This window comes from Desulforapulum autotrophicum HRM2, assembly GCF_000020365.1.
Lineage (GTDB): Bacteria > Desulfobacterota > Desulfobacteria > Desulfobacterales > Desulfobacteraceae > Desulforapulum > Desulforapulum autotrophicum.
This window is the reverse complement of record NC_012108.1, coordinates 806,951-864,621: the sequence shown is the minus strand read 5'-3', so window position 1 is coordinate 864,621 and position 57,671 is coordinate 806,951. Positions and strand designations below refer to the sequence as shown.

Annotated in this window: 48 protein-coding genes and 1 pseudogene (2 of these 49 running past the window's edge); 21 read left to right on the top strand and 28 right to left on the bottom strand. The window is 47.0% G+C overall.

The window, feature by feature from the left end:
• A protein-coding gene (locus tag HRM2_RS03735) for a DUF503 domain-containing protein (RefSeq protein ID WP_232364186.1) crosses the window boundary here: on the bottom strand, nucleotides 1-10 show its beginning. Its footprint begins 314 nt before the window's first position; only the first 10 of its 324 coding nucleotides appear in the window; the start codon lies at nucleotides 8-10; its stop codon lies off the left edge, out of view.
• Between the two features lie 119 nt (nucleotides 11-129).
• On the opposite strand from HRM2_RS03735, the gene HRM2_RS03730 reads away from it, so the two are divergent.
• Nucleotides 130-1,779 carry an acyl-CoA synthetase gene (locus tag HRM2_RS03730; protein ID WP_012663121.1) on the top strand — a complete coding sequence of 550 codons (1,650 nt, stop codon included), beginning with the start codon at nucleotides 130-132 and terminating at the stop codon, nucleotides 1,777-1,779.
• 41 nt (nucleotides 1,780-1,820) lie between these two features.
• Here HRM2_RS03730 and HRM2_RS03725 read toward each other — a convergent pair whose 3' ends face one another.
• Both HRM2_RS03725 and HRM2_RS03720 read right to left on the bottom strand, forming a co-directional pair.
• Complete coding sequence (locus tag HRM2_RS03725) at nucleotides 1,821-2,867, bottom strand: class I fructose-bisphosphate aldolase (RefSeq protein ID WP_012663120.1); 1,047 nt, start codon at nucleotides 2,865-2,867, stop codon at nucleotides 1,821-1,823.
• Between the two features lie 26 nt (nucleotides 2,868-2,893).
• On the bottom strand, nucleotides 2,894-3,448 hold the full coding sequence (locus HRM2_RS03720; protein WP_012663119.1) for a DJ-1 family glyoxalase III: 555 nt from the start codon (nucleotides 3,446-3,448) through the stop codon (nucleotides 2,894-2,896).
• A 275-nt stretch (nucleotides 3,449-3,723) separates the two neighbouring features.
• Between HRM2_RS03720 and HRM2_RS24940 the strand changes: the two genes are divergently transcribed.
• The 5 genes from HRM2_RS24940 to hflX all read left to right on the top strand — a co-directional run bounded on the left by HRM2_RS24940 (nucleotide 3,724) and on the right by hflX (nucleotide 11,562).
• On the top strand, nucleotides 3,724-4,428 hold the full coding sequence (locus tag HRM2_RS24940) for a YkgJ family cysteine cluster protein (protein WP_012663118.1): 705 nt from the start codon (nucleotides 3,724-3,726) through the stop codon (nucleotides 4,426-4,428).
• 131 nt (nucleotides 4,429-4,559) lie between these two features.
• On the top strand, nucleotides 4,560-5,693 hold the full coding sequence (tyrA, locus tag HRM2_RS03710; protein WP_012663117.1) for a bifunctional chorismate mutase/prephenate dehydrogenase: 1,134 nt from the start codon (nucleotides 4,560-4,562) through the stop codon (nucleotides 5,691-5,693).
• Nucleotides 5,656-8,031 carry an ABC transporter substrate-binding protein gene (locus HRM2_RS24935; protein ID WP_187149326.1) on the top strand — a complete coding sequence of 792 codons (2,376 nt, stop codon included), beginning with the start codon at nucleotides 5,656-5,658 and terminating at the stop codon, nucleotides 8,029-8,031. Before tyrA ends, HRM2_RS24935 begins: the two co-directional genes overlap by 38 nt.
• Nucleotides 8,032-8,498: 467 nt before the next feature.
• Entirely contained in the window at nucleotides 8,499-9,779 is a 1,281-nt protein-coding gene (locus tag HRM2_RS03695) for a multiheme c-type cytochrome (protein WP_012663115.1), read from the top strand.
• 385 nt (nucleotides 9,780-10,164) lie between these two features.
• Nucleotides 10,165-11,562 carry a GTPase HflX gene (gene hflX, locus HRM2_RS03690; protein WP_041273615.1) on the top strand — a complete coding sequence of 466 codons (1,398 nt, stop codon included), beginning with the start codon at nucleotides 10,165-10,167 and terminating at the stop codon, nucleotides 11,560-11,562.
• Between the two features lie 115 nt (nucleotides 11,563-11,677).
• Here the strand turns inward: hflX and HRM2_RS03685 are convergent, their stop codons facing one another.
• From HRM2_RS03685 to HRM2_RS03665, 5 genes are all read right to left on the bottom strand, one after another.
• The gene (locus tag HRM2_RS03685) at nucleotides 11,678-14,497 is read right to left on the bottom strand and encodes a caspase family protein (protein WP_012663113.1); all 2,820 of its coding nucleotides are present in this window, start codon (nucleotides 14,495-14,497) and stop codon (nucleotides 11,678-11,680) included.
• Between the two features lie 72 nt (nucleotides 14,498-14,569).
• Nucleotides 14,570-16,117 carry a CHAT domain-containing protein gene (locus HRM2_RS03680; RefSeq protein WP_012663112.1) on the bottom strand — a complete coding sequence of 516 codons (1,548 nt, stop codon included), beginning with the start codon at nucleotides 16,115-16,117 and terminating at the stop codon, nucleotides 14,570-14,572.
• Nucleotides 16,114-19,125: a PAS domain S-box protein gene (locus HRM2_RS03675; protein ID WP_187149325.1), complete on the bottom strand. Its 3,012-nt coding sequence runs from the start codon at nucleotides 19,123-19,125 to the stop codon at nucleotides 16,114-16,116. The genes HRM2_RS03680 and HRM2_RS03675 overlap by 4 nt, the downstream gene beginning before the upstream one ends.
• 194 nt (nucleotides 19,126-19,319) lie before the next feature.
• Complete coding sequence (locus HRM2_RS03670) at nucleotides 19,320-23,078, bottom strand: DUF7379 domain-containing protein (protein WP_012663110.1); 3,759 nt, start codon at nucleotides 23,076-23,078, stop codon at nucleotides 19,320-19,322.
• Between the two features lie 630 nt (nucleotides 23,079-23,708).
• Nucleotides 23,709-25,361: a BCCT family transporter gene (locus tag HRM2_RS03665; RefSeq protein ID WP_012663109.1), complete on the bottom strand. Its 1,653-nt coding sequence runs from the start codon at nucleotides 25,359-25,361 to the stop codon at nucleotides 23,709-23,711.
• Between the two features lie 211 nt (nucleotides 25,362-25,572).
• On the opposite strand from HRM2_RS03665, the gene HRM2_RS03660 reads away from it, so the two are divergent.
• Nucleotides 25,573-27,069, top strand: a complete 1,497-nt coding sequence (locus HRM2_RS03660) for a sigma-54 interaction domain-containing protein (protein WP_012663108.1) — start codon at nucleotides 25,573-25,575, stop codon at nucleotides 27,067-27,069.
• Between the two features lie 27 nt (nucleotides 27,070-27,096).
• On the opposite strand, the gene HRM2_RS28040 is transcribed toward HRM2_RS03660, so the two are convergent.
• Entirely contained in the window at nucleotides 27,097-27,225 is a 129-nt protein-coding gene (locus tag HRM2_RS28040) for a hypothetical protein (RefSeq protein WP_269719608.1), read from the bottom strand.
• A 113-nt stretch (nucleotides 27,226-27,338) separates the two neighbouring features.
• Here HRM2_RS28040 and HRM2_RS03655 point away from each other — a divergent pair, with 113 nt between their 5' ends.
• From HRM2_RS03655 to HRM2_RS03640, 4 genes are all read left to right on the top strand, one after another.
• A complete protein-coding gene (locus HRM2_RS03655) occupies nucleotides 27,339-28,838 on the top strand; it encodes a BCCT family transporter (protein WP_012663107.1) in 1,500 nt (499 codons plus the stop codon).
• Nucleotides 28,839-28,900: 62 nt separating this feature from the next.
• A complete protein-coding gene (locus HRM2_RS03650) occupies nucleotides 28,901-30,322 on the top strand; it encodes a trimethylamine methyltransferase family protein (protein WP_012663106.1) in 1,422 nt (473 codons plus the stop codon).
• Between the two features lie 11 nt (nucleotides 30,323-30,333).
• The gene (locus HRM2_RS03645) at nucleotides 30,334-30,966 is read left to right on the top strand and encodes a corrinoid protein (RefSeq protein WP_012663105.1); all 633 of its coding nucleotides are present in this window, start codon (nucleotides 30,334-30,336) and stop codon (nucleotides 30,964-30,966) included.
• Between the two features lie 187 nt (nucleotides 30,967-31,153).
• Entirely contained in the window at nucleotides 31,154-31,954 is an 801-nt protein-coding gene (locus HRM2_RS03640) for a methyltetrahydrofolate--corrinoid methyltransferase (RefSeq protein WP_012663104.1), read from the top strand.
• Between the two features lie 167 nt (nucleotides 31,955-32,121).
• On the opposite strand, the gene HRM2_RS03635 is transcribed toward HRM2_RS03640, so the two are convergent.
• Nucleotides 32,122-33,984 carry a bifunctional acetyl-CoA hydrolase/transferase family protein/GNAT family N-acetyltransferase gene (locus HRM2_RS03635; RefSeq protein WP_012663103.1) on the bottom strand — a complete coding sequence of 621 codons (1,863 nt, stop codon included), beginning with the start codon at nucleotides 33,982-33,984 and terminating at the stop codon, nucleotides 32,122-32,124.
• Nucleotides 33,985-34,210: 226 nt separating this feature from the next.
• On the opposite strand from HRM2_RS03635, the gene HRM2_RS03630 reads away from it, so the two are divergent.
• Nucleotides 34,211-34,423, top strand: coding sequence for a hypothetical protein (locus HRM2_RS03630; protein ID WP_012663102.1), 213 nt, complete (start codon nucleotides 34,211-34,213; stop codon nucleotides 34,421-34,423).
• 91 nt (nucleotides 34,424-34,514) lie between these two features.
• On the top strand, nucleotides 34,515-34,862 hold the full coding sequence (locus HRM2_RS03625) for a TraR/DksA family transcriptional regulator (protein ID WP_232364185.1): 348 nt from the start codon (nucleotides 34,515-34,517) through the stop codon (nucleotides 34,860-34,862).
• 83 nt (nucleotides 34,863-34,945) lie between these two features.
• Here the strand turns inward: HRM2_RS03625 and HRM2_RS03620 are convergent, their stop codons facing one another.
• Together HRM2_RS03620 and HRM2_RS25830 are read right to left on the bottom strand one after the other, a co-directional pair.
• Nucleotides 34,946-35,521: a YkgJ family cysteine cluster protein gene (locus HRM2_RS03620; RefSeq protein WP_041273030.1), complete on the bottom strand. Its 576-nt coding sequence runs from the start codon at nucleotides 35,519-35,521 to the stop codon at nucleotides 34,946-34,948.
• A gap of 271 nt (nucleotides 35,522-35,792) precedes the next feature.
• A pseudogene (locus HRM2_RS25830) lies at nucleotides 35,793-36,242 on the bottom strand (M15 family metallopeptidase); the annotation flags it as partial.
• Nucleotides 36,243-36,723: 481 nt separating this feature from the next.
• Here HRM2_RS25830 and HRM2_RS03610 point away from each other — a divergent pair.
• The 5 genes from HRM2_RS03610 (at nucleotide 36,724) to HRM2_RS03590 (ending at nucleotide 40,720) form a co-directional block, all read left to right on the top strand.
• Nucleotides 36,724-37,122, top strand: coding sequence for a hypothetical protein (locus HRM2_RS03610; protein ID WP_012663014.1), 399 nt, complete (start codon nucleotides 36,724-36,726; stop codon nucleotides 37,120-37,122).
• 300 nt (nucleotides 37,123-37,422) lie between these two features.
• Nucleotides 37,423-37,794: a CHC2 zinc finger domain-containing protein gene (locus tag HRM2_RS03605; RefSeq protein ID WP_012663013.1), complete on the top strand. Its 372-nt coding sequence runs from the start codon at nucleotides 37,423-37,425 to the stop codon at nucleotides 37,792-37,794.
• Entirely contained in the window at nucleotides 37,794-38,375 is a 582-nt protein-coding gene (locus HRM2_RS03600; RefSeq protein WP_012663012.1) for a hypothetical protein, read from the top strand. Before HRM2_RS03605 ends, HRM2_RS03600 begins: the two co-directional genes overlap by 1 nt.
• Nucleotides 38,362-40,050 carry an integrase gene (locus HRM2_RS03595; RefSeq protein WP_012663098.1) on the top strand — a complete coding sequence of 563 codons (1,689 nt, stop codon included), beginning with the start codon at nucleotides 38,362-38,364 and terminating at the stop codon, nucleotides 40,048-40,050. Before HRM2_RS03600 ends, HRM2_RS03595 begins: the two co-directional genes overlap by 14 nt.
• A gap of 1 nt (nucleotide 40,051) precedes the next feature.
• Nucleotides 40,052-40,720: an ATP-binding protein gene (locus tag HRM2_RS03590; protein ID WP_041273016.1), complete on the top strand. Its 669-nt coding sequence runs from the start codon at nucleotides 40,052-40,054 to the stop codon at nucleotides 40,718-40,720.
• A gap of 596 nt (nucleotides 40,721-41,316) precedes the next feature.
• Here the strand turns inward: HRM2_RS03590 and HRM2_RS03585 are convergent.
• The 13 genes from HRM2_RS03585 to HRM2_RS03520 all read right to left on the bottom strand — a co-directional run bounded on the left by HRM2_RS03585 (nucleotide 41,317) and on the right by HRM2_RS03520 (nucleotide 50,988).
• Nucleotides 41,317-41,979 (bottom strand): cobalamin B12-binding domain-containing protein, encoded by a 663-nt coding sequence (locus HRM2_RS03585; RefSeq protein WP_012663097.1) that lies wholly within the window; start codon nucleotides 41,977-41,979, stop codon nucleotides 41,317-41,319.
• Between the two features lie 123 nt (nucleotides 41,980-42,102).
• Nucleotides 42,103-42,432: a hypothetical protein gene (locus HRM2_RS03580; protein WP_012663096.1), complete on the bottom strand. Its 330-nt coding sequence runs from the start codon at nucleotides 42,430-42,432 to the stop codon at nucleotides 42,103-42,105.
• The gene (locus HRM2_RS03575) at nucleotides 42,432-42,626 is read right to left on the bottom strand and encodes a hypothetical protein (RefSeq protein WP_012663095.1); all 195 of its coding nucleotides are present in this window, start codon (nucleotides 42,624-42,626) and stop codon (nucleotides 42,432-42,434) included. The genes HRM2_RS03580 and HRM2_RS03575 overlap by 1 nt, the downstream gene beginning before the upstream one ends.
• Nucleotides 42,627-42,750: 124 nt before the next feature.
• Nucleotides 42,751-43,605 (bottom strand): PAS and helix-turn-helix domain-containing protein, encoded by an 855-nt coding sequence (locus HRM2_RS03570; RefSeq protein WP_012663094.1) that lies wholly within the window; start codon nucleotides 43,603-43,605, stop codon nucleotides 42,751-42,753.
• Nucleotides 43,606-44,008: 403 nt separating this feature from the next.
• A complete protein-coding gene (locus tag HRM2_RS03565) occupies nucleotides 44,009-44,896 on the bottom strand; it encodes a M15 family metallopeptidase (protein WP_012663093.1) in 888 nt (295 codons plus the stop codon).
• A gap of 73 nt (nucleotides 44,897-44,969) precedes the next feature.
• Nucleotides 44,970-45,446: a response regulator gene (locus tag HRM2_RS03560; RefSeq protein ID WP_232364184.1), complete on the bottom strand. Its 477-nt coding sequence runs from the start codon at nucleotides 45,444-45,446 to the stop codon at nucleotides 44,970-44,972.
• Between the two features lie 421 nt (nucleotides 45,447-45,867).
• The gene (locus HRM2_RS03555; protein WP_012663091.1) at nucleotides 45,868-46,167 is read right to left on the bottom strand and encodes a hypothetical protein; all 300 of its coding nucleotides are present in this window, start codon (nucleotides 46,165-46,167) and stop codon (nucleotides 45,868-45,870) included.
• Between the two features lie 63 nt (nucleotides 46,168-46,230).
• Nucleotides 46,231-47,649 (bottom strand): dihydrolipoyl dehydrogenase, encoded by a 1,419-nt coding sequence (locus tag HRM2_RS03550; protein ID WP_012663090.1) that lies wholly within the window; start codon nucleotides 47,647-47,649, stop codon nucleotides 46,231-46,233.
• 386 nt (nucleotides 47,650-48,035) lie between these two features.
• Nucleotides 48,036-48,266 (bottom strand): hypothetical protein, encoded by a 231-nt coding sequence (locus tag HRM2_RS03540; RefSeq protein WP_041273027.1) that lies wholly within the window; start codon nucleotides 48,264-48,266, stop codon nucleotides 48,036-48,038.
• A 338-nt stretch (nucleotides 48,267-48,604) separates the two neighbouring features.
• Nucleotides 48,605-49,258 (bottom strand): DUF1294 domain-containing protein, encoded by a 654-nt coding sequence (locus HRM2_RS03535; protein WP_012663089.1) that lies wholly within the window; start codon nucleotides 49,256-49,258, stop codon nucleotides 48,605-48,607.
• 196 nt (nucleotides 49,259-49,454) lie between these two features.
• Entirely contained in the window at nucleotides 49,455-49,754 is a 300-nt protein-coding gene (locus tag HRM2_RS03530) for a HigA family addiction module antitoxin (RefSeq protein WP_012663088.1), read from the bottom strand.
• A gap of 12 nt (nucleotides 49,755-49,766) precedes the next feature.
• Nucleotides 49,767-50,048 (bottom strand): type II toxin-antitoxin system RelE/ParE family toxin, encoded by a 282-nt coding sequence (locus HRM2_RS03525; RefSeq protein ID WP_041273026.1) that lies wholly within the window; start codon nucleotides 50,046-50,048, stop codon nucleotides 49,767-49,769.
• A 508-nt stretch (nucleotides 50,049-50,556) separates the two neighbouring features.
• Entirely contained in the window at nucleotides 50,557-50,988 is a 432-nt protein-coding gene (locus tag HRM2_RS03520) for a PaaI family thioesterase (protein ID WP_012663086.1), read from the bottom strand.
• A 483-nt stretch (nucleotides 50,989-51,471) separates the two neighbouring features.
• Between HRM2_RS03520 and HRM2_RS03515 the strand changes: the two genes are divergently transcribed.
• Both HRM2_RS03515 and HRM2_RS03510 read left to right on the top strand, forming a co-directional pair.
• On the top strand, nucleotides 51,472-53,055 hold the full coding sequence (locus HRM2_RS03515; protein ID WP_269719614.1) for a urocanate hydratase: 1,584 nt from the start codon (nucleotides 51,472-51,474) through the stop codon (nucleotides 53,053-53,055).
• Between the two features lie 182 nt (nucleotides 53,056-53,237).
• Nucleotides 53,238-53,903 (top strand): queuosine precursor transporter, encoded by a 666-nt coding sequence (locus HRM2_RS03510; protein WP_012663084.1) that lies wholly within the window; start codon nucleotides 53,238-53,240, stop codon nucleotides 53,901-53,903.
• 54 nt (nucleotides 53,904-53,957) lie between these two features.
• On the opposite strand, the gene HRM2_RS03505 is transcribed toward HRM2_RS03510, so the two are convergent.
• Entirely contained in the window at nucleotides 53,958-54,896 is a 939-nt protein-coding gene (locus HRM2_RS03505) for a bile acid:sodium symporter (protein WP_012663083.1), read from the bottom strand.
• A 290-nt stretch (nucleotides 54,897-55,186) separates the two neighbouring features.
• On the opposite strand from HRM2_RS03505, the gene HRM2_RS03500 reads away from it, so the two are divergent.
• Nucleotides 55,187-55,498, top strand: a complete 312-nt coding sequence (locus tag HRM2_RS03500) for an Hsp20/alpha crystallin family protein (RefSeq protein ID WP_012663082.1) — start codon at nucleotides 55,187-55,189, stop codon at nucleotides 55,496-55,498.
• Nucleotides 55,499-55,609: 111 nt separating this feature from the next.
• Here the strand turns inward: HRM2_RS03500 and HRM2_RS03495 are convergent, their stop codons facing one another.
• Both HRM2_RS03495 and HRM2_RS03490 read right to left on the bottom strand, forming a co-directional pair.
• On the bottom strand, nucleotides 55,610-57,124 hold the full coding sequence (locus HRM2_RS03495; protein WP_012663081.1) for a sensor histidine kinase: 1,515 nt from the start codon (nucleotides 57,122-57,124) through the stop codon (nucleotides 55,610-55,612).
• A gap of 105 nt (nucleotides 57,125-57,229) precedes the next feature.
• Nucleotides 57,230-57,671 carry the end of a PEP/pyruvate-binding domain-containing protein gene (locus HRM2_RS03490; RefSeq protein WP_012663080.1) on the bottom strand. 2,108 nt of this gene lie beyond the right edge of the window, so the window shows 442 of its 2,550 coding nt (coding positions 2,109-2,550); its start codon lies off the right edge, out of view; its stop codon occupies nucleotides 57,230-57,232.

The window sequence follows — 57,671 nt, the reverse complement described above, 5'->3', positions numbered from 1 at the left end:
ATTCAGACAATAACTATCTGACTACGTTTTAACATAAATCGAACCAGTTTTCCCTTATTAACTCTTCAAGGGATCGCCCATGAAAAAAGGCAATAGATATATTAACCCTGCCATACAGGAGGACGTATCATGGTTCAACCATCCACACCCCTCTCTCCAGAGGACAAGGATAGGTACACAAAGATCAATAAAGAGAACATTGAGTTCATCATGAATCGGAACAACCGGATCAACCGCTGGGTCATTGCCGACATGATCCGAAGATCCGCCTACCACTTTCCTAACAAGATAGCCCTGGTGTTCAAGGAAATGGACCTGACCTACACCGAACTTGAGCACCAGTGCAACCAGACAGCCAACGCCCTCTCAGCCCTGGGTGTCAAAAAATATGACCGGGTTGCCATCCTTGCCCACAACACCCATCACCATGTGCTCACCTGGATGGGATGCGCCAAGATCGGAGCCATCTATCTTGCCGTCAACTACCTGTTAAAGGACGATGATATCGCCTATTGCATCAACCACTCGGAGAGCACGGTCTTTATTATTGAGGACACGCTTTACGATCAGGTTAAAACCGTGCTCGATAAGCTCCCCACAGTTAAAACACTGATTTGGTCTGACCAGGGTGGGGGTCAAGAATCCCCGGAGGGTTTTCTCAACTTTGACGACTGGTACAAGGCCCAGGACGACACAGAACCGGATGTAAACTTAAGGATCGAAGACCCGGCCCAGATGACCTACACCAGCGGTACGGAATCCCTTCCCAAGGGGGTAATCATTTCCAACCAGGCCCTCATCGCCCAATACATGGGATGTATCATTGACGGAGACTACAAGGCAACGGACATTAACATCAATGCCCTTCCCATCTACCACTGCGCCCAGCGGGACGTATTCATGAACCCCATCTTCTGGATCGGGGGTACCAACATCCTCATGGGACCGGACATCCCCAAAATCCTGGAAAATATCGCAATCCACAGGGCCACCACCTTTTTTGCACCGCCCACCGTGTGGATCGGTATGCTGCGCCACCCTGATTTTAGCCGGCATGACCTGTCAAGCCTTGTGAAATGCTACTATGGGGCATCCATCATGCCAAAAGAAATCCTGAGGGAGATGCTCGACTGCTTTCCCGGAGCCGGGATCTACAACTACTATGGCCAGACCGAACTTGCCCCCTACCACACCATCCTCAAGGCCAAGGACGCCCTGAGCAAAATCGGATCCGCCGGCATGGGAGGGCTCCACATGGAGACCCGCATCGAAGATATTGACGGCCGGGAAATTATCCGCAAAGACCTTGCCGGCGAAATCTGTGGCAGGGGCCCCCACGTCATGACCATGTACTTTAAAGAGCCGGACAAGACAGAAGCAGCCATGCAGGGCGGATGGTTTCACTCCGGGGACCTCGGGGTCCTGGACCAGGAACGCTACATCACCGTTGTGGACCGAAAAAAAGACATGATCAAGACCGGTGGCGAAAACGTTGCCTCCCGGGAAGTTGAAGAGGCCATCTATCTTCATCCAGATGTGGAAGAAGTGGCTGTTGTCGGTGTATATCACCCCAAATGGGTGGAAGCGGTCACGGCCGTTGTCAAACTCAAGGCCGGCAAAACCGTTTCAGAAGCGGCGCTCATGGCCCACTGCAAAGCCCATCTCTCAATGTTCAAGGCCCCCAAACGAGTACTTATCGTGGACGAACTGCCCAAGACGCCCACGGGCAAAATCCTGAAGCGTAATATGCGGGAAAGTTACAAAAAATTGTTTGAATAAAACAGGGTGGGGAGGTTTCTTCCGGAACCTCCCCCCTATTTCTAACCCTCCAGCTCCATGGCCTCTGTATACGAGCCGGACCGGGCCGCACCATTGCACTTGGCCCTGTGATAAAACACTTTTTGTGCCTTGGACTTATTTTCCGTCTGACCGGCCCAGGCTTTAAGGGTCGTTTCCTGAAGGGCGCGACCATAGGAAAAACTCAATTCCCAGGGAAAGGAACCCATGGCGTTCATGGCATTGAGATGTATGGTGGCAAGTTCGAAGCTCTGCCCCCCGGAAAGAAAAACAATGCCCGGAACTGCTGCAGGCACGGAACGTTTGAAACAGCGAATGGTTGCAGCTGCCACGGCCTCCACTCCAGCCTGGTCCGGGCAGGTGTCTCCTGAAGTGACCATACTGGGTTTCAAAATAATACCCTCGAGAAGCACCCCATGGTGATCAAGGGCCGTGAACAGGGCCTTGAGGGTTGCCTCAATAGTTCGCTCGCAACGATCAATATCATGACTGCCGTTAATGAGCACCTCTGGTTCCACAATGGGAACAATCCCTGCCCGCTGGCACATGGCTGCGTATCTGGCCAGGATATGGGCATTTGCATCAATGGCAAGGGGGGTGGGTTTGTGATTTCCAATGGTTATAACGGCCCGCCATTTTGCAAACCGGGCACCCAGTTTCCGGTATTCATCAAGCCTGGCATCCAGGCCGTCAAGCCCCTGGGTAACCGTTTCGTTATCCGTTCCCGGAAGAATTGTAAGTCCCTTGTCCACCTTGATGCCCGGAATGATTCCCTTCTCCTCAAGGATTCGGGTAAAGGGAACGTTGTCCGAAGTTGACTGCCTGATGGTTTCGTCAAACAGGATAACCCCACTGATGAACGCCTCCGCCTCCGGGGTAGTAAATAAAAGCTCCCGGTAGAATCGCCGGGTCTCTTCAACGGATTCCACCCCTATAGTCTGAAATCGTTTGGCAATGGTGGCGTTGCTTTCGTCTGCTGCAAGTATCCCCTTGCCCTTGGCCACCATGGCCCTTGCCGTTGATTCAAGTTCCTTTCGTAATCCATCGTCCATAATCGAATGGTGTATCATCCTATTTCTCCTTTGATTTACGGTGATTAATTTAATGCAAGTCCCGTTTCTACGGATTTTTTCTGCTGGGCGTCAAACAAGGTTTCCACAAGTGACAAGGCAAATGCAACGGCCGTTCCAGCCCCCCTGCCCGTGATCAGGTTACCATCCCGGACAACGGGCAAATTTGAATGGTTCCTGTCTTTAAGCCGGTCCTTGAACGAAGGGTGGCAGGTAACCCTGTGACTTCCAACGAGTCCATGGGCCTCAAGCACCACGGCCGGGGCAGCACAGATTCCAGCGTACAGTCGATCTTGGCACACCTGTTTCTTGAGGATATCCGCCAATACCGTTGAATCCCTGAGATGTTCAACACCGGGAATGCCGCCGGGCAGGACCACAAGGTCGTAGGTTTCTTCCATGCAATCCTCAATCAGGCAGTCTGCCGTGAGTTGAATACCGTGGGAACCAACCACAACAGGTGAACCCGATACCGATGCCACGGTGACCAAAGCCTTTGCCCGCCTCAGGATATCAATAATTGCAACGGCTTCAAGGGGCTCCGTGCCGTGGGCCACGGGAACCAGAACTTTTTTACCCATGGGACTCTCCTTTATCATATGGAAAGATTATAGACTGGGTTATTATGCCTTTTTTCTAGTTCCGATTTCAAGTTCAATCTCAAACAGATCCCAAATAGCACCCCTGGATGGGATGAAGATGGACGTAGCCCCTATCTTTTGATGCTCTAATGATGTAGAATGAAAAAGATTCGGGAAATTTCCCTTACAAATCAATAAGAGGCTGTATGCTCTGACATCTTCTGCCACACCCGGCAGTCCCTTTCTCTGTCATACATGGACATTCAGGAGAAATCGTGGAAACAGAAAGAAGGCATGCGGCCCATGCCCTGGGAAAACTCTTTGCCCAGGTTACAACATCCCATTTAGAACCTCTTTTTTCCCAGGAAGGAATTAAAGCCGCCCTGATTCAGATCATGGCCCTTGCACAGGACATGGTGAAAAACATAGATGACGCACAGACCTGTGCCGGAGTGGAATGCGGACCGGGTTGCAGCTATTGCTGTTATACCCAGGTAAAACTCACCCCTGCTGAGGCATTGTTTGCCTTTTCATGGATTGCCCGGGAATTTTCAGACCAGGACCAGATTCTTTTGTGGAAACGCGTTGACAGCAACCGACGCTTGACTGAAGGCCGGTCCCTGTCAGCCCGGGTCAAAATAAAAGAGAGCACCCCGTGTATTTTTCTCAAGGATAATAAGTGCAGCATCTATCCGGTTCGGCCGTTTATCTGCCGGTCGTGGTCATCCTACAGCCGCAGGGCATGCAAAGATGCCTTTTTAACGGGAAACCACACATCTGAAATAGAGACCTCAACCTCAAGCAACTTTGTCTTTTCCCTTGCCAGGCAGAGCATTCAAAAGGTATGCCTCAACCATGGACTTGAGTTCCTTCCCCTGGAACTGCCCAAGGCCATGGACTGCTGTCACACCACAGCAGTCCCCTTTAACCGATGGCTCCAGGGAGGACATGTGTTTGAAAAAATTGTCCCCCATCCTTGAACACGATTGCACGCCCCACCTGCCTTGAAACCACTCCTTGATTTTGACTTTTGGCTTAAATTTGGGTATGCTCCAGCCAGTAGATATGAAACATCAATGGTTGACTCTTACCGGACATGGTGAATACGAATATGGGCAAAACGTTTGACAGCGAAATAAAAAAGTTAAGAAACAATATTGACAGTATTGATCGGCAAATCCTGGAACTTATCTCCCAGAGACTCGATCAAGTCCGGCAGGTGGTCGCCCTGAAAAAGATCCACAACGTTCCTGTATACCACCCGGCAAGGGAAGAAGACCTGATTTCCAAGCTGCGCAACCAGGCTTCAACAGCAGCGGTTAACCCCGATTTCATTGAAGAGATTTACCGGGTTGTCCTGAGAAATTCCAGAATCGAACAGACCGGGCAGATGAAACAGCAGGCCGTCAAGGCCGGTGCCAATGTCCTCATCGTCGGCGGTGCAGGTCAAATGGGACAGTTCTTTGCGGCCATGTTCCGTTCATCGGGCTATACGGTCAGGATCCTCACGGAAAACAACTGGAACGAGGTTGAAACCCTGTGCCGAGACACGGACCTGGTGCTGATCTCCGTTCCCATAAATGTCACCCTTAAAACCATTCAGCGGATCACACCCTTTGTGCCACCCACTGCCGTCCTTGCAGACATCACAAGCATCAAACAGGCACCCGTGGATGAAATGATCAAGTATTTTAAAGGTCCAATCATCGGCCTTCACCCCCTGTTTGGCCCCTCCTGCTCAACCCTTGACAAGCAGATCATTGCTGTTGTCCCGGGAAGAGACAACCCGGCCTGCCAATGGCTCGTGGACCAGCTGACCCTGTGGGGGGCCATACTTGTGAGCTCCACTGCCGAGGAGCACGATGAAATCATGGGCATGGTCCAGGCCCTTCGCCATTTTGCCGCCTTCTGCTTTGGCCAGTTCCTCTGCCAGCAAAAAATAGACCTGGAAAAAACCCTGGAATTTTCAAGCCCCATTTATCGCCTGGAGCTTGGCATGGTCGGCAGACTCTTTGCCCAGAGCGGCAACCTTTACTCGGAGATCATCTTTGCCACTCCCCAACGAAGAGACATGTTAAAAGCCTATGTCTCATCTGTCAACGAACAGATTACCCTGGTGGACAACAACGACAAAGCCCTTTTTGAACAACGGTTTTCTAAGATTGCCGACTGGTTCGGTTCGTTCAGCGAACAGGCCATGCGGGAGAGTGACTTTATCATCAATAAAATTATCGAGAGGTTTTAAGCTGCCAACGATTCGACCATTTTTATCATGTCTTGTTTTCTTCCTTCTCTTTTTCCCATCCCTCCTGACCCTGGTTCCAGACCTTGACGCCGCCGACAACAAACAATCTGTGGTGCTTCAACTGGCATGGAAGCATCAATTCCAGTTTGCAGGATATTATGCCGCCCTGGAAAAGGGCTATTATCGAGATGCTGGACTTGAGGTCACCCTTGTCCAGGGAGGAGAGGGCCGTTTTGCAAGGGAAGAACTCCTTGACGGAAGAGCCCAGTATGGTGTGGCTGGTGCCGAACTCATTCTCCACAGGGCAGGGGGTGATCCCTTTGTGGTCCTGGCCCCCATTTTCCAGCATTCTCCCTCCATCCTTTTGATTCGGGCCGATTCAGGGATTTCAAGTTTTCAGGGCCTTGTGGGTAAACGGGTAATGCTCCTTCCAGGAACCAAGGATGCTGACATCCTGGCGGCATTTCAAAACGAAGGCATTGATGAAAGTGAATTTATCCGTCTGGATCAATCCTATGATCTGAACGATCTCATTAACGGCCGTACAGACTGTGTCTCTGCCTATTCGACCAATGAACCGTGGCTTCTTGAGCAGGCGGGCGTCAAGCCGGGCATACTTTTGCCCCGGACCTATGGAGTTGACTTTTACAGTGACTGTCTTTTTACAACAGACAAAGAAATCGCCGCACACCCCGATCGTGCCGCCCGCTTTTTAAGGGCAAGCCTCCAGGGATGGGAATACGCCATGGCCAACCGGGAAGAGACAATAGACCTGATCATTAACAGATACAAGGTCAACAAATCAAAGGATCATTTACGCCATGAATCCGAGGCAATGGAGAAACTCATGCTGCCCGATCTTGTTGAAATCGGACACATGAGCCCTGGACGGTGGCGCCACATTGCAAACACCTATGCCGCTCTTGGTATGCTTGACCCTGAATTCGACCTGCAGGGTTTCCTCTATACCCCGGATGCGGCAAAAGACCATTCAAGGCTTCGCTGGACCGTTTTTATCCTTTTCATGGTCAGCCTGGCTACAACAGTAATCGCCATAGCCCTTTCCATCTTCAACAAAAAGCTGAAAAAAGAATCCCTTGAACGAAAACGTGCGGTCAAGGCCCTTCAGGAGAGCGAAACAAAATTCAAGGAATTCATGGCCCACTTTCCCGGGTACGCATTTATAAAAAACGGTGCAGGCAAATACCTCTATGTTAATAAGGCGGTCAGCTTTGGAGCAAATTCAAGCCCAGAACAGCGGCTTGGTAAAACAGACGATGAGATTTTCAGTCCCGCTGTTGCAAAGGTGCTAAGAGCCAACGACGCCGAGGTGCTGGACACCCTTCAATCCATTGAAGTCCATGAAAAAATTACGGATGAAGAGGGTCATTATCGGACAACCCTGGTGGTCAAGTTTCCCATCACCAGAGAGAGAAACGCCCCCCTGATCGGGGGCATTGCCCTTGATGTGACCGAAGGCCAGGAGATGCAGAAAATGCTGGTTCAATCGGAAAAGATGCTCTCGGTCGGCGGTCTTGCCGCCGGCATGGCCCATGAACTGAACAGCCCCCTGGGCGGCATCGTTCAAAGTGTACAGGTGATTCACAACCGGTTTACACGGGATCTTCCTGCCAACCGCAGGGCTGCCGAGGCACTCGGGCTTTCCATGGAGGCGATCAAGGCATACATGGAAAAAAGGGATATCCTCAAACTGCTTGCATCCATAAGGGAAGCCGGCGCAAGGGCTGCCCATATCATCGAAAACATGCTTTCCTTCAGCCATAAACCCGGTGGTCATTTTTCCATCCACAATCTTAGCGACCTGCTTGACAACACGGTTGAACTTGCTGGAAACGATTATAATTTAAAGAAACAGTATGATTTTAAAGACATTGAAATCATGCGGAAATATGACCCCACCATGCCCGGCGTGCCCTGCGAGGGTAACACCATTCAGCAGGTGTTTCTGAACATCCTCAGGAACGGGGCTGAAGCCATGGTTGAAGCAAGGACAGAACAAATAAAACACCAGGGGTCAGACCTTGGCATCTCCAAAAACAGGTTCACCCTTCGAACAAAACAAGAGACCGACATGGCCTGTGTTGAAATAACAGACAACGGCCCCGGCATGGATGAAAAAACAAAGCAATGCGTCTTTGACCCCTTCTTTACCACCAAGCCCATTGGCACAGGCACAGGTCTTGGTCTTTCAGTCTCATACTTCATAATCAGGGAAAACCACGGCGGTGAAATGGAAGTGAGATCTGAACCAGGCAGGGGAACCACCTTTATCATCCGCCTGCCGTTTCAAACACCTTCCACCGGGTTGACCGTTTAAACCTTTATTTAGTGTTTGAACGAAAACTCACCCACCTGCTGCATTGCCTCACAAAGCTACCAAATCATAAATCGGGCCTCACGTACAACAGTACGCTCCGGTTTCAGCTTTACTCACGCCTTGCATCCGGGCAAGTTTGTGAGCATAGCTCCTCTTCGAGCCATCCAAACACGGGTTTTCGGTCAGGCACTAGTTAAAAGAATGTTGCCAACGCCATCTTTTATTGATAATAATTTAATATTATCCATTCAACTTTTGAGTGACAAACAAAATCCCAGCATTCATCCGACGATGTTACAACCTCAATTCCCGTGGGTACGACACCAATTAAAGGAGGCGTTATGTCCTTTAAAGGATCGTTAGACTCCAGTTCTAATTGACTCGACTTTCGGACTTCAACTTTGATTATCGGGGTCAGGGTGATTCACACCCGTTCATTTCATCCATTCAACCAAAGGAGGAATTCTATGAAAAACCAGATTGCAACAGTATTGGGTGCGGCCCTGGTGCTGGCAACGACGTTCACCGCCAATGCAAGCGTGGGTTGCGTGGACTGCCATCAGAAATTATCACCGGGACAGGTAATGGACTGGCAGTCCAGTAAACACGCAGAAAATGAAATAAGCTGTGCAGATTGCCATGGGGATGCCCATAAAACAGCAGAGGACGCAGTAAAGGCAAAGCTGCCGGACGAGAAGGTGTGCGGCGAATGCCATGAAGAGCAGGTAGACCAGTTTTCCCACGGCAAACACAATTTCGGCTGGAAGTCTTTGAATGCCATTCCGGCAACCCATATGGCCCCGGATGAACTGATCGAGGGGGGCCGGGGATGCGGCGGCTGCCATAACATGGGAATAAGGTCCGACGAGGAAAAAAAAGAGCAAATTCGCAAAGGGTACCGATATCAGAACAATTCCTGTGACGAATGCCATACCCGGCACGCCTTTTCAAAGAAAGAAGCCTTGAATCCACGGGCCTGCCAGCAGTGCCATATGGGGTATGACCATCCACAATGGGAAATGTGGTCCAGCTCCAAACACGGCATACGCTGGTTTGCAAAACAAAATGGCGATCTGCCTGAAACTGCGGCAGCGCCCACCTGCCAGAACTGCCATCTGCCCGACGGCAGTCATACAAATGCCACGGCCTGGGGCTTTCTCGGGGTTCGCCTGCCCCTGCCCGACAATGCCCAGGCTGCCGCTGACAGGGTCACAATACTCAAGGCGCTTGGTGTCCTTGATCCTTTAACCGGTGAGGCCACACCGATTCTTGATGCGGTTAAAGCGGTCCGCATGGTCAGGCTGGACCAGGAGTCCTGGCAAAGAGAACGGGACAAGATGCTCAAGACCTGCACCCAGTGTCACTCGCCTAAATATGTGAAAGAACAGCTGGACATGGGTGACGCCATCATGTCCAAAGCCGACCGGCTCATGGCAGATGCCATTGAAACCATTGCAGCACTCTACAAAGACGAAATCATTAAAAAACCAAAAAATTACCCGGCCAATTATCCTTTTCTGCTGACCTTCATGCATACCAATGGCGAGCCCTGGGACAAGGACCTGGATAAACTCTCATACATCGACCAGGTGCTGGTGCAGATGTACATGAAACATCGGATGCGGACCTACCAGGCCTTTTTTCATGTAAACCCGGATTATGCGTACTGGTACGGCTGGAACGAGATGACCAAAGATCTTGGCGAAATCAAGGAGCTTGCCAAAAGTATGCGGGCGCAACATCAATAATTCATGCTCCTGTGCATTGCCTGGGCGACTTCGGCACCAGGCGATGCACATAATTTAGCAAAATTTACCACAATGATCGTTGGTAACAGATAAAAAACAACCGGGAGCGTGACAGTCTGGAAACATGCATTATCTTATCTGTCACGGCAGGATTTGACAACCTGCCTTTAACTGACTTTTCTTGATTGTCCGCTTTTGGAAAAACCCCTTTCTTTTTAACCCTTTTACCCGTGTGCCATGACCACAAAGACACAGCGACCTTACACTGAGCCTGGAAGAAAATTTGATTGAGGACCTGGGGCGTCAACCCGCAATCAAACCCATGGATTCCAATGGAACGATAAAAACAACATTTTTAATTAAATATGGATGGTCAAGCAAAAAAATGATCGAACAATCAAATGATGAACGAGAAAAAAAGACAGCAGTCCTGTTTTCAGTGCAAACTTATGGCGTCTCCGATGAAGAAAACGACTCATCGCTGCTTGAGCTCGGACGCCTGGTTAAAACCATGGGCCTTGAGGTCGTCGCAACCCTGACACAACGCCGCCCAAAACCGGAAACCAGCACCCTGCTGGGCGCAGGAAAATTAAAAGAATTAGCAGACTATACCGGCGGCACCGGCATTGTTGAAGGATTCAGCCGAAAATCAGAAGATGAAACCCGGGACGACATGGACGAAGCCTATCCATCCGGCAGTCCCACCGGCATATATGAAAACCGTTCAAACGATGACCCAATGGCAAAAAACAGCGTGCACGCCAATGTTGTCATCTATGATGGTGAAATTACCACAAAGCAACTGCAAAACCTTGAAAAAGCCACAGGTGTTGAAGTCCTGGACCGGACCGGTGTAATCCTCGAGATATTCAGCCGTCATGCCAAAAGCCGGGAGGCCTTGATTCAGGTGGAGATCGCCAAGTTGACCTATCTGGCACCACGGCTGAGGGCATCCCATATGGGAGGAGATCGTCAAGGCGGCGGGATTGGATCCAAGGGTGCAGGAGAGACCTCCCACGAACTGGACAAACGTCGTATCCGAGACCGCATCTCCGAATTAAAATCCCGCCTTGTCAGCATTCGAGACGAGCAAACCCGACGACGCAGCCGCAGGAGAGAAAATTTCCAGGTCGCCCTGGTCGGTTATACCAATGCGGGCAAGTCGTCTTTGATGCGCAAACTGACCGGTAGTGATGTACTGGTGGAGGACAAATTATTTGCAACCCTTGACACCCGTGTGAAAGCGTTGCAGCCCGAGGCTTACCCGCCGATACTGATCTCGGACACCGTCGGGTTTATAAAGAAATTACCCCACGATTTAGTGGCATCTTTTCAATCGACCCTTGATGAGGCCCTGGCCGCTTCCCTGCTTTTGTTTACAGTGGATGCCTCTGATCCAGCCTTTCGATCTCAATTGACGGTGACGCAATCGGTGCTCAAAGAGATCGGTGGTGAAAAAATTCCAGGCCTGCTGATCCTGAACAAGATTGACAAACTCACAACCGGGGCCCTTGAAGTCCTGCGTCATGAATTTCCCCATGGAATCTTCATCTCAGCCCACAACCCAAAGGATGTCGCTTTGCTGCGGAAAAAAATCCTTCAGCATTTCCAGGAAAATATGATCGAAACGACCATGGTGATCCCCTACGACAAAGGACACATCCTAGGACAGTTAAGAACCAAAGCCGGCATCATCCAGGAATCCTACGATGAAACAGGCACTGAAGTAAAATTCAAAACATCCCAGGAGACTTTAACCTGGTTGGAAAAACAAATGGCTTGAGCCGTCCAGAAACATCCTTTTCCATCTGAAGCCTGCCGTCACCCCGGCAGGCTTCAGCCCTGGTCTGCTTGCTTGCTCACCTTCTCCCGGAATGCTGGTTGACAAATACTTTCCGCTATATCGTTAAAGGTTTCAAAAGAGACAACTGACTCATCTGCGGCGCACAATCCAGCGCAGGATTTTGCCTGGGGACAGGACCAAATGCCTTTGTGACCTTTTTTTGGAAATCTTCATTGGTACATCCATCAATCCCCAGTCGAATAATTTTTGTTGCACGCACAGTGAATTCACCATGCCCAGCCGACTCATAGGCGACTTGATAATCAAGACAGGCTGAGAAAAGAACATTTCTCAAATTTTCAGGCCTTCGCCCAGGGGCAGTTCGAGCTGAGCCGAGACGCTCCCTGTATGCTCGGTGTTTTGCCATCATTTCCGGAGTTGCTGGAAGGAAACGCGCTCTTACATCTCCTGCACCGGTTACTGGTTTCCTCGTCATAAAGGCCCTGGTGATTGATCCCGAATGACAGCAGTCAATAAAACAGGTCACGTTGACACCCTGGGGTATATTTGCGAAAACATCAGCGATATCATCATCGATGACAAAGGCTCCTGCGGCAATATCATAGGGGCACAGTGCTTCATCTTTAGGCCCATTGGTCCCGTCCACTTCATCTCCGTCGAGATCGTCAACTTCGGTCCCATGCCCTGAAAACTGGAAAACCAGAACATCTCCTGATTTGCTGGTTGATATTAATGCACTTAACCCAACGAGAATTGCATCGCGTGTGGCTGCTGCATTCTTAAGAAAAGACACCTCAAATCCCAACGCACCCAGGGCTGCTCCCCATTCATCAGCGTCAGCCACACAGCCATTGAGAGGCGCTGTGGGATAATCGTCAATACCGACACAAAGCGCCTTATAGTTACTGGCAGGTTCAGTCAGGTCAGCGGGCGCAACTATCGTTTCTGCATCTGCTGTCGTTGACACATCCGATGCAGGCGATGGCTTGCAGGGGTCCATGGGCGGGCGGAATAAATAGTCAAATTCAGGTGGCATCCAAATGGGTTTATCCCAGAAATCGAAAAAACCACGCCCAATGGCTTCTTCTGGGAAATCAATAATATTGTTCCTGCCAAGAATGCGCCGGGCAACACTGTTCATGGTTGGACGGTCATTATCGAATCCACCATGGGTTTTTGAGGTACTTGCACTGCTCCCTGTCACAGTCTGGGAAACCGACCAGACAATCTCAGCTTTGTGTGAGACGCATCCCTTTAAACCAAAAAGTTTTGCTGTCTCAGAATCTTTTCTCAAGGATTCTTCAAGCCCAAGGATTGATGTTTTCCGCTTATTTTCCAGGGCATAATAGATTAAGTAAAGAAGCGATTTTTGATAAATCTTTGCAACCGAATCATCTTTCTCCCAATCTTTTTTCATGGTAAACATGGTCAGATAAGAAATGTTGTTCCCGATATGAGCAAGAAGTCGTTCTTTGAATTCATCGACCCGGATGGCCGGGGCAAGAAAATATAGGCCGGCAAAGGGAGGAACACCCTCGGCAAAAGCCCTGGGCAAGAACCAGGAATGAAAAATTGACCCAGCACTATGCCCAACTGCATACAATTCTACGTTGCCTTGATGTTTTTGACAGAACGCTGCTACTTTTTTCGCAGTATAGGTCGCACCACCGCTGTCAACAGAGGCGAGACGGCTGCTTTCTTTCATGGCCGACCATATCTTTGCCCCGCCAAGCGTACGGGCAAGCGCCTCTATGGCTGGATCGGTTGTATAGTCCCAAAAATCCCTGGAAACACCCCTTTCAGCCGCCATGCCCCTGGCACCGGAGAGAATTTGTCTGATCGCATCAAAAAACCCCGTTTCCCAGACAAAATGAATTGGATAGATGTTGTTTTTCTTCCACCACTCCACCTGCAAATGGGCAATCCACAGACCGTCGCTTTCGGAAACCAGCCCCCCGTGCGCCCAGATCAAGAGTTTCAACGGTTGGTTATTGACCTTGGCGTTGGCCAAAGCGCGTTCCATGTGCTCCTCAAAAATTGCATCAACATCTTCCTGAGTGGTTTGGAAAATTCCCTCACTGGAAAATTGGCCTTGATTAAGATTGATGACGTGGGGGCGCAATGCGTCCAGCTCCTCCGGAGAAAGCTTTTTGCCACCACCACCTCCACGGGTTGCACCAGCCCCAGGCACAGGGACGGTTATGCCGTCCAGCCCGGTAATCATCCGAATCTGCTTAAAGGTCATCTCCGATTCATCTGGCTCGGCATCAGCAGGATCACTGCCACGTGCACGGGTGCAGGACCAGGTTTGCAGAATTTCTACCAGGCGCGACTCCTCCTGGGAACTCCTGGTTGATCTTTTCTGTCTGCCATTCCCTGGCTGGGCATCCAAGGCGGCCAAGGCATCTGCTATTTCAGCGAGAAAATCTTCATACACAATGGCACTGCCCGGGCAGGTTTTCTGGTCAGTCATGGAATTATGAAAGCGCAAACTTTCCAGACCCAAACCAAATTTTTTCTGCACTCTGGCAATGACTCCAACAACGACTTCACGTTGGATCCCTTCAAACGGATCGCAACCCTTGTCGAAATCACCGATGATTTCAAACATAAAAGGTCCAGAGACCCGGTTGCCATTATAACCCCTCGCACTTACCGGCTGGGCGTTCCAGTCCCGTCCCGTCCAGATCGTCCCATCGGGAGCTATCGAGATATGCTGCGCAATATCGCTCCAGCCATTTTCCTGGGTGTGATAGCGCCACATCCCTTCAATTGATCTCTCCCCCTTGTACTGGCTGTGATTGGGACGCCAGGTGTGATGCATGTGAACCGCATCTATTTTCCTGGTGAAATGAAAACGATCGAGCAGGTCGGTAAATTCTTCTAACGTCAACGGATAGAAAGGCTTTGCCATGTTGCTCCTCCTTTTTTCTATTTGATTGCCGTACAGATTCTTTCTTCAAGCTGTTAACCCTAGACTGCTCTTTCACCCGGCCTGGATGATCAGCATGGCTGCAGCCCAGATACTGTTGTCAGAATATTTTTCATTTACTTTTCTGCGAGTTTCAAAAAAGGCATCCGGTAAAGACTTGTTTTTCTCAAAAAGATTTTCATATAAAAGCATGGCATACTCAGTGGCCTTATCATCATCAATGGGCCAACGAAAACCAATGATAACCGGGATCAGCTGCTGGGCAAGGCGCAGAACAAAATCCGCACCGGAACTCTGACAACTGCTGAGATAGATCATTTGGGTTTTGTTCCTATAGCGAAGGGTATGGCAGAAATTATCGCTTTTAACAGGAATGGGGGTTTCCTTGCCTGGGTAGAAAAAATAACCTGTTTTGGAAACAGGGTCGAAATAGGAATGACCTGCGTAATGGATAAGATCCCATGTCCTGTCCGTCAGACACTCCTTGAGGTCGTTCCAAAAGTCAGATTTCTGCTTTGGCACAACCATATCCACATGATTAATTTTGAATTTCTTCTTATTAATGTGGAGATAATCACAGATACTATGTGTTTCATTCAATACCTCCGGCAATGGAGGCAGATGAATTTTGTTACCATTGTTGATGTTTTTATCGACCACATCACCGGCGGCATCGGCAGCGATGATCAGACAGTTAATCGAAGGCCGTTCATTGACATTGTCGACAAAAAGGATATCTGAACTTCCACCGATCGGGTCACCCATCTTTACTGATCGAAAAAGAGGAGATTGCAACATGCGATAGTCTTTACGTTCATCTAACACCGCCTCAAGAACCAGGGGATAGATATCTTCTTCAACATCAAAACGAATTGTAATGTTCTTTTCATCGCTAACCTTCGTTTTTAAATAGTTGAACTTTTCGTGGAAAGCTCTATTTTGTTCAAAAAGTTCCTTCAGAATTTCATAGCCAATCGCATGTAGTTTGTCCTTCCAGTCATCTGCTTGTTCGATATGGTGAGACTGGTCAATGAGGGTGGTAATTTTTTTCATGTCGATCTGAAAATAGTCCGGAGACGGATCAAATTTAAAATTTATGCCCCTCATGGTACCTATAAAATTTCCCTTTGGCTTAAGATAGATATTTACCTTGCCTTTCGGCAGGTCCTTCAGACCCTGGCTTTCTTCAAGAAGAAACCTGCGACACAATTCCTGTAGATCTTCATACATACTCTCGGTGCCGTTTACGATAAATTCAACGTTTTTCATGCGTTGAACCTCTCGATGAACCTCGCTATCAAGGGCGATCAGAACACAGGGAACACCGGTACCTTCATTGCGGAGTTCCTGCAAAAAAAGAAGACCACGTTTTTCAGCCGTATTAACCGGAGTTTTCCTGTTTTCGGGTATATGGACATGACAGACCAGAAAATCATATCCTGCATCACCCTTCATTTGCATATTTGATTTTGCTTCCTCAACATTGCCTGCACCGTGGATTACCGACTCATGGTCTTGTGTATCAAGAAAATCTTGGATGGTTTGCGTTATTTCATCTCGCAGATTCAAGTCTTGTATCACGACCAAAATGGCAAAAGTCATAGCAAGCTCCTTTCCTTTTCAGCTTTGAATTCGATGTAATATTCACACACATCGCCTTGACGTTCCCTCTTATAGGTCGCTCCTTCATGGTTTTCGATAAAAGTACGAATAACAGCATCTCCTAAAGCCATATCAGATATGGTTTCAGTGAGTTGGGCACTGGCCTGGGTACCAATTTCGGCAGCAGTACTTGGCAATTCAGGAACGATGCCCCGCAATTTTATAGTTATAGTGCCGTCATGGTAGCCAACGCTGATTGTCACCTGACTCTCTTGACTGGCAGCCCGCAGGAGATAGGAAATAATGGTTTCAAGACAAAAGGTGAGCTGAAAAATATCTACCCGCAGCAGCGGCAGATCAGGTTCTTTAGTGACAAGGACCTTTTGCCACTCAGAATCTGGAAATTCCCCAGGCAGCAATTCAAGAATTTCTTCAATATCAGCAAGTAACGGCTGATATGGGACTAATCCCTCTTTTTTATCATAGAGTACCAGTCTGTCATAGGTGAGGGTGAGTTTGCGCAACTGTTTGAGTGCCTTGGACAGGGTGTCTTGGCGATCTGCCGGAGAAGTCTCACCCTGGAGACGTTTTATCCATTTAAAAAGAAGAGAAAGGGGGGTTTTCGTCTGAATGGCGATCTCGTAATAAAGCTTGCCAAGATAATCAAGTTCCTCAAGACGTTTAATCTGACTGAGGTCTCTGGCAAGCAGCACCGATCCACCACCAACCTCCTGGGGTAATTCAAATGTGGAAACATAAACAGCAACGACAGTACTGTCTTTATGGCCCAACTGTATTTCCTGGCCAGAAATTTGCCCTCCCCTCTTCAACCATTGCCAATCATCCTGATTAACAAATATTTTTTCTAATGAAAAATTTATCATCTCCATCTCAGGATAGCCAAGCAGTTTTTCCACTGCAGGATTAACCTGTCTGACCTTCCACCCGTTGTCGATTACAATGATTGCATCTGATGCCAATTGCAGGATCTCTCGCAGGAAATGATGTTGAAACGCCTTCTCGAGAATAACACCGATTTCCCCCAGTACAACCTGCAGTTCTTCCACCTCATCCGAAGAAAAGGCATTTTCCAGGGGATCCTCGATATTCAACAACCAGAATACTTTTCCATAGGCCATGATCGGCACACAGAGTTCGGAATTACTCTCACTCTCAAATCCCTGCAGATAATAGTCCTTGATATCCCTATCCTCTTTGACATTGCCCGTAAATATCGGCTTGCCGGTCAGATAGACATGACTCAGCACCCCCTGATCATATCGTTGTTTATAATGGGGTGGAAGGAGGTAGTCTGGGTCATCATCTTTAGCCTTTTGGCTTAAAAGATGGAAGCGATAAACACTGTCCCGCTCATCTATTCTAAAGATTGAAACATTATTCCATTCATAAAAGCCTACCAGTTCAGAGGTGATCAGGTTGGCAACCTTGTGCATATCTTCACAGGCAGCAAAGATTTTCTTGATAAGTTTGAAGCGAAAGGAAAGTTTTCTCTTTTCTTCAAGGTGGAGGGTCGCAAGAATTGTTTTAACCAGGGGTAAGGACTTCAGACGCTTCTTATCCTCTTCCGTAAAGGCTTTTTTCCCCCGTCGAAAAAAAGTGACCGCGGATACGAGGCGGGAACTTTGGTCCTCTTCACGGTCCCATATGGGACAGCGGATTATGGAATACAACTCTGCTTTGAGGAGCTTTCTTATTTCTGGATTTTCCTTTAATGCTTTCCATTCCGGACGGGAAAGAAAATTTTCAAGATCAAAGATATCGTCGCTTGCCCTATGTTCAATCCACCGTTTCAAATCAGGTGGCATCACCCACCATCTAAATCGTTGTTCCTGTTCAGGCGAGCAGAAAAGAGATCGGACATGATGCAGATTTTTACTGTAAGCAGAGATGACGACCAGATCAAATGGGCAAACGTTTGCTATTTCATCGACAAATTTTTGCAAAAGGTCCCTGGTATCATTGCAGGTCGCGATATGATAATTAATTTTCTCAGCCGCATATTCAAGCTCCAGACTGCGGAGTATTGCCAAACTCCCCGTAATTTGCCCTCTTATGTTTCTCTCCGGCATTGCGGCTATCATCACAGGTACTCGCTGACCATTGTCCCTTCGTGTAATTTCTATTTCATATTCACTGGCTGTTCCATTTTCGAAACGTTTTTTCATTTGACTTTGTAATATTTCACGATTTTTCCTATCCGGACAAAGACTCTCAACCGGGATTCCCTTCATATTGCCGGAGAGACCACACATCTTATGGGCACGTGGGTTGGCGTAAATGATTTCGTAGTGGGTATTGGTCTTGAGTATTCCCAGGGGTGACTGTTCCATGACCTGCATCGTACTCTCCATTGGCCCTGAAATATCTACCATACCGGCATAGCCGCCATGATGGCATCCCGAGATCATTATTGGCGCCAACTCAGTACCCACAGGGACGCAGGCACCATCGGCCCGCTGCAAATTGAGGACCATTAATTTTGGAGATTTCTCACCGTGAAAAGCCAGAGATTCGTTTATCATCCGCTGTTCCTGCTCATCAAACAAAGCGGATAGGGGCTGATTGAGCAATTCCTCCCGACCGGCCAGCTGAAGCATTTTCGGATTGGCATACACGATCACCCCATGCTCATCAACCTGGCAAAAGGCTCGACCACCATGCTTCACCACCCGTTCGTAGACAATGCCGGTCTTTTTTATTATGTGGTCGGTAATTTGCTGCAGATACAGCCAGGGAAGAAGTTCCTCCTGACCATTGGCGAACAAATCTGAATTGTCTTTAACAACAATATTGATAGCCATCAAAAGACACGACTTTTCTAAAAGAAAATCAGCAAGAGAAGATTCCGGCAGACGCAAGCGGCTGACAATACGATCAAGTGAAGCGTCAGTGGCAGAACCTTTAAGAATTGATTCGAAGAGACAGCACAGTAGATCATCGGGGTCGCCGGCATCAGCAAGCAAAGATTCGGTGCTGGATTTGTTCACCTCCCTGGCCCTGGCCAGAAAGTCCTTCCAAAGAGAGACAATTTTGTCCCGTTGATCTTCAAGAAATCTGACGATTTCAGAATGTTTTTCCGGCACACTGGGATCGAGTCTCAATATGCACCTCCTCGTATAAATCAGAGATTTATCTTGAAGGAGAAGGCCCATGATTTGATCATGGGCCCAAAACATTTGTTCTACTCCCTCATTAATTTTGCGTAAGGGTCACCATAGACCACATAGGACAGCCAGGTCATCTCTTCCATATTCTTTGCCGCTTTTCGTGCAGCTGCGACGGCAGTCATCATATTGTTGCCTGCAAGAAGCTGTTTATAGAGTGTTTTTGAAAAATCCAGGGCCGAACTGTCACCTACAGACCAATGGGTACTGATAAAGGCACCTGCTCCGCTTTTCACAAAAGCCTTGGCAAAACCACCTGTTCCGGCGATATTGTATCCCTGCCTGCCAACCTGGCAGGCGTTAAGAAAGACCAATGGGCCGTAAGATTCATCAGGTTCCTGCAAATCAGCAAATGCTTCAACCTGTGAAGACAGCAGGTTGTCCTGCCGATAAGAACCATTCTTCATTTTCCCTTCCATCAGCAGGCCGGAATCCCAGATTAAATTTGGATTTGCCAGTCCATGGCAGGCAAAATGGAGGATATCAAAACGGCCCGGTTTCTCAATGGCGTCTAAAACCTCGCTGCTCACAGGCGAGATGGCATTTGCCGAAAGAACTTCGGTCAGCATTAATTTTTCGGCCTGGGCCCCAGGCAGCTGATAGCCGGAAGCCGGCGGGTAGTCAGGAATGACGTATAAAGCTTTGCCGTCACGCAAGCGAAGCTTTTGTGGAGGAAATTGACCGTCCTCTGCGAGCCATCTTACCAGACCTTTTTCCGCCAGAAAATAGCTGTTCCGAACCGCTTTTTTTCCCGGTTCCTTCAGGTAGGCAAGCTCCCATGGGATAAAAGGCTCATCTGAAAAAACCTGAATTGTCTCCAGGCTCTCCCGCTCTTCCCAGAGTACTTTTCTCAGGGCCAGCGGAATAAGTTTATCAAAAATCTCTACCCCACGTGCCTGCAGCTTACGCATGAATGTATTGTATTCCAATTCATCATCGGCCCAGAAATTTTCCAGATCCTCATACAGATTTTTAATATATTCCTTTCGCGCATCCTGATTTTCAAAGGGTTGGGAAGTACATGTGACAAATTTATTGAGAGAACGTGATTCAAAAAGGAAATGAAGCACCTGTTTAAGCCCCATTTCACCTTCACGAATATACAGGACATTTGACAGTTCCGGACGATCATCAACAGGCGTCAACTCAGCTTCTGCGATGGTCTCTTCGACAATTTCACCACTCACCTTGACAACAAAACGCGGATAAAGTTTAAGATTGGCAATTGGCCGATTTCCCTGGCGGACAATGACGTTTACTTCCCCGACGCCCTCATTTTTAGGCATAACATCAAAAAACAGCAATGTCTCTTCTCCCTTTGCAGGAACAGGCACTTCAAGGCGTGATTCTCCACTTGTAATACAATGTCTGCGTGCCAGAATCTGGACGATCAGCGCCTTATCCACCTGCACGTTTCCACCGCCAGAAACACCAATTTGTCGAATAATCTCATCCCGGCTTAAGACCACCTCGACTGTCGCCTTTTTACCAATCACAGCTTCTTCAGGCATGTTTGCATGTGCATTACACCAGACTGTTGGTGGTTGCGCTGATAGATCTTCCATACGTTGATCAGGTGTGGAGAGAACAACCCCTCTTGTTGCACCACGCGACATGGATCTGGCCGTCCTCTCCAGACCTCGTTGGGGAGAAGTGTTTCTCTGACTGGATCTGGCAGGCTGAGGAAGGCTTTTCAATTGAGGAAGATCTACTTCCTTCTGCAGCTCTTCCGAAGATAAAATCTCGGGAGGTGCAACAACACCAACCGGCCCGGTATGGGCAAAAATGACTGAAGCATACCTTCCGAGTTCCAGGCCAGACCGGCTGCTCAGTTCATTTGCATTCCCGACCTCCAGTGCATCTTCAAGTGAAATTTCCCGTGCATGATATTCATGTAAATCCAGTATTTCGACAAGGGCATCTTCCTTGTTGGGATGGGAGGCAATCCTCTCATTCAATATTTTTCGTGGAATACCATAATGGAGCAATTCACCTTCAAAGGGGCGTTCAACGATAACAAAACGGGCATCGTCATTCTCGAGGTTTTTTTCCACTTCCTTGACACTGAGTTGTCCTGGAACAATCTGGAAATCATCACTCACCGCTTCTTTCCACCAACTACGTGGGGCATTTTTGGCGACTGCCCGGTTTGTCTGAATCAGGCCCAGCCACTGTGAACATTGACGGGCAACCTGGGGCTGGCTGAAATAGACAGTATGGTATATCTCACCATTTTTACCAAATGGGAGTTTTTCCAGAAGTTTTGCGGAACATACCGGGTCAATTACAAACATTGAGTCCGTATCCACAACAAGGTCATTTGCTTCACCCATCAGCCTGTCGACCAAACCGTCAGCCACCTTGATGACCAGGCGTTTCCCTAATTCACCACGGTATGTGGCCTTATCCGGTTCAAAGTCAGAGCCGATTGCATAGTAAGAACTTGCCCCAGGGCGGGTCCGAGTTAAAGGCCTGGTATTAATAGCCGTCACAAACTGCCCCCCTGGTTCCATGGCAGACAGTCCAGGGACAGCATTATCCTGGACTGCATCCTGTGCCATATATTTAACTAAACTGCCAATGGTCTTGACGGACTGCCTGAAAATCACCATGGGAAGTTTGGCATTGGGAAGTTTGCCAAGCAGGCGACTGGCTCCTGCCAGTATATTTGTATAAGAATCCACCAGATATTTCCAGTTTTCATCGTTGGCAAGTTCAGTCCCCCCATTGGTACACGCAACAAAAATAGCTTTTCGAAAGGCCAATTGAGTCTTTTCAAAAGGAACGATCTGTTCGGTAAGATACCGGTAAACAAGTCCCCCCCGACTAAAAGAAATAGCGTCTATCTCAATACCTTTTGATTTTTCTAATAATTTAAGCAGCTCGTCGAATAAATTTTCAGCATTCTGTGCGGGTGTTTCAGCAAGAGTGTAGTGGTCGTAACCAAGAATTGCGTCATACTGATCAAGTGCCAAGCCAAGAAAACGACGCCCCGCCGGCTGCTCTGTCAGAGCGCCATAACTGCCAATTGTGCTACTGAACGTACCATGTACCAGCAACAGTATTCTGGCTGGTCTATCGTGGGGTAGTTCCACGCTTAAAAAATCTTCTTTATGGTACCAACCATTGGTATCTTCATGGGAAGTAATAATGACAGGGCCTGGTTCAACTCCTTTTTCAAGGCGTTTGGATAGTGCGCCAACAGCTTTTTTTACCGCGAACTTGAGGATAAAACCTTTAATTTTTCCTTTAATAAAATTAGTAACCGGGCCGCGGTGGACGCGGCTGCTACCTCGCTGTCTGGGGGCGATACCATCGCCAACAGGAATTCGAAATAAAGCTGTTTTCTGATAGACACCACCTGTTCTTCCACGTTGTTTCGGCCCCCTGTGCAAAGCTGTCTTTCCAGCAAAATGCCATTCGTAGGTGCCCTCCTGCTCAAGCAGCAGAATCGCACCCTCATCAGGTTCCAGGGTGACGTTTATTTCCATTTCATCTGGTTTGGCAGATACACCACGCCGCTTTGTCTGTTGATCCTGTTCACCCAGATCAAGGCTGAAACCATCCAGTATATGGTAGTCTTGTTCTGCAAGATCCTGCGGTTTCGTTTCTGTCAACGCAGTCAGCAGCGTTTCAAGCTCCTGGTTAACAGAATCCGTTTTTGTTTCCAGACCCCTAAGCCGTTGTTTACCAGGAAGAGAGACGTCATTCAGATCAGATGCGGTATCAGGAAGGATAAAAATAATCTTTCCAGCGGAACGAGTGATTCTTTTCATTGGCACCTATTCTCCATTTGTCTGGTTATAGGCCCATGATCAAGAAAGCCATGGGACATATTTTATGAAAATTTCGAATGCACACGAACAAGAGAAGAGCACCCGAAGCAGGCATCCGAGCACGATGAAGTCACACAAAGCAAAAAAGCCAAATCACCTTTTTCAATGGCTGGATTCTGGCTCAAAGAGGGTCTGCATCTAAATCTGACAGATCAGGCAGCGGCGAAATTGCAAAGGCATACAAAGAAAAAATAGTCACATGATTAGAATGATTTTATAATATAATGGTCTGCAAAGTCCAGCTAAAAGGCAAAGGACCGCAAATTTTATAAAAAGACCGAATTCCCTTGCTCTTTGTCCCACCTACCGCGTTGCACCAAAGCCCCAGTAGGTCGGCTGCATTTTCACGACTTGCAGGGCAGGCGACTTAACCCTCAAAATCGGTAATTTATTTTGAGCGAACCCTCCGGGAACACCCTTTGACCTGATCTGCTGCGTTCCCGGACATTTGCAATAGACGACTACAGCGGCATGTCCGGCGCCTTGCATATCCGGCCAAAGGGTGCTGCAACTTTTAGGGATTATTCAAAACAATGGCTTTCTCGTGCTGCACCATGCAATGGAGTGTCGTCATTTAAAGGCAGGATCGGATACTCCCGTATCGGTTCTTTTTCGAAGATTGTCCCGGATCAATGCTTTTATCAGGGCAAAACCCATGAGAACCATAATAAGGGAAAAAGGCAGCGCCCCCAGCAGCATGGCCGATTTCATGGCATCAAGGCCGCCAGCCAGGAGCAGGACTGCAATGACCATCGCAATGGTTGTTCCCCAGAAAAAGATATGCCTTTTCCCTTTTTTCTGATCATCCCCACCGGATAATATGGTGTTGATAATCAAAATGCCTGAGTCCGCCGAAGTTATAAGGTAGGTCATTAAAAGGACAACGACCATCAGGGTCATGGCCTTTGCCGCACCTGGAGTCAGCATCACTTTAAGGGTGGCAAAGAGTTGCGATTCCTGACCGGCATTTAGAATGGCGCCTCCGGCCTTGCCTGACAGTTCAAGACCAATGGATGTTCCACCGACAAAGGCAAACCAGATAAAACACATGAGTGCCGGTACCACCATGGTTCCCATGACATATTCACGGATGGTTCTCCCCCTGGAGATTCTGGCAAAAAACAGTCCGACAAAGGGGGCAAAGGAAATCCACCATGCCCAATAAAAAACAGTCCACTCGAGCGATTGCCATTTGTAGAGGGTTGCAGCAGGTTCCACATCGGCATTCGGCCAGTAGGTCAGAGCCTGGACAGGAAAGTTGATAATATAGTCCATAATGCCCAGAAACAATGATTTTATGGCCACGACTGGCGAACCAAATATCAGAAAAAACGCCAGTAGTGCCAGCGAAAGCACCATATTCAGGTTCGAAAGCCATTTAATCCCTTTGCCCACACCTGAAGCGGCAGAGAGTATGGACCCGGCCATGATTAAAAACAAACAAATGAGCATGGCTGAATTTGTTGGTGCGCCTTCAGCGTTCACCATCCAGTCAGCACCGATCACCAGGTGCATTCCAGAGGAAAATTGCGCAATACCGAGTCCGATTGTAACGGCAATACCGAGGATGGTGGCAATGACAGCCGTGATATCCACGACATCACCCAGGGCCCCCTCAAGTTTCCTGCCAAACAAAGGGGTAAGGCCCGAACGAATCGTCAGGGGTAGATTCCGGTTATAGGCAAAAAAGGCAAGGGTAAGCCCCACAAGTCCATAGCATCCCCAGACTGAAAGCCCCCAGTGAAAAAACGACCATTTAAAAACCGAACGGAGGGTCTCCTGTGTTCCGGGTGCCACAGCACCGATGATGGTATCAGGATTGCTGACAAAATGATAAAGGGGCTCGGCCGTTGAAAAGGTGAGCAGCCCAATGCCGATGCCTGCCCCGAACATCATGGAAAACCATGAGAACGTACTGAACTCAGGTATGGCGTCCATACCGCCCAGCCGAACTTTACCCATTGCGGGAAAGGCTGCCAGCACCAGACACAGGATGACAAAAAATGCCATGGAATAAATATACCACGGCCCAAAGGCTTCAAAGGACCAGCCACGGATTTTCAATAGAACAACCCCTGCCTGGTCGGAAAAGACTGCGGCCCATAACACCAAAAGAGCAACAATGACTTTGGATCCAATGGTCGCGATTCGATTAAACCCCTTGTAAAATCCGTTTTGCGCGAGGGAAATTCTAAGAGTAGTCATTGGTGGGGGAATAGTCATTCATCTCTCCTTATGTTAGGTTATCGTATAATTTTGAACACCAGGACTATAAGCAAAAGGTATGCCGACAACGCCAAAAGCCGACCAATGGTCTGCATGGGGCAAGCAAATCCGGCAACAATGACCTTTAAATTGTCCATAGTTGAATCAAGAGTGCTCCTATGCTATAACCCCTTAATCTCACGGACCTGTTTTTATTAAGGATATTGCCATGGCTATACAGCACAATTCATCTGCCCCTGCCATACTGGATATGGACCGTATTGATTTTCTTTCGGTATTGGACCGGCTGGATGACGGGGTCATCATTACAGACCTGAACGGAATCATTCTTTTTTACAACAAGGCCCAGTCCAAAATTGACGACATCCCATTGGACGATGCCATGGGTAGGAACGTTACCGACATCTACGAGTTGAACTGCAGAACCTCCATGGTCATGCAATGCATTACCCACAAAGCCTCGCTTAAAAACAAAACCTTTTTTTACCGCACCTGTTCAGGCAAGGTGATCAACAGCATTACCTCGTGTTACCCCCTTTATACAAAGGGACAGATTAACGGTGCCATCTGCTTTGTAAAGGATTACGAACTGCTGCGCAGATCCACACCCATGCCTTCCCGGGACTTCTTTCACACGAACGTTGGCAACGGCACCCGGTTCAGGTTCACGGACATCATCGGTTCCAGCCACCAGCTGAAAGAGATAATCAGCATTGCACAGAGAGCAGCAGATTCTCCCTCCCCCATCATGATTCAGGGGGAAACTGGCACAGGCAAAGAACTTTTTGCCCAATCCATCCACAACCATGGCCCAAGACGGGAAAAGAAATTTATAGCCATCAACTGTGCTGCCATTCCCCACGATCTTCTGGAAGGCATGCTTTTCGGCACCAGAAAGGGGGCTTTCACCGGTGCACTGGACAAACCCGGCCTGTTTGAAATGGCCCACGGCAGTACGATTTTTCTGGATGAACTTCTGGCCATGCCCGTTAACCTTCAGGCCAAGCTTCTCCGGGTCCTCCAGGACAAGCGGGTCCGGCGGCTGGGTTCCTCAAAGGAAATCCAGGTGGATGTCAAAATCATTTCATCCGTAAACCAGAATCCAAGAACCTCCATCAGTGAAAAGAAACTGAGAACAGACCTCTATTACCGGCTGGGAGTGGTCATAATCAAAATCCCCCCTTTGAGCCAGAGACTGGACAGCATGGGAGAACTGGTGGGCCATTTCATAAAAAAATACAACACCCGCCTGGGCACCAATGTAAAAACAATTTCCAAAGAGGTGATGGAATTATTCCATGCCTACCAGTGGCCAGGAAATATAAGGGAACTGGAGCATTTGATTGAGGGTGCCATGAACATGGTCGGCCAGGAAGGGGTCATAGGAATGCAGCATTTTGGGCCAGGCCTGGACGGACTGGAAAAGATGGATCCTGCCTGTTACGACCCGGAAACCGTTTTATTCAATGCCCTGGGCGCCCGTTTAGTGCCGTCGGTCAACGACACTGCGCCCCTGGTGGCGGAAAACTTTATTCAGGCCCAGAAGCAACAGGAGGAAACAGCGATAAAAAAGGCATTGCACCAGGCCAACGGGAATGTAACCCAGGCCGCTATAACCCTGGGCATTTCCCGGCAACTTCTCCATTACAAGCTTAAAAAATTAAAAGTCCGCCGTATTGATTTTATCCGCGACCCAAAACCCTGACCCCCACATCCCATGTCAATTTCTTTTCTACTGAAAAATTTCTTTCACCCCTTCCCCTGCAAAAACTGAAAAACTTTTTTCACCCTTTCCCTCGGCAGGCTCCTGCCACAGCATTTGAGGAACAAACAATAAAATTTGTACTTTAAATTCAAGCATTTAAAAAAATACTTCTGCGCTGGTATGCAATCTGCATTCTGCTCTAAAAAACCCGGGACGTTCTTCGACATGACCGGATAATGGAATAACATCATTTACACAGGAGTTAAATTTTGGACAAAAACACACCCGCCAAGCCCTTTGACCCTTTTGTTTTCTGGATTTCAGCCTCTGTAACCGTTTTATTTATCCTCTGGTCGATAATCTTCCCTGAAAACATGACCACCGTCATTAACGCCGTATTCAGCTGGACCACTACCAAATGGGCCTGGCTTTATCTGCTCACCGTATTTTTGCTGGTATGTGGTTGCTTTATTCTCATGGGCAATAAATACGGCAGCATGAAACTGGGCCTTCCCCAGGACAAGCCTGAATTTTCAAATTTTTCATGGTTTGCAATGCTTTTCGGATCTGCCATTGCCGCAGGCATCGTGTTCTGGGGCCCAGCTGAACCGGCTTACCACTATATGAGTCCGCCCCCCTATTTCGGCGGTGAGGCCCTGACACCGGCCACCGGCGCCAATGCCATGACCTATTCGTTTTTCCACTGGGGCCTGAGCGCCTGGTCCATTTACGCCATGCTCACCGTCGGCCTGGCCCATGCCTGTTTCACCCAGAATCTTCCCCTCAGATTCTCCTCTGCCTTCTACTATGTGATCGGTGATAAAATCTACGGCATCTGGGGAAAGGTCCTGGATATTTTTGCAGTTTTTGCAACACTGGGGGGACTTGCCACCACCACCGGGTTTGTAGCTCTCCAGCTGTCTGCGGGTCTGAAATACCAGTACGGCCTGGCCCTGGGAGACGGGTCCACCTACATGATCATCGGGGTACTCACCGCCATTTTCACGATTTCCGTGTATACGGGCATTGAAAAAGGGGTGAAATTCATCGGTGACGTCAACATGTGGGTGTTTGTTGCGGTCTGGTTCTTTGTCCTGGTATTCGGACCGACTATCTTTCTCATCAACCTGACCACCAACGCCATTGGCCAGTATCTCCTCCACTTCATTCCCATGAGCCTGTTCACAGCCCCGGGTTATGAAGGGAACTGGATCGGTTCCTGGACCGTATTTTACTGGGCATGGTGGATGAGCTGGGCTCCGTTTGTAGCCGTTTTCATTGCCAGAATTTCCAAGGGTAGAACCATCCGCCAGACCGTTGCCGCCACCCTGATTCTCCCCACCCTGGGCAACTTCCTCTGGTACGGGGTCGTCGGCGGTGCCGGCATCCATTTTGACGTAACCAAAACCCTGAGCGAGCATGGGGTGGAAAGCGCCATTTTTGCCATTGCCCAGAACCTTCCCATGACCGGCGTTTTATCCATTGCCCTGATCTTTCTCATTGGCACTTTTTTCCTTACTTCGGCAAATTCAGCCGCCATATCCCTGGCCATGTTCGTATCCGGCCATGAAAACCCGGGCAAAAACCTGCGGGCCTTCTGGGGCATTGCCCTGGGGGCTGTGGCAGCAGTCCTCGCCGGTGGCGGAAGCCTCAAGGCCATTCAGACAGCTTCCATTGCAACGGCATTTCCTTTGATGTTCCTTCTTCTCATGGTTCTTTACGGAACCTTCAAGGGATTGAACCAATATATAAAAACAAACAACCAGTAACATGCCCGTCCCGGATGGTTCACCCTTCCGGGGCACCGACCTTTTAAAAAGGAGATAAAAAAATGTATGATCGCATGCAGGAACTGACCACCGCACAAATGGAAAAAATCCATGACGCTGCCATGGATCTTCTCAAAAACACAGGTGTGGCGTTCAATGACAAAGAAGCCGTGGAGATTTTCAAATCCAATGGGTTTAAAGTGGAAGGCACCAAAGTCTTTTTTGAAGAATCACAAATTCAAAAGGCTCTGAAAACAGCACCTAAACGTTTTACCGTCCATGCCAGGAACCCTGAGAAAAATGTGGAAATAGGTGAGGACGATTTTGTCTTCCTTCCCGGTTATGGTGCTCCCTTTGTCATGGATGCCAGGGGCAACCAGCGCCAGGCCACAATGGAAGACTACGACAATTTTTGTAAACTTATCCAGACCTCTCCCTATATTGACATGAACGGCTGGATGATGGTGGAACCAGCTGACATGCCCCACGAGACCGTTCACCTGGATCTCAACCTCTCCAACATGCTGCTCTGTGACAAACCCTTTATGGGCAGCCCAACATCCAGACAGGGCGCCATTGACGGGATTGAAATGGCCGGAATTCTCTGGGGCGGAAAGGAGAACATCAAGGACAAGACCGTATCAGTCTCTTTGATCAACTCCCTGTCCCCCCTCCAGTTTTCCGAAGAAATGGCAGGCTCACTCATTGAACTGGCCAGGTACAACCAGGCCTGTGTTGTCGCATCCCTCATCATGGCCGGCGGCTCTGGTCCTGTAACGCTTGCCGGAGTGATTGCCCTCCAGAATGCTGAAATTCTGGCCGGCCTCACTCTGGCCCAGCTGGTACGACCAGGAGTACCTATAATTTACGGATCAACCTCCTCTGCCATGGACATGAAAACCGGAGCCCTTTCCATTGGTGCACCGGAGCTGTCAAAAAACATTCACATGGTGGCCCAGATGGCCAGGTTCTACAACCTGCCCTCCAGGGCAGGCGGCGGGCTCACAGATGCCATGGCCATGGATGCCCAGGCCGGTGTTGAATCAGCCCTGGCCCTTGAAACGGCAGCCAGAAGCGGAATACACTTCATCCTCCATGCCTGTGGAATCCTGGGATCATACATTGCCATGAGTTTTGAAAAATTCATGGTGGACGAAGAGACCTGCGGTCTGATCCGTTCCATGCAGAAACCTTTGGAAATAACCGACGAAAGCATTGATATTGACATAATCAAGCAGGTGGGGATCGGCGGCCAGTACCTGACCCATCCCAAGACCTTCAAACTCTGCCGGACTGAATTTTTCACGCCCTCCTTGATGGCACGCCAGAATCCCGATGCCTGGCTCAAGGCCGGCAAAAAATCCATTGAAATGATAGCAGAAGACCGGGTTACCAAACGCCTTGCAAGCTATGAAAAGCCAGAGATTGATCCCGAGATAGAAAAAGCACTTATCCAATATGTTGAAAAACGTAAAAACGCATAAGGAGTATAAAAATGACTGATTTCAATGCAATGACAGAGGCCCTGGTATCCTGTGATGCCGAAAAACTTACCGAACTGGTCAATGCAGCCATAAAAGCTGGTGAGCCTGCCAGCAAAATTCTCAACAAAGGACTCATTGCGGGCATGGACATTGTCGGTGAAAAAATGGAAAACGGCGATATGTTCATCCCGGAAGTCCTCATGGCAGCCCAGGCCATGGGCGCGTGCGTGGAAATCCTCAAACCCCTGCTGGGTGAAGGAGAGGGCGCTGCAGGTGCCTCAGTGATCATCGGAACCGTCAAAGGTGACCTCCATGACATCGGCAAAAACCTGGTGGCCATGATGATGGAAAGTGCCGGCCTTGAAGTACACAACCTGGGTGTTGATATATCCCCTGAAAATTTTGTCGAGGAAATCAAAAATAAAAACGCCCAGATTGTCTGCCTTTCTGCCCTGCTGACCACCACCATGCCGGCCATGAAACAGACCGTGGACGCCATTGTGGAAGCGGGCCTGAGAGACCAGGTCAAAATTATGGTGGGCGGTGCACCCGTGACCCAGGCCTTTGCCGATCAGATCGGTGCCGACGGATTTGCAGCAGATGCCGGCTCTGCCTCTAAAATGGCAAAATCCTACGTCAATTAAAGCAGGGGTGTAAAGGATTCAGAAATAAATAATTCCTCAATATTGCTTGTCTTTCAGCTCGTCTTCTGCGTTGCATCAAAGGGCACATATTACAATATGCTCCCTTTGATACGCCTTGAATACGAGCTGAAATCCTGCACCATATTTGTGGATTTATTTACATCTGAGCCCCTAAAGGAGAGTTACAATGTTTGAAGTAATTGGAGAAAGAATCAACACCTCCAGAAAACGGGTCCAGGCAGCCGTGGCTGACCGGGATGCAGATTATATCATCAACGATGTAAAACAACAGCAGCAGGCCGGTGCCAAATTTATAGATGTGAATGCCGGTGCCCGCATTGGCCATGAAGAAGCGGATATGCGCTGGCTGCTGGATACGATTCAACCGGTTTGTGACATTCCGCTGTCCCTGGACAGTCCGGATCCGGCCATCCTTGAAATGGCCTTTGCCATGGTCAAAATGCCGCCCATGATCAACTCCATTTCCCTGGAAAATGAGCGATTTAACGCCATGATGCCCTTTCTTTCCGGAAAAGATTGCAGGGTCATTGCCCTGTGCATGGATGATGCCGGCATGCCCGGCTCTTCGGATGATATCCTGGGGCGGGCCAAAACCCTGGTGGACGAGTTGAACAAAATCGGTATCCCCACGGCCAACATCTATGTGGATCCCCTGGTACAGCCCATTTCCACTGAATCCAGCAAGGGGGTCATGGTATTGGATGCGGTCAGGGCCATCAAAGCCCAATTCCCTGAAGTCCACATCACAGGAGGGCTGTCCAATATTTCCTACGGCCTTCCCCAGCGCCACATCATCAACCGGACCTTTGTCTCCCTGATGATGGATGCGGGCATGGATTCCGCCATTATAGATCCTTTGGATAAAAAAATCATGGCCACCATTAAAACAGCAGACATGCTGCTGGGTCATGATCAGTTCTGCATGAATTACCTTAAAGGGGTCCGCGCCGGCGCCATTGAAAGTTAAACAGATAAAAGCCAGATAAAAAACCTGATAAAAAACCCTGCTTCCAATGGCTGAAGCAGGGTTTTTCATTTACAGACCTGAAGTACTTTAGAAAAACAATGAACATATCCATACGTGTCGATTATTTTGTACAAGTGGAGAAAGCACCCTCGTTTTCAAGGTGAAGTTCACTCAAATTTCATCTGCAATTCCATTTCCATGCCGTCATCTTTGATTTTGACAAGTTCAGGATAATGTTTTTTGAACACATTGATCATGCCACGGTTCTCTTTGAGTACCACAGCTTTAAAACCGATAAAATCGTTTTCCTTTGCAATGTTTTCCAACTGCTTCAACATAAAAGAGGCGAGTCCCAACCTTTGATAATTCTCTCCCACCACAAAGGCAACTTCTGCGTACTTATCCTGACTTTCTTCGGCATAGGAGGCGACTGCCACAATCTCTTTATGGCCACCTATGGGTATTAAACCGATTAGGGTCATGTTTTTGCGATAATCTACATTGACCCGGATTTTTTGGATTTCTCGACGGGGAAGCACCCGTTTTCTATAAAAAAAACGACGATAGATGGTCTCCTCATGAAGGGAGTAGAAAAAATTTCTAAAGTCAAACTCATCTGCAGACATGAGGGGTCTAAATCCAATGGTTCGGCCGTCCCTTAAGTTGAATACGGTTTTATAATCTTCAAGAAAAAGCAGGTCATCCTCACTGGGAGGAAGTTGGTCGGCAAAAATGAAATGCTGTTTCTTTGCATGTTGAATCAATTCATCCCTGAATTTCGGGTGGGCTATCTGGGCAAGCTCCATGACCCTTTGATAAATGCTTTTTCCCTGAAGTTCGGCGATGCCGTACTCCGTCACCACAAAATTGACATCTCCGCGGGTGGTTGCCATACCAGCGCCTTCACTCAAGTGTGAGACAATCCTGGACAAACGACCATTTTGAGCAGTTGAAGGGAGGGCTATGATGGAAAATCCATTTTTTGACATGGCACTGCCCCTGATAAAATCCACCTGATCACCGATACCGCTGTAAAATTTATATCCCACTGAGTCCGAGTTTATTTGACCTGTCAAATCCACCTCCAACGCTGAACTAATGGAGATCAGATTGTTGTTCATGGCGATCACATTGGGATCATTCACATATTCGGATGGAAGCAGATTAATCAGAGAATTATCATCCACGTAATCGTACAGTTTTCGGGAGCCCATGCACAAAGAGGCCACCACCCTTCCCGGCATGTGATTTTTCTTTTTGCATGTCACTACTTTTTGTTCCAATAAGGGCAAAAATGCATCTGTAATAACCTGAGTATGGATTCCGAGATTACGTTTATCCTTTAAGTAGAGCAGTATTTCATTGGGCAGCGTTCCAAATCCCACCTGGATGGTTGCATTGTCACTGATCAGTTGAGAAACGTAATGGCCAATTCTTTGGGCCACATTATTATCGGGATAAATTGTAGGAGAAAATTCCAGTATCGGTTCATCATGGAAAACGAAATAATCGATTTCGTCGATGTGAACACTGCTGTCTCCAAGGGTTCGAGGCATTTGTGCATTCACCTGGGCGATGACAAGGGTGGAATTGGCCATACCGGCGCGGGTGATATCCACCGAAACCCCCAGGCTGCAAAATCCATGTTTATCAGGAGGACTCACCTGAATCAGTGCCACATCAAGTCCGATTCGTTTGCTGTAAAATAATCTCGGAATTTGGGACAGATAGGCGGGAATATAATCAATTTTTCCCTCAAAGGCTGCCTTTCTCATCTCCCGGCTGATAAAGAAGAGTTTGAGGGAAAATCGTCCTAAAAATGAGGGCTCATCCACATACCGGGACAATGAAAATGACAGCATCTGATAGATCAGGATGTCCTCAAGCGCTTTATTGGATACCATGGTGTGAATCAGATGCTGCGGTTCTCCGCAGCCGGTCCCGATAAAGATACGACTACCGATTTTAATTTTGGAAATGGCAGATTCTGCCGTCATTATTTTATCAGGGCAGTAGGAATCAAGGTTCACGGCATGCCTCCTTGTCCGTAATTTATCGCATAAAGAATCAATACGCCGTTAAATTTCAATAATGGAATCATACAACTGTTGTAAGAGTAACACCTAAAAGTTGCATTCCTGGTATAGAATTCGAATCGTTATTATGCAAGACTTAAATTTTGGGGGCCTGGTCCTGGCTTCACTCAATTATATACAGGAACAATAGAAAGGAGGCTAAACTTGATCCGTAAAAAAAATGGAAAATATCAAATCGACAAAGGCGCTTTACACGGCCCAGGAATCATACTATTTTATCCTGAGCCGCCGCCTGGGATATTACAGGCGGTTGTCAGATATGGACGATGAACTCACCCATGGGTTTGTGGACAAACAGGTGCAGAAAATAAAACAGAGTGACCCTGAATCCTTTGAGACGGTTTTCCACAACCTTCGGCGGCAGATCATTTAAATCACAGCCCAGGGTTGTGGAAAAAAAGGCAAATTTGCAGTAGTTCATACTTCACCTCAACAATTGCAATAACCATTTAACAAAAGACGATATGATGGAAAACCAACAAAGATTAAAACTGAAAGAAAATATCAAAGAGAAACTGAAACCGATAAAAAAGACTATCGAGTCCTATGAACTGCTGATAAAGCCGGTTTCCCCGGATAACGCCATTGGTCGGCTCACCCGCATGGAAGCAATCAACAGTAAAAGTATGAATGAAGCCGCTTTAAAAAGAGCCAGAATCACACTGTCAAAGCTGGAACGCGCGCTTGCCAGGATTGGTTCCCCTGATTTCGGCTTGTGCAGCGCATGTGAAGAGCCGATTCCATTTGCAAGATTAATGATCTTGCCTGAAACCGAACTGTGCGTTAAGTGTGCTGGAAATATGGGTAGTTGAGATCACCATGCCTTCGTGCCTTAGGGGCTCAGAAATTTTAAAATACACCAATAGGGTGCTGGATTTTAATTTTTCCGAGTCCCTTACCCCATCATATTATTAATGACAATCTTATGGGATTTTCCAAACGCCATGACCTCCTGGGGTTTGAAACCGCCTGTTTCATAAACCTCCATAAAGGCGGGAATCGAAAGCATATAGAGGATATAGGAGAGATGTCCGGAATATCCGGTATTATCAAGTTGCTGCAGGGCTTTAATGGATTGGTCCGCGACTTCCATGGCCTGGCGATTCACTGCCGGGGGATTTTCCTGGGTGCATACATGGATGGAATAGATCCTGCGGCAGGAAAAAGGTCTGACCTCGTAAATCATGCAGGCATTGTTCTTCATCAAAAAGGGACAGGGAACCGTGAGCCCTTTTTCCCTTTTTTTAATTTCCTGCTGGAAACTTTTGGTCAAACTTTTCTGGCGGGATCTTGAAAAGTCCTTCATGGCCTGACGGATGACAAGGCCTTCTAAGGTGGTAATATCTATGCTGCCGGCCTCTTTACAGCAGAACCCGCAACCCTTTGAACAGGAGGCATCTTTTTTAAATTCCCCGGTGCTTTCAACAAAATCTGAATATATTTTGCCAAGCCCCGGTATTTTTTCTTTCATATGCATGGTCTGTGTGTCCTGTAAATGGACGTCCCCTTAATATTGCCATTAATTTTCAAAGCCGCCATTATGGAGCAATCTTCCAAAAGAGTAAACATCAAGAATTAAAAGTATGTGAATCGGAAATGGGAGAACGGCGGGGTAAGCTGGATATGATTTATTGATTTTAATTGGCATAGCCACAGGCTATCAGGCCGATGCTCGGCGCACATAATACCTGAGAACACCTGATATCACCGTTTCTGTAATATTTTTCTTTGGCAACGCATTTTTATTCTTCGGTACTTATGACGAATTCCGACATGCCGGCTAAGACGACATCGATGCATTCGGCCCGTACTTTTACCAAATCATATTCAGAACGGTTGATTTTGCGGCAATTTCTGTACATGTCAATAAACCGATTTAGCAACTTTTCCCCCTCTTCCGGCTCCATAGCGACCAGCGCCTCGACAAAAGAACGGGGGCCAACCTGAAAATGCTGATAGTCAACCGGATAGTTCCAATATCCGCCCCAAACGAAAAATCCGTGCTCCGCAAACAAATCAACAACATCCTCAGCCATGCCCTGCCGTCTTGGCTTACCCGGACGATGATTCAGACGATTAACTGAATAATGCGCACTTTTCACCGGGCTGATCAGTGCTGTTCCATCTTCAGATATGTCAATGAACGGGTTTTGCACAGGATTGATATCTATTGCGGATCCGTATGCGTGAAGTGACCAGCGTGAACCGACCGCGACAGCTCTTCCGTTGAACGCGGATTAGTGACGCTCTCTCCTTTTCACCGAGTGGAACGCCTCATTGGTTAATTTCTGTGCGGAAACTGTCCTTTTCCCCAATCTCGTCTTAGAGTTGAATTTTTCCTTTCCCGATGTTTCGAGCTTAAATTGACGCAAAGCAAAGGCTCCAACCATCTGTGGTTCATCTGGAACAAGGATTTTTCTTTGAACTATATCTTCAAGCAGGCTGCACATGCATGGGTTGTTTGCCACGCCGCCTGAATGTTAAGATGCGAATACTCTAACGCCTACCCCCCAAATCGTTCGCAAAATACTATAACGCTATGATTAGGGCAGCCCGCCGCAAATACCCCGCCAAATAGAAAATAAATCATACCCCGCTTACCCCGCCGCTTTTACGACAAAATCAATTTTTAGGGCTATATTTTCATCCAGATTTAAATTTGGAGAAAATATAATGGCAAAAAGTTCAAGTGGAAAACGCCCCTGCTGTATTTGCCGCAAATGGTTTAAGCCGGATGTCCGCCAAAAAGGACGACAGACAACATGTGGAAGGTCTGCCTGCAAAACTGAACAGCACCGAAGAAACTGTCAAAAATGGAACAAAAAAAACGGTGAATATTTTAAAAATAACTATCTGGGTAAAAAATTAGAAAAGATTGAGGAAGAATCTTCTAAGGAATTTAAATCCAGCATACCTCCCCATGAACACCCCCCGCCCAACTGCCTGGCAAAGCCCGTATTGCCATATGAAATTTTAGAAAACGAGTATGGAACAAGAAATATGATCGTCATCCAATATGTAGCTTGGCAGATTCTGAATCAGTCATACGATTCAAAAACTGCGTTCAGATAGGGGGGGGGTGTTTATGGATAAAAACCTCGACTAATCGAATCGGAGTTTCAAGACGCATCATAGACTTAACCAACTGTAATTCATTGATATCCCAACAAAGTAATCGACTTAGGGTTTTAAGACGCATCATTAACCTAAACCTCTGTAAATAAAGGAGATACGAACAGACTAATACATAAGGGTGTTTAAGACACAACAGACAAGGATGGGGCTATTATAGTAGTTTAAAAATAGGATTTTTACACCTTGCCTTGAGCTTAAGGCAAAGTGCCTTGATAACCCCGACAAATGTGAGGACTCATGCCAAAAAAATTTTCATCCCAAGAGTTGTTTGAATTAAGAAATTTTATCCCTGTGGAGATGTTGATAAGGGAGCAACTGGAAATGCCATCAAAAATCAGTGAAGGCTTTTTCCGTTTTCTGTGCCCGATCTGTAATGAATTCCAGACAGCCATAAACCCAGCCACCAACCTGGCCCGGTGCTTTCGATGTGAAAAAAACTTCAACACCATCGATCTTGTGATGACTGTTCAGAGAATCGGGTTTAAAGAGAGCGTTCTGTTCTTAAAACGCCTGATGGTCAAAGTTCCGAATCAGAACAAAGATGCCAGACAGGGGTTGCAAAATTTTATCGGAGGCATCGGCCAGACCATGCCGGGAGGATTAGGATAATGGAACAGGATCGGTTGACCCGTCTGGAGAATCTTATTGCCCGTAATCAGAGTCGTTTCCATGAAATAGGCAAAGCTCTGAAAGAGATAAAAGATACCCGGCTGTATAAACTCAATCTTTTCAGTAGTTTTGAAACTTATGCCAGAGTGCGCTGGGATATGGGCAGAGCCCAAGCTTATCGCCTGATAGAATCCTATAAGGTTATCAACAATCTGTCTCCAATTGGAGACATTCTTCCCAACAATGAATCCCAGGTGCGCCCCCTGGCCCCATTGGATCCCATCGAACAGCGTAAAATATGGAAGGCATTTTTAAAAACCGCCATGGAGATAACCGCACCAAACATCAAACAGTTCATTGATTCCGCAAAAGAAAACGACACCGGCAGTAAAGACGAACCTGTGGATTTAACCGATCAGGTCAGCAAAGCCTATATGGATGCTGTCCAGGCAATGCTTGACCAGGTTCGACTGGCCCAACAGGATCACTGGCAAAAGACATCTCGCCAGGCTGGGCTATTGTGGAACCGGGTCATTCGGGAAAAAATATTGACAAGGGAGAACGGCAATGGACACGGATAACCTGAAGGTCATACCTACTCTGACGCTTGATGACCGTTTCAATCTTTTGCTCCATAAAAAGATCATGAACAAAAAAGGCTCGGCCAAACGAGCAAGTAAAAAATATTACAAAGATCAATATCAAAAAACCGGCATTATTCCGGGGCCACTCCTACTTGTGGAAAAGAAGGTCATGGAGGGCCGCAAGTGCAGTGGACGTCCCCGTTCTTTCTCCGAACAGGTCCGCAGACGTTTTATAGAAATGGTAAAAGAGTCGTGTGATCCGTCAAGCCAACGGTTCATCTTTATTACCCATAAGGCAAGAACCATTAAAAATTATCACCACTGGCTTGAGAAAGAGTTCAAAAAGAGGATCTCCATCCATGCCCTCAGGCACTGTGTTTACCGTGAAAACCTCAAATCATATTTGAATAAACCAGATTTCGAGGACGATATTCCGGTCAAAAATAGTTTTAAACCAGAACCGGTGTTTGATCTGATCCAGATGGATGGCTGTATTTTTAGATATTTTAAGATCAGAAACGACAAGGGTCATTGGCAAAAGCCCCAGGTCATAGAATTTTATGATACGGGCTCTCGTTATATGTTTGTCCTGGATGCGTATTTTTCCGAAAGCAGTTGGAACTCCGTGAACCTGTTCACCAAATTTTTACTGGATAGGCCATTTCCCCAAAAAAAGATTCGTATCCGGCCGGATAATGCCAAGGGCTTTTTAAATCTTAAGCGCCCCATCAACGACTTGAATTTGAAACATTCCACCCCGAACGGGTTTTATATGGAACCTGATTTCTCAAGGATCCATGCTCCCAAGGATAAGGCTCACCTGGAATCATCCCACCGCAGCCTTCATAATTTTGAAATCCGAATCATCAAGGCGTTTGAAAAAAGGATCGTAAAGACAGAGCCCGGGTACATCTTCAAAAAAGGAAAACAAGAAAAAATCACCGTTACCCTCCTTGATATAAATTTGGATGAGTTAAAAACAAGCTCACTTATGGAGAAATATCGCCATGAACACAACTGTACACGCCACTATTTCTCTGAAAAAGGAAAAGTCAGTGCCTGGGTGCCGGATAAAAAGCTCACAGACTTTTTTAAAACATTTACCAGCACACTGACCTTTTGTACTGATCAGGTCAAGGAGCACATGAAATATGGATTTAGAAAAACAAAAGCCACGGTATCAAAGCAGAAGACCATCAGATTTGAAAATCAGGATTACTATGTGACCATGGGTGTAGACAAGTTCAGCTCCCATAAAAGTACACCCGTTCAGATATCCAGATACAATGACAAGCTTTTCCTTTTTGAGCCCAGGGAGGATGGTATTTTTTGGGGAGAAGCCCTTGCCCGAAAGCCCTTTGAAAAGCCGTTAAAAGTATTGACCATATTGCCGGACAAAAATGAGCTGGATCAGATCATCGCCTTTTTGGAGCACAACAGCATGGTCGTCGATCGGCCCCTCCTGATTAAAAATTATAAAAAAGGTCTTTCCATGCCCATGGCAAAGCAAATCCTTCAGCATAACCAGAAAAGATACACCACCTATATAAAAAAGATGCAGCAACCCACGAATATAAAAGGGGCAGTGCTGTTCAATGCTTTTATTCTCGATTGTGAAAGCCATTATCGAAGAATCCATGTGGCACCGTATGCGTTTTCTGGAGAAATATGACATGAAACGAAAAGAAGATTTTATAAATGACAAACGCCGCATTTCTTATCTGGGGGCCACATATAACCGAATCTATCGTAGGCAGAGCGTCTTGATCGAGGGTGATTATGGCGTGGGTAAAACCCGTTTCTTGAAATTGCTGCAACCGAAAAAACTTCATGCCGTCTGGGTGGAGTCACTGTTCAACATACATGAAACCCTGGCATCGATTTTAAAGAAGCTAAATTACGACACAATCGCCACCTACCGGCGAACCCCTCAATATTTGGAAATGATATGCAGTCTGTCCAACTGCTTTATTTTAATCGACGAGGCAAACGATCTTGATCCCCGGGTCTGGCCCTACCTCAAAAGGGTTATCGATGCCGGTGTTCCCATTGTATTTGCAGGATTACCAAAGGTGAGGACCTTTTTAACCCGCGAGCATCCAGACATCCTCAGCCGCTTGAAAACGCTTATTCTATACCCGATTGTGGTAGAAGATTTCATTGTCGAGTACAAGGATATTGAACAGGAGGCCATTGAACAGATTTATATGACGACCAAAGGCGATATGAGAAAATTCAGAGAAATTTGTACAGACTGCAGGGACAGAGCAAAGGAGTTGAAATACACCTTTGTTGACATCAATCTTGCCTTGGAATTTCTCTCTGATCTTCCTCCTCAATAACGAACATAAGGCACATGGAAAAATTTCACCAAGAAATAATGTGAGGCCAGAAAGGACTGATTTTGCTGTTCTAAAACTTTAGATCGTCCAGATTAGATACCTCGGACAAGATAATTAAATCAGGATAGACCATTACGCTTTTTTAGCGAATGGTCTATTTTTGTTTACAACTTCTCAAACTTCATTGACTGATTTTTGAAATACACATTCCGTGCAACACTGCTATAAAATAGCATTAACCTACTGTAAAAAATGATATTTATTTGAAGCGTTAGAGTATTTTGCGAAAACACGATTAGGGCCAATGCTATGCAAGTAGCTGATTATAAATGTTATTGAGGCCTTTTTTATAAAAACAGGGCAGATAAAAAGCGTTAGAGTATTTGCATCTTATCACCTGAAAACACAATGGGGCAAGCCTCGGAAGAGACCCTTTTTAGCATACCTGCGGCCCTTTTTTATTCTTCGGTACTAATGCTGATGGTTCTTCATCGTCTATGGACCCGGCTACCCACATAAGACGGAACAGGCTTTAGAATCAAGGTTTTCAAAAGCAACAACAACACAGGTTTGACACACCCATGTTTTTTTAGGAATCAATCGTTTTCGGTAAGCAATGATTTAATCAGTTTTACCCCCATGGCAGCATTAGGGGCATAGCCATCTGCGCCGATTCTGGCAGCAAAGGCGTCTGATACTGCGTCACCTCCGACAATCAACTTGATATCACCATTAACACCATTGCTTTTAAGCTGATTCATGACCTGGGATATTCCCGGAAGTGTGGTGCTGAGACTTGAAGAAATGCAAATCATATCTGCTTTTTCTCTGATCGCAGTTTGTACAAAAAGCGGTATGGGTACATCTCGGCCCATATCAATTATCCGAAAGCCAAGAGGTGTCAGCATCAATTTTAATATATTTTTTCCTATATCATGGATGTCTCCTTCCACCACACCCATGACGATTACCTGCTGGCGGACATCCGGGGCAGGTATGCCGCCGGAATTGAGAATACTCATGGTAGTATCCAGCAATTTCGATAAATCAACCAATTGAGGTAAGATATATTCCCCTGTTTCATATTTTTCACTTACAATTTCAAGCCCTTTACAAAGACCGTCATGGACAAGCAGATGGAGATTTATCTTCTTTTCAGATGCCTTGACCGCCCATGATATAGTGGCTGTTTCGTCCATGGCGGCCACTGCAGTGCATAATTGCTTTATGATATATTTTTCGTTAATTCTTGCAGGCATTCTTTGATCTCCTGAATTTTTTATGGGCAGTACAACTCTGTTTAAACCCATAATTGGATTTTTTTATAGGGCGAAGGAAAATTAAATAAGTTTAATCTCAGCACCGGTCACCATGGGCAAGGGTCAGAAAATTTCACGGACCCTTATGGGAAATTTTTTAAAGCGCCCTTTCCATTTCCCTATCAGAAAACTTTTCAGCTTCGATTTGGCATCCTTAGCCTGTTGCCGTTCCTGATAGCATGAAGGCAATTCCTCCTGGGTATAAATTTCCTGGATATCCAGCCAGGTGTTTGGTGCTATTTTTGCTTCGAGTAAATAGAACGGCTGTTGTTTAAAAATGGAACTACAGATTACTTCACCCGTATGTTTCCCATAAAATTGGGCTGAACAAGCCTCCACCTGTTCAAGCCCAACTCTCTCAACAGAGCATTTAATTGTTGCCGCTTCCTGCATTACAATTCTACTGCAACCAGTGACAAGCCCAATTTATTTTCCAAGGATTGGATTTTTTCAAGCGTATTTTTATCCACCAAAGACGGTTTGGATTTATGGCAAGAAAAGGCAAGAACAATGTGCCCAGTTTCCTGCTCAAGTGTTTTTATCTCTTCGATATCCTGTTTTTTCAGATTGGAAAGAGTACAAAGCATGTCAACCTCCTTGATGAGTTATGGTAAAGTTAACCTTATTATCATCCAGAAGGGTGTTGATTACAAGAATGGAAAAGTAACAGTTTGATGACGGGAAAAAACCGTTATTCTGTATCAGACGGAGTTAGTTTAAATGCAGTAAAAATGTATTTAAATTGGTTGCAGTATTTTTCAAACCCAGTTTGTCACGCAGATTGCGTCGATGGAAATTAACAGTGGTTATGGAAAGGTTTAATAAATCAGCAATTTCTTTGGAAGATTGGCCCTGCTTAATCAATGAGGCAATCTTTAATTCCTGCGGGGTAAGCACGGCCTCAAAATTTGAAATATGGCGCAAAAATGGAGAGGCAATATTATTCAACTCCGATTCAATAAGACTGATTATTTTTTTTTCTTTGCCCGAGGGATTTAATTTTTTTAACTGGTCAAAGGACGGAAAAATCGTCTGTTTAAGGTTCTGAAAAAAAGTCTGTTCCATTTCCTTAAGGTCTTCATCCCGATGACGCAGCAGAGCTCTTAACGCCGCATTGGCTTCTTCAAGCCCAAGGGTTTTCTGCTTGAGCTCGGCTTCCCTTTGCAGCAGCTTATGCTCTGCTATTTTGAGTGGCGTGATGTTTTCATGGCTGACAACAATCTGTAAAGGCTGTGACCCTGCAACCCGGACGGCTCGCATGTAAAACCAGCGTTTATTCCCTGGAGAATGGCAGGGATAATCCATGACAAATTCATCAATATCTCCTTTGATGACCTGCCTGATACCCATTGCAACCTGGGCAGCACTTCCCGCTGTTTCACCATTGGCAGCATCACATATTTTAAGATAATTTATATTGAGCATATCCGGTCTCATACCTGGGTTGTTGGATATAGCGAATTCCCGCCAGGCTTTATTGGTATCTATAATAATACCATTTGAGTCAATGATGGCAATGTGGGCGGATAATGAATTAAGGATGGTTTCAGCATATTGTCGTGTCATAGGTATTTTTTTAAAACCTCTCGGATGGCGGCATCTAAATCCCGCCGGATAATAGGCTTGTGGATACAGGCATCAGACTTCAGAGCCGGTTGGTGGCATTAGCTGTAACCAATTTCTTTATAACTGCCACATATGCATAGTCTGTATGCCATGTAAATGGACGTTCCCCTAATATTGCCATTAATTTTCAAGGCCGCTATTATGGAGCAATCTCCCAAAAGAGTAAACATCAAGAATTAAAATTATGTGAATCGGAAATGGGAGAACGGCGGGGTAAGCTGGATATGATTTATTGATTTTAATTGGCATAGCCACAGGCTATCAGGCCGATGCTCGGCGCACATAATACCTGAGAACACCTGATATCACCGTTTCTGTAATATTTTTCTTTGGCAACGCATTTTTATTCTTCGGTACTTATGACGAATTCCGACATGCCGGCTAAGACGACATCGATGCATTCGGCCCGTACTTTTACCAAATCATATTCAGAACGGTTGATTTTGCGGCAATTTCTGTACATGTCAATAAACCGATTTAGCAACTTTTCCCCCTCTTCCGGCTCCATAGCGACCAGCGCCTCGACAAAAGAACGGGGGCCAACCTGAAAATGCTGATAGTCAACCGGATAGTTCCAATATCCGCCCCAAACGAAAAATCCGTGCTCCGCAAACAAATCAACAACATCCTCAGCCATGCCCTGCCGTCTTGGCTTACCCGGACGATGATTCAGACGATTAACTGAATAATGCGCACTTTTCACCGGGCTGATCAGTGCTGTTCCATCTTCAGATATGTCAATGAACGGGTTTTGCACAGGATTGATATCTATTGCGGATCCGTATGCGTGAAGTGACCAGCGTGAACCGCCCGCGACAGCTCTTCCGTTGAACGCGGAACTGTTATTGTCTGCCATTGAAGCCTGATCGTCGCCGAGATAAGCTTCCATGGGGCGGGCTTTCGCAATTACAAAGTTCTGCTTCAGCAGATCCTGCATCAATGCTTCAACCTTAGGGGCCAGGAGATCAAGAACAACCAGTGTTCCGTCATTACATATTACACCGTTTTCATTCAGATAGCTGAAACAGACTTGGCTCAGTCGTTCACAGGGCACAGGATTGACATCTGTAATTACCTTTTTTGCTTTTAGTTGAGCACAATCGGTTTTGCTTAAAGAAGCAATTTCAATCGGCCGCCTGCTCTCCGTGGCAATGCACGCTGTGGTACTACTGATGATCAGTACAAAAAAACAGAGCCGTGCCCAAAAATTATCTAATAATCGTACCCGCATTATTCTCACCTTTAGATACCCAGCCGCTTCTGCGAAATTGCCTTACTTGGGCTGGTATCCAACTAAAGAGACATTATTCTTTCATTATTCTGGATATCATTTCCTCTCGTTCTCGATCCGAAATATATGGTTTCAACTTTACATTGAGAATTTTAGCCTCACGCTCTCTCTTTCTTGAAAAAGCCTTGTTTGCCTTGGAAAGGAGATCATTCAAATCACATGGTTTTAATAAATAATCGAAAGCGCCACACTTCAATGCTTTGACTGCCGACTCAATTGTAGCGTGTCCGGTAAGCATGATGACTTCAATTAGGGGATACTTTGCCTTGAGTCTTTCCAAGATATTCATGCCATCCATATCCGGCATTTTAATATCAAGGACAATGATATCAATGGTGTCATTTTTTTCCAATTGATAAAACGCTTCATTTCCAGACAAAGCACAATCAACAACGAACCCTTTTAATCGAAGGCGCTCAGCAATAGTTTCAATAAGAACTTCCTCATCATCAATCAAAAGAAAGTGCATTGAGAACATAGCCCCCTCCATAAATATTACCTTAGCGTTGTCATGAGTTTATCACAAGGTTCTGTCATAAGATGTCGCAAGTGCATACCCTTAAGAAATAGACCAACTGATTTGTTGCCCCTTCACTGCCAATCAGTTCCTTTTCAATCATTAGTTTAAGATCACGCTGCAAACTGCATCAGTTTACCTTTGGACAAAATTCTTTATAATCCCGAATAGTCCGTCTGTTATACTGGAGAAGATATTCAATTGCTTTTGTCTGTCTGTCTTTCATTCAAGTTGTGTTTCAGTGTAAAACTTCACGTCATATGACCTGTTCTCCATGTTAGAATTCGCCCCATAATTTTGTATCCGCCAGTAAAAGCCAGGGTCAGCCGTTTTACCCACCTTTTTGCGGGTAAAATCGGCTGGTTTTATTTGCTGAAAACTGTTTTTAATAAAGCTAATGTGATTCTTTAACTTTCTGGGCAGTGTAAAGTGACCTTGATGCAGAATTTACGGAAATATTTTTTGATGCACACCAGATGATCAATTCTTTAACATCAATATCTATCTTTTTTATTACTACCCCAGGAGTATCGAAATTTTTAACGAACTCCTCTGCACCTTGCAGCCATTCTTCAAAAGTTTCTTCTAGTTTATCTGAGTCTTCTGAAACCTCAAGTAGTTTATCCCATTGAGATTTTCGGTACCATGCAAGGCCGGAAATCATGGTACCCTTTCTTTGTTTTTTATTTTTCATTATTTTTCCTTTCCAACACGAAAACAACCGGTGAAATCCGGTTCATTTTCCTTGTTGACTTTTTTAAGAATCTCCCTTTTTCTGGCAAAGTTCCAGCCGGAAATCAGGGGCAGGGTCGTCGATCTGCTTCAAAATTTGCCCCAGGGCTGACCTTAAGGCCTCCTCGGGCACTGGATGGTAAAAGGGCATGGTCAGCGCCCGAGCCGCAGTCAGCCCTGCGCCCACAGCCCAGGATAAAAGATGGGCCATGTGCTCGCCGGCCGGTGCCATCAATTCTGCCCCCAAAAGCCTGCCGTTTTTTTTATCGGCGTAGATCCGGGCAATTCCTGCGGCCTTGCCCAGAATCATCCTGGCCCGTCCAAGTTTCTCCCATGAGGCCTTGCCCGTCACAAATTCCACTCCCCGGGTTGTCAGCTCCTTGTGGGAAAGGCCTGCGATGGCAATATCCGGGGATGAGAAGGTGATGGCCAAAGGGGTGCGTTTTTTAAAGCAGGAGATACGCTTGGCTGTGGTGTTGTACCCGGCAATAGTTCCGTCATCAGCGGCTTCGTGGAGGATGGGCTTTTGGCCGTTGACATCTCCTGCCAGGAATACGGGCAAATCCTTGATCTGAAGGGTGCCGGGATCAAAGGGAGGCATGCCTCTGTCATCCAGTTCAACCCCCAGATTTTCCAGGCCAAGGTCCTGGATCACGGGACGGCGGCCAGTGGCCAGCAATATCCGGTCAACCGTCCATTCGCCGCTTTCACATCCCACAACAACCTTATTTCCCAACCTGCGGCGGATGTCGGCCGTACCCAGCTTGATGTTCATCTCCTTTGAAAAATGCTCAAAGGCATAGGTCTGAAGGTCAGGGTCGGTCAGACCGCCCGCAGTTTTGCGCCGGCTGAAGGCGATGATCTCCACACCCAGACGGTGCAGGGCCTGTCCCAGTTCGATACCAATGGGGCCCAGGCCAAACACCGCCAGCGATCCGGGCAAATCCGCAAGTTCAAAAAACTGGTCCGTGTCAATGATAAGGTCCTTGTAGGGCTGCCAGCGTTCCGGGATCCACGGTTTTGAACCTGTGGCAATGATGATACGCCTGGCTCGGATTCTCTCGTCTCCCAGATCCAGGGTATTGGCATCGATAAAACGGGCACGCTTTCGGATCAGTCGATCTGTGAAGGTTGACATCTCCTGGATGACACCGTCGGTAAACTCGTCCCGGAGCATCCGCACCCAGGCCATGATCCGGGAATAGTCCGGCCGGAGGGCGTTTGCCCCTGAGATGCCATATTCGTCAAAAAAGAGACACTTGTGAAAATTGTTGGCCACTGCAATGAGCGCCTTGGACGGCATACATCCCACCCGGGCGCAGGTAGTACCCAGGGGACCGTCATCAATGATCACGTAGTTGTCGGTTTTCTCAGCAACAAACTCCTGGGCGGTCAAACCGGCAGTACCGGCCCCGATAATAGCCACATCAACTTCTCTGGTCATGACTTTTCTCCAATATTAATCGTAAAAACGTTCAACATCTCCTAAATACTGGCCACGGTCCGGATTGGGAATCCATCTGCCTGGTGAAAGTACAGAGGAAAACAACTGAATTCAAAAGCCCCCCATGAAACTGATCCAGATTTGTCAGATTTTCAACAATCACCATATCCGATCCAGGCAGAATTTTATGGATGGGATGGGTAAGGTCAATGCGTGTTGTCATAATAATTTTCAGGAACTCCTATAAATATCTTTTACATATTTTTCAAACCAAATAGGTCTGTTAAAAAGGACATAAAGTAAAATCACAGCCGTAATCGGAAACGGGATAATCAAATCAGCAACGGATAGTAAAATCAGATATATCAGTATTTTAGATTTTGTTTTCATATTTTATTTTTAAGATCCTTCACAGCGTCTTTCAAAATCTCCAACACATTGCCGCCGGTTTTTTTTGCTATAGTGTGGGCATCATCAACAATTTTTACAGCATGGGCGGATATAGCATTCTTATCTGGTAAAGCGATACCCGCTTTCTCATATTTCCAGGCAAGAAGCTTTTTCGCAAAAGCAAACTCTTGCTTTCGAACCAATCCATTCTTTCCAAAAATGGCCATGGGCTAAATCCTTTTGATGACATCAGAGACAAAGGCTTTGATGGTCTTTTTTCCCGATTAATAGAAAATGTTTACATGGATAAATCCCGAACTCACCAATATTTTATGACCCTCTTCCATGGCAGCTTTAAGTTTTTCCATATGCCTTAGTGTAGCAATCCCCCCCTGTAAGTCACTCATTTTTTTAATCCATGCAGTCTTTTTTTATCAAAAAAGATAGGGCTGTGCACCAACAGCCTGTCCGTTCCCATGGGAAACCGCAATAAATTGCGGTTCTGAAGTATCTCAAAAGACAACGGCCGGCTTATATCCTGGAATCGTATGAGCCAGTGCCGTTGTCAGTGAGTCAGTGTTTTTGAAATGAAATGAAGGAGGCCGGAATTATCATGAACAAAAGATTGCAGGGTGGCGGTGCCGGTTGAAGTAAAAAGCCAGGTAAAGGCCCCGCAATTCACCAGAACCGTTATCCAGAATATGAGACGAAAGGGTTGCTTCCGGGATTTGTGGCGTAGTTTTTGTTGGGCCATGAAAGCACCGGGCCATCCACCAATGAGTGATAGAAGATGCAACGTATTTTCCGAGGTTCGCCAGGCCCCTTTTCGGGCAGCTGATTTGTCCAACGCATATACGATGAAGGTGATCAGGCTGGCGCCCAGGTAAAGAGCCAGAATCATGATGGGAATTTTGGCTGTAAAAACAGAGAAACAAACAACGCCAAGAAAGCATGCGGCACCAATGACTGAAAGCCCTCCCTCCTTCTTTTTGATCTCCGGAGCTCTGTCATTATCGGGAAGAATGACTTTTACAGCGCATGGTCTCCCTTGTTTGTCAACGGACAAAGAATAGGTTATGGACTGATTGATCGCTGGTCTACGATTATGGGGACTGCAGGATTTAATATGAAAAAAAAGTTGTTTGCCGCCAGCATTGGGGGTAATAAATCCAAAGCCCTTCTCATCGTTCCATAATGTAATGTTTCCTCTTCTTAACATGATTTCTAACCGTTCTTAAGTAACAATGTTAATATTTTAATGGTGTGATCAGGTATAATGTTAAGCTCACCAGCTCGTCTGTGTGCAGCACGAAAATCACCGGTGAAATCCGGTGCATTTTTAAGTTGGGGTGGACATTTTATTCTTTCAGATATGGGGGGACCAATTGAGTTTAGTAAAATCAGCTTTAAAAAAATCAAGCGGCAGGATCAAATGTTTTGACCTCCCTTTCCAACCTGTCTCCTAATTTCATTTTGGCTATTTCAGTATCATAGTGAACCTGAATTCCCGTCCAGAAATCAACAGACATTCCAAAATAATGCGCCAATCTTAAAGCAGTATCCGCACTGATTCCTCTTTCACACCGAACAATTTTATTTATCCGCATAGCAGGAACGCCTATATCCTTAGCAATCCGATATTGGCTTATACCCATTGGTTTTAAGAATTCTTCAAGTAATATTTCACCAGGGTGTGTAGGGGGAAAATCTCTCATATTAGTACCTCCTTAATGATAATCAACGATCTCAACACTATGTACGCCATCCTCTTTCCATTCAAAACAAATTCGCCATTTTTTATTTATACGTATGCTGTGTTGTCCCATCCGATTGCCACTGAGCGTTTCCAGCCGATTTGCAGGCGGCACTCTAAGATCATTTATTTCTGTTGCTCTATGAAGCATGATTAACTTCCTTTCAGCCAGCCTTTGTATATCCTGTGGCAATTTTTTAGAAAAAAGGCCATTAAATATAGATTTGGTTTCTTTGCATTTAAAGTCTTTTATCATGGTTAATATAGTAACCGATAAAGATAATATCGTCAAGGGGTATGATTTTAAAATTCAGACAGAGTTAATTATTCAAAATAGTGGCTTAACTTCGTGTGTACAATACCGGGGGAGGATCAGGAGAGCCTCTTGGATTCCTCGGAACGCTTTAATCGGCAATGATAAAATATGCATTATTGGGTTCTCCAAAAAGCAATGAACTGAAAAATATTACCAGATTTTGAATTTCAGGTAATTTTAAGTTAAGTTTATACAACAAATCAATTTGATTTATTTTTTCCTTAAATTTTGGTGAACGCCTAAATGAGCTGACACAAAAGCCACCTAATACTTTAAATTTACGACAAATCGGCTCGGCTTTTGTGGTCAGCTCTATTTTTTAGTTAAGCTTTTATGGCATTCATCTTAACCATGTTATTATGTGTGTTTTTTTTGTTGTGCAATTTTAATTTCTATATCTCATTTGAAAAAATTACGGGATAATTCATTAAGATTAAACTCGATAGGATTAGTTTAATATCAGCATCCTCGATGTTGCAGTAGCTACCAGATCATTTTTACTGTTAAATGCTTGTGCATCTAAAATGAGGTATGACTTACTTTTATTGATGACCGATGCTTTTATTATTATTTCTTTATCTTTTATCGTAATTGGCCGTATGAAAGTTGTATTTAGATCAAGGCTTGTGGCTGGTTTTTTCGCAACAAGATATGATAAAGGACCGAAACTTAAATCAAAAAACACAGGTAGAAAGCCTCCTAAAATAAGTCCTACCGGATTATTATATTTTTCATAAAGTGGAAACTTCACTTTAATTGACTCTTCTTCAACATATTCTATAAGTTCTGCATTCATTTCTTTAGCACTTTCTGGTGGCAGAGTTAACATTTTTCCACCTTCCATTTCAGCCATAATCTTATAAATGTTTTTAATTTTCACTAATATCTCCTTAATTTTTTATGGCTGTCACAAGCCACAGAGCCAGTTTTTTTCTGAGTAATCTGTTGCTGCTGTATGTAACCCGGAAGGGTTATGGATTTAATGACCCACAATTAAACTTACTTTCGCTACACCCTGATTAAAAAAATAGCAAGCATGGGATAATATTAACGGCGGAATTTTTTACTGAGTGCTTAGGACAGGAAGGGTAAACTGGGGATCTGTCCACCTGTGGAATCTTTCGAAATTTCCGAATAAGGTGGGGAATACGCCCATCTCTTTCCGGTCCTTCTCCGGTACTTTGGCTTGAATGGAAAGCTCTTAACGCAACAGGAGGTGCTTGTCAGGAGGGGCAATAGAGGTTATTCCTGCGCCCACATGCAAAGTTCGTTATTGCAGTTCCATTTTGTGGACTTTTCCGATTTCGGAGTTCTTGCATTGCCTGGTTCTGTTTACGGTTCGTGGAGATGATCAAAACGCTACCTGGAAGAGATGCACGAGAACCAGACCCTTGTGGTCCAGTCGGGCCACCCACTGGGGCTGTTCAAGTCAAGCCCGGACAATCCCCGGGTGATCATCACCAACGGGCTCATGGTCGGTCTCTACGACAATCTTCTTGACTGGGAAATTGCCGCCCAGATGGGGGTCACTTCCTACGGTCAGATGACGGCGGGCGGCTGGATGTACATCGGTCCCCAGGGCATTGTCCACGGCACCTATAACACCCTTCTCAATGCGGGTCGAAAAATGTGCAGGGTTGCAGACCATGGAAACCTTGCAGGCCTGCTGTTTGTATCGTCCGGTCTTGGCGGAATGAGCGGTGCCCAGCCCAAGGCCGCCAAAATAACCGGGGCCGCCTCAATCACGGCAGAGGTGGATTACTCAAGGATTGAGACCCGTCACCGCCAGGGATGGGTGGACCTTGTGACCGACAGCCTGGAGCAGGCCGTTGCCATGGCCCAGGCGGCCATAAAAGAAAAGAAGAACACCTCCATCGCCTTCCACGGCAATGTAGTGGATCTGCTGGAATACATGGCCGCCAAAAGAATCCGGGTGGACCTTCTCACAGATCAGACCTCCTGCCATGTGGTCCATGACGGGGGGTACTGCCCCCAGGGAATTGATTTTGAGGAGCGAACCCGTCTGCTGGCAACGGACCGAAAGCGATTCATCAGCCTTGTGGACAAGAGTCTCAAACGCCATATCAAGGCCATCGGCCGACTGGTTGACCAGGGCACTTTTTTCTTTGACTATGGCAACGCCTTTCTCAAGTCCGTATTTGATGCAGGCGTGACCGAAGTGTCGAAAAACGGCATGGATGCCAAGGACGGCTTTGTCTATCCCTCGTATTTTGAAGATATCATGGGACCGATCTTTGATTACGGGTACGGCCCCTTTCGCTGGGTCTGCCTGAGCTGTGACCCCACAGACCTTGATCGAACCGACCAGGCAGCCATGGAATGCATCGATCCTGCCCGCTGTCCCCAGGACAGGGACAACCACATCTGGATCCGGGATGCAAAGAAAAACTGTCTGGTTGTGGGCAGCCAGGCCAGGATTCTCTATTCAGATGCCCAGGGCCGTGTCACCATTGCCCTGAAGTTCAATGAAATGGTGAGGAAGCAAGAGATCGGCCCCGTGCTCCTGGGACGGGACCACCATGACCCGGGCGGTACGGACTCACCCTTCCGTGAAACCGCCAACATCAAGGACGGCAGCAATGTGTGTGCAGACATGGCCACCCACTGCTTTGCCGGGAATGCGGCTCGGGGCATGTCCCTTGTGGCGCTTCACAACGGCGGGGGTACGGGCATCGCCAAGGCCATCAACGGCGGATTTGGACTGGTGCTCGACGGATCAAAGCGTGTGGACGAAATCATAGAATCTGCCATGACCTGGGATGTCATGGGCGGGGTTGCCCGTCGAAACTGGAGCCGCAACCCCAATGCCATGGCAGTGGCGGCTCGATACAACCTGGAAAACACGAACAAAGATCAGATCACCCTGCCCTTTCAAGTGGAAGATTCCCTGGTGGCCGAGTCAATGAAAGGCTTATTTTCTGATTGATATTGACGGCTTTAAATGATATCGTCGTTGGCTCATTGGGAAGGGGACTTCCCATAATTTAAAGGGGACAGTCTCAACCCTGTCCCTTAAACCGGCGGTCACAGCTCCCGCCCCAGGACCGAGAATTTTGCGGTCCTTAACAAAACTGGAGGCCCACCATCAACGAACTCCTCTGGCTTGCCATGCTTGCCGTCAACTTCAGCTTTATCATTCTCATCTACCGTTTATTTGGCAAGACAGGCCTCTACGCCTGGATACCCATTGCCGCCATTGTCGCCAACATCCAGGTGGTCAAACTGGTGGAGATCGTCGGCATTTCAGCAACCCTTGGCAACATCGTCTATGCCTCCTCGTTTCTGGTGACCGACATCCTGTCTGAACTCTACGGCAAACAAGAGGCAAAAAAGGCCGTGTACCTGGGCCTTTTCTCCCTGGTGGCCATGACGGTTCTCATGAACATGGCCCTGCTGTTTGCCCCGGCACCTGACGATTTTTCCCAGGCAAGCCTGAAAAACATCTTTTCGTTCATGCCCAGGATTGCCGGAGCAAGCCTGGTTGCCTATTTCATCTCCCAGTCCCACGACGTGTGGGCCTTTGAATTCTGGAAAAATCGATTTCCTTCCCCAGGGCACCTGTGGCTGAGAAACAACGCCAGCACCATGGCCAGCCAGTTCATTGATTCCAGCCTCTTCACCCTTCTGGCCTTCTGGGGCGTGTTTCCCACCCAGGCCCTGATTGAAATCTTCTGGACAACCTATCTTTTAAAATGGGTGGTGGGTGTGGCAGACACGCCGTTTCTCTACCTTGCCAGGGGATGGCATTTGGGAAAAAAGATCAGAGAGGCCTAGGACCCCAGCTGAAATTCTGCACCGTATTTGTGGAATTATTTACATCTGAGCCCGTTAACGGCCGAGCCTTGCACTTAGATACCCGTCAATCATGAGGTGAATAATGTGGTGGATGACGCACACTAAAAGGGCGATTCCGAATTCACTGAAATAGGTCACCTGGATCATGACCGACAGGGCCAGGGTCTTTTGGGAGCCCATGAAGACAACACTTTCATAACGTCCCTTTTCTAATTTAAACCATTTGACCAGCAGGAATGAGGCACCCAGAAGCAAGGCGTGGAACACGGCCACCAGCACGGCAATGGACCAGAAGGCGGCCCCCTGGCCCAGAAGCACATCCTTGGCCCCGCCAAGGGAGATAAACACAATTCCAAGGATCATGAACTGGTTGACCTTTTGAAATCCGCCCATATTCCTTGCCTTGAATACCCAGGCCTTTAAAATCATTCCAACAATCAGGGGAACGAGAACAAGCACCAGCAGCTTGAAAATAATGGCCCCCTGGTCAATGTTGAGGGACTTTTCCTGGTTCAGCACAGGCAAAAGCAACGAAAGGGTAAAAGGAATGGTAAAAATGGCGACAAAATTCGAAAGGATGGTCACAAAAAGGGCATGGGCCATGTTTCCGCCGGCGGCTCCGGTCATCACAATACCCGAAGAAAGGGTGGTTGGCATGACCGCCACGATAAAAAGCCCGATGACCACACCGGTATCAACGGGCAGATATGAAAGGGCCAGGGCAGCCAGGGGTGCGATGACAACAATGACCGCAAGTGCCAGAAGGGTCGAACGGACATCCCTGATTCCGGCCCTGACCTGATGGCTTTCGATCAACAGACCTGAAAAGATAAAAATCAGAAAAATCATCACATCCGGGCCATGGTTGTCCTTTAACACCATTCCCATTTCCGACAAAAGGTTGGATTTGTCAAAAACGACCGCAACAAACACAGCCACAAGACTGATCAGGAACCACTGTTTTTTTATCATAATGGAGTCAGGCTTTCCTTGTTTTCATAGTTATGGCTTTATTTATTGTCGTTGTTTACGACAACACACCATAAGTTGCAACCCAAACCTGTGCCCCAAGGCTGCCTGGTGAATGCATGCCCCTCCCTGGACACCTCCAGGGGGTTACAGATGAACCAGCACAACTTGTTTTTTTTAGAATCTGCCTTACTATATAAATTGTCACGACAAGGCCAGCAACGGCCTTTGATGACAGATACCAACAAACGTATTATCAAATAATCTATCCTTAATTTGAGGAGATTTATATAATGGAAAAGTCAAAACATGAAAAAAAACGCGTGGCTGCAGAACTATGCTCGTGTATGGACGATGAAAATTCCACCCTTCACCTTGAATTTACCATGCCCGGTGTGAAGAAAAAAGATATCGATCTGAAACTCAACAATGACAGTTTCAGGCTCAGGGCTGAAAGGGGGGATGTTGAATATGTTTCCACGGGCTCTTTCTGCTGCCCGGTGGAAATAAAAAGCACGGAGGCCAATTATGAAAACGGTCTCCTTCTTCTGAAGATTCCTTTGAAGGATCCATGGAAGGATTCTCACAAAGTGTCAATTCATTAATCACCCAGCTTGCGGCAGGCCGGTGTAAGATTTTGCCGAAAGCCGGCCGCAACTTTTAAAAAAACAAGTCAAAACCAGCGCTTATACAGGGTGGTTTTGACTTGAATCGTTTCAGGGCATGGGTTTGGTCAAGGGCTGGGCAGACTCTGTGGTGGGCAGGGCAACGGTAAATGTGGTTCCCCTGTCTTTACTGCTGGCCAAACGGATATAGCCGCCCAGTTTTTTAACGATTCCCCTGGAAACGGACAACCCCAGTCCCGTGCCCTTGTTCTGGGTCTTGGTGGTGAAAAAAGGCTCAAATATCCTGCCCTGGATATGCTCGGGAATGCCGGGGCCGTTGTCCTCGACAGTCACAAGCACAAACCGGGACGCGTCATCTTTTTTAACGTGAATCTTGATTTTACCACCCGGGGACAAGGCATCCACGGCGTTGAGAATCAGGTTGACAAACACCTGTTTAAGCTTCTGGTCATCCCCGTGGATCAGGGGAAGATGCTCGTCACAGGCAAGTTGCAGATCCACCTTGGCAAACTTCACCTGATTGACAACAAGGTTGGTCGAGTCCCTGACGATCTTGCAAAGATCAAGGGCCATGATCTCGGTCTCGCCTTCCCTGGCAAAATCCAGCAGATTTTTCACCACCTTCTGGGCCCGTTCCGTTTCATTGATCACATCATGGACCATCTCCATCTTCTCTTCATCCGGAAGGGTCTCAAAATCCTCAATGAGCATGGATGCCGTGAGCAGGGTGTTGTTCAAAGGATTGTTGAGTTCATGGGCCACCCCCGCCACAAGGGTGCCGATGGCCCTGAGCTTGTGGGACTCGAGCAGGACATTGTGCTTGTGGTCCAGTTCCTTGGTCATGTGGTTGAACGCTTCGGCCAGCTTGGTAAACTCATCCTTGTATTTTCTGGCCGGCATGATCGGTGTAAAATCCCCCTCTCCAATGCGCCGGGTGTATGCCATGAATCGGTTCAGGGTCAGCAGCAGCTGCCGGGTTAAAAAAGTCAGGACAAAAACCATTAAAATAAACAGGGCAGACATGAAATAAATGGGAACACGCTTGGCCAGCAAAAACATCCGCTTGGCCGAATGCTGCTCTTTTTCAACAAACTCCTCGGCAAAGGAAACCATCTGGCTGCCAAAATTTCGAAGCATGGGGACAATGGCCTCCCGTTCCTTGTCATCCTTTGCCGAACTCAGCAGGATCAGCTGGTCGTGGTATTTTGCCATGAACGAGACCATGGTTTTAAAGTGAACTTTACCAAGGATTTTTTCAATTTTTCCGCTGTTCTGGGTCAAGATATCATCGGCTTTTTGAAGCGGCTCCAGGGCCTCCTTGAGATCGGTTTTGTAGAGCAGATAATTCTTTTCAAATCGCCGGGCCTGCTGAATCTCAACAAGATAGTTGTCGGCTATTTCGAGGAACTCAATTTTAGTCTCCACCTTTGTCAGTATCCAGTAGGACCACCCGGTCACGGTAAACGACAAAAGGAAAAACAGCGAAAAAGAAACCGCAACCTTGGCCCGGATGCTTATGGAGGGGCGCTGGTGGAGGGGAATATTTTCCGGGTCGCTGCTGTAATTGACGTCCGAGTTGTTAATCTCTGTTATATGTGTGTCCATTAAGGATGATTTTCCTCCTGTTGTTTTTGGATCTGTTTTTCCGATTTGACCGGCCTGATCTCTTTTTGAAAAAAGGCTGAGTGCCATTATTGGAATGACTGGATCCTAGAGAAACATCTTAAACTCCCCGTTGGCAAAATAGTCTGCATACCGCTTGATGTCACTATCTCTTTTAAGGACTGCATCCAGCTGGCGGGCGCAGACCATGAGCAACCCCAGGCGTTCAAGGGCCCTTTCAGAATCCTTCCGGGGATAACGCCTGAACCAGGCAGTGACAAGATCCGTGCTGCGGTCCACGCCAAAACCCTCCTGGCGAAGCACCCGTTCCAGGAACCTGGCCCGTCGGGCTCTGTTCTCATCACTTGCCCCGCCACCCCTGAACCTGAAGTGAACATGGTTGTGTTCCGTGCCCGGCCCCACCATGGCATCCACCATGGCATAGTGATAGTCAAACCGGGCATTGAGGTTCATGTAGTCACCGGCAAGGATGGCGTAATTTTTCTCTGAGGTACGACGGGGGCCCCGGTTTCCGCCAAGAACGGTCTCC

What these genes read in the sequence shown, in the direction of transcription:
- HRM2_RS03730 (WP_012663121.1), top strand. Translation starts at nt 130, where the DNA reads ATGGTTCAACCATCCACACCCCTCTCTCCAGAGGACAAGGATAGGTAC.
- HRM2_RS03725 (WP_012663120.1), bottom strand. Translation starts at nt 2,867, where the DNA reads ATGATACACCATTCGATTATGGACGATGGATTACGAAAGGAACTTGAA.
- HRM2_RS03720 (WP_012663119.1), bottom strand. Translation starts at nt 3,448, where the DNA reads ATGGGTAAAAAAGTTCTGGTTCCCGTGGCCCACGGCACGGAGCCCCTT.
- tyrA (WP_012663117.1), top strand. Translation starts at nt 4,560, where the DNA reads ATGGGCAAAACGTTTGACAGCGAAATAAAAAAGTTAAGAAACAATATT.
- HRM2_RS03695 (WP_012663115.1), top strand. Translation starts at nt 8,499, where the DNA reads ATGAAAAACCAGATTGCAACAGTATTGGGTGCGGCCCTGGTGCTGGCA.
- hflX (WP_041273615.1), top strand. Translation starts at nt 10,165, where the DNA reads ATGATCGAACAATCAAATGATGAACGAGAAAAAAAGACAGCAGTCCTG.
- HRM2_RS03685 (WP_012663113.1), bottom strand. Translation starts at nt 14,497, where the DNA reads ATGGCAAAGCCTTTCTATCCGTTGACGTTAGAAGAATTTACCGACCTG.
- HRM2_RS03680 (WP_012663112.1), bottom strand. Translation starts at nt 16,117, where the DNA reads ATGACTTTTGCCATTTTGGTCGTGATACAAGACTTGAATCTGCGAGAT.
- HRM2_RS03670 (WP_012663110.1), bottom strand. Translation starts at nt 23,078, where the DNA reads ATGAAAAGAATCACTCGTTCCGCTGGAAAGATTATTTTTATCCTTCCT.
- HRM2_RS03665 (WP_012663109.1), bottom strand. Translation starts at nt 25,361, where the DNA reads ATGACTATTCCCCCACCAATGACTACTCTTAGAATTTCCCTCGCGCAA.
- HRM2_RS03660 (WP_012663108.1), top strand. Translation starts at nt 25,573, where the DNA reads ATGGCTATACAGCACAATTCATCTGCCCCTGCCATACTGGATATGGAC.
- HRM2_RS28040 (WP_269719608.1), bottom strand. Translation starts at nt 27,225, where the DNA reads ATGCTTGAATTTAAAGTACAAATTTTATTGTTTGTTCCTCAAATGCTG.
- HRM2_RS03650 (WP_012663106.1), top strand. Translation starts at nt 28,901, where the DNA reads ATGTATGATCGCATGCAGGAACTGACCACCGCACAAATGGAAAAAATC.
- HRM2_RS03645 (WP_012663105.1), top strand. Translation starts at nt 30,334, where the DNA reads ATGACTGATTTCAATGCAATGACAGAGGCCCTGGTATCCTGTGATGCC.
- HRM2_RS03640 (WP_012663104.1), top strand. Translation starts at nt 31,154, where the DNA reads ATGTTTGAAGTAATTGGAGAAAGAATCAACACCTCCAGAAAACGGGTC.
- HRM2_RS03630 (WP_012663102.1), top strand. Translation starts at nt 34,211, where the DNA reads ATGGAAAATATCAAATCGACAAAGGCGCTTTACACGGCCCAGGAATCA.
- HRM2_RS03625 (WP_232364185.1), top strand. Translation starts at nt 34,515, where the DNA reads ATGATGGAAAACCAACAAAGATTAAAACTGAAAGAAAATATCAAAGAG.
- HRM2_RS03620 (WP_041273030.1), bottom strand. Translation starts at nt 35,521, where the DNA reads ATGAAAGAAAAAATACCGGGGCTTGGCAAAATATATTCAGATTTTGTT.
- HRM2_RS03610 (WP_012663014.1), top strand. Translation starts at nt 36,724, where the DNA reads ATGGCAAAAAGTTCAAGTGGAAAACGCCCCTGCTGTATTTGCCGCAAA.
- HRM2_RS03605 (WP_012663013.1), top strand. Translation starts at nt 37,423, where the DNA reads ATGCCAAAAAAATTTTCATCCCAAGAGTTGTTTGAATTAAGAAATTTT.
- HRM2_RS03600 (WP_012663012.1), top strand. Translation starts at nt 37,794, where the DNA reads ATGGAACAGGATCGGTTGACCCGTCTGGAGAATCTTATTGCCCGTAAT.
- HRM2_RS03595 (WP_012663098.1), top strand. Translation starts at nt 38,362, where the DNA reads ATGGACACGGATAACCTGAAGGTCATACCTACTCTGACGCTTGATGAC.
- HRM2_RS03590 (WP_041273016.1), top strand. Translation starts at nt 40,052, where the DNA reads ATGAAACGAAAAGAAGATTTTATAAATGACAAACGCCGCATTTCTTAT.
- HRM2_RS03585 (WP_012663097.1), bottom strand. Translation starts at nt 41,979, where the DNA reads ATGCCTGCAAGAATTAACGAAAAATATATCATAAAGCAATTATGCACT.
- HRM2_RS03580 (WP_012663096.1), bottom strand. Translation starts at nt 42,432, where the DNA reads ATGCAGGAAGCGGCAACAATTAAATGCTCTGTTGAGAGAGTTGGGCTT.
- HRM2_RS03575 (WP_012663095.1), bottom strand. Translation starts at nt 42,626, where the DNA reads ATGCTTTGTACTCTTTCCAATCTGAAAAAACAGGATATCGAAGAGATA.
- HRM2_RS03570 (WP_012663094.1), bottom strand. Translation starts at nt 43,605, where the DNA reads ATGACACGACAATATGCTGAAACCATCCTTAATTCATTATCCGCCCAC.
- HRM2_RS03565 (WP_012663093.1), bottom strand. Translation starts at nt 44,896, where the DNA reads ATGCGGGTACGATTATTAGATAATTTTTGGGCACGGCTCTGTTTTTTT.
- HRM2_RS03560 (WP_232364184.1), bottom strand. Translation starts at nt 45,446, where the DNA reads ATGGAGGGGGCTATGTTCTCAATGCACTTTCTTTTGATTGATGATGAG.
- HRM2_RS03555 (WP_012663091.1), bottom strand. Translation starts at nt 46,167, where the DNA reads ATGAAAAATAAAAAACAAAGAAAGGGTACCATGATTTCCGGCCTTGCA.
- HRM2_RS03550 (WP_012663090.1), bottom strand. Translation starts at nt 47,649, where the DNA reads ATGACCAGAGAAGTTGATGTGGCTATTATCGGGGCCGGTACTGCCGGT.
- HRM2_RS03540 (WP_041273027.1), bottom strand. Translation starts at nt 48,266, where the DNA reads ATGGCCATTTTTGGAAAGAATGGATTGGTTCGAAAGCAAGAGTTTGCT.
- HRM2_RS03535 (WP_012663089.1), bottom strand. Translation starts at nt 49,258, where the DNA reads ATGTTAAGAAGAGGAAACATTACATTATGGAACGATGAGAAGGGCTTT.
- HRM2_RS03530 (WP_012663088.1), bottom strand. Translation starts at nt 49,754, where the DNA reads ATGAGAGATTTTCCCCCTACACACCCTGGTGAAATATTACTTGAAGAA.
- HRM2_RS03525 (WP_041273026.1), bottom strand. Translation starts at nt 50,048, where the DNA reads ATGATAAAAGACTTTAAATGCAAAGAAACCAAATCTATATTTAATGGC.
- HRM2_RS03510 (WP_012663084.1), top strand. Translation starts at nt 53,238, where the DNA reads ATGCTTGCCGTCAACTTCAGCTTTATCATTCTCATCTACCGTTTATTT.
- HRM2_RS03505 (WP_012663083.1), bottom strand. Translation starts at nt 54,896, where the DNA reads ATGATAAAAAAACAGTGGTTCCTGATCAGTCTTGTGGCTGTGTTTGTT.
- HRM2_RS03500 (WP_012663082.1), top strand. Translation starts at nt 55,187, where the DNA reads ATGGAAAAGTCAAAACATGAAAAAAAACGCGTGGCTGCAGAACTATGC.
- HRM2_RS03495 (WP_012663081.1), bottom strand. Translation starts at nt 57,124, where the DNA reads ATGGACACACATATAACAGAGATTAACAACTCGGACGTCAATTACAGC.